Origin of the sequence: Pseudomonas syringae group sp. J248-6, assembly GCF_032586995.1 — a bacterium.
Lineage (GTDB): Bacteria > Pseudomonadota > Gammaproteobacteria > Pseudomonadales > Pseudomonadaceae > Aquipseudomonas > Aquipseudomonas amygdali.
Window position 1 is genome coordinate 1 of sequence record NZ_JAWHOP010000027.1, and the last position, 57,671, is coordinate 57,671.

Sequence of the window (57,671 nt, forward strand, 5' to 3'; positions counted from 1 at the left end):
GCGTCCAGAACGGCATGACGACGCGGAGCGTCGCACGATAGTCAGTTATCGTTGCGCACGCTCCAGCGTGGGAATGCGGGTCGCGACGCTCTGCGTCGCACGATAGTCAGTTGCGCAGCATCGCACGGTGGTCAAGGCTGTACCGGCCTCTTCGCGAGCAAGCTCGCTCCCACAGGACTTGTGTATAACACTCAATCAGGCCGTCTGCGCTTCCATTTTCTGGCGCAGGCTCAGGGGGCGCATGTCGGTCCAGACCTCTTCGATGTAGGCCAGGCACTCTTTCTTGAAGCCGCTTTTGCCAACGGTGCGCCAGCCGTTGGGGATGGCTTTGTAGTCGGGCCAGATCGAATACTGTTCTTCGTGGTTGACCACAACTTGAAAGACGATGTCTTCCCGATCGAATACTGAAGTCATTGCTGCTCTCCGTGTTGGTTCAGTGCTGCTGTGCCAATTCATAGCAGCTATAGGGATTGAACGTATCGCTACGTCGAAAAATTAAAGCTGTGCGACAGCGGCGTTGAGTGCGCGACCAAAGATTTCGGCCACTTCGTCGACCTGCTCGGCGGTGATCACCAGCGGTGGCAGGAAGCGCACCACGCTGCCGTGTCGACCACCCAGTTCCAGAATCAGCCCGCGCTTGAGGCATTCGCGCTGGACCAGCGGGGCCAGACGGGCAAATACCGGCGGATGACCCTGCGCATCGCGCACACCGGCCGGATCAACCAGCTCAACACCCAGCATCAGCCCGCGCCCGCGAATATCGCCCAGTTGCGGGAAGTCACGCTGCAAGGCACGCAAGTGCCCGGACAGACGCGCGCCCATCGCCGTCGCGTGCTCGCAAATGTTGTGTTCCTGAAGATAGCGCATTACCGCCGAACCGGTAGCCATGGCCATCTGGTTGCCACGGAAAGTTCCTGCGTGGGCGCCCGGCAGCCAGGTGTCGAGCCATGAACGGTAGACCACCACCGCCAGCGGCAGGCTGCCACCAATGGCTTTGGACATGACCACGACGTCCGGGATGATCCCGGCGTGTTCGAAGGCGAACATCTTGCCGGTGCGGGCAAAACCGCTCTGGATTTCATCGACAATCAGCGCCACACCAGCCTTTTCAGTAATACGCCGCACGCCGCGCAACCAGTCCAGGTCAGCAGGAATGACCCCGCCCTCGCCCTGCACCACTTCAAGAATGACCGCTGCGGGCAGTTGCACACCGGCTTCCGGGTCGTTGAGCAGGTTCTCCAGATAATGCAGGTTGGCGCGCACGCCCTGTTCGCCGCCGAGCCCGAACGGGCAGCGGTAATCATAGGGGTACGGCAGAAACTGCACGCCGGTGCCGAGCAACGCGCCGAGCGGCTTTTTCGGCCCCAGGCTGCCCATCAGGCTCAACGCGCCCTGGCTCATGCCGTGATAACCGCCCTGAAACGACAGCACCGTGCTGCGTCCAGTGGCAGTGCGTACCAGTTTCAGCGCGGCTTCCACCGCATCGGTGCCGGTCGGGCCACAGAACTGGATCTTCGCGTCATTGGCCAGCGCTGGGGGCAGCAGGCCGAACAGGTCCTGAACGAACTGGTCTTTGACCGGCGTGGTCAGGTCCAGGGTGTGCAGCGGCAACTCATCGCTGATCACCTGCTGAATCGCTTCGATGATCACCGGATGGTTATGCCCCAACGCCAGTGTGCCCGCACCTGCCAGGCAATCGATGAAGCGCCGCCCTTCGACGTCCTCGACGTGAATGCCCTTGGCCCGCTTGAGCACCAGCGGGATGCGCCGCGGGTAACTGCGCGCATTGGATTCCTGGCGATTTTGCCGGGCCAGCAATGGCGACTCTTCGAATTGGTAGAGCGTTTCAGCCGCTGCCGGGGCAACCCGTGTCAACTGATCATCGATAAGCCTGGTAGCGACTGACATCTGTGCAACCCTCAATACGCTGGTTGAATGACCTGATGCATGACGCTTGGCCATGCCGGTTCAGGCGTTTATTCCTTCCCTTGAAAACGCGCCAGCGAGCTGCGGATTTACACCCGGTAACGAGTTTTTTATCCGCAACGCCAGCGCGCCGACGAGAGGCCGATCAGAGCCCTTCCAGTTCCGCCATCAAGTCCGCCAGACGGTCGAATTTCTGCTCGTCAACCTGCGCTCCGCCAAGGCTTTGCAGATGCTCGGCCAATGCCTGAACGGTGTTGAATTCGAACATCGCCCGCAATGGCACGTTGCGCTGCAACAGCTTCTGCGCACGGGTGACGACCTGGGTAGCGAGCAGCGAGTGCCCTCCCAACTCGAAGAAGTTGTCGGTAATGCCCACCCGCTCGACCTTGAGCACATCGGCCCAGATGGTCGCCAGTTGCTGCTCCATCTCGGTCTGCGGCGCGAGGTATTCCTGCTGCGCCTGACTGACGTCCGGCGCAGGCAAGGCCTTGCGGTCAAGCTTGCCGTTCGGCGTCAGTGGCATGGCTTCCAGCAGCACCAGATGCGCAGGCACCATGTAGTCCGGCAGGCTGGCCTTGAGGTGGTTTTTCAGCTCGTCTCGCAGCGCATCGTGATCCGGCGTGGCAGCGCTTGGCACCAGATAGGCCGCCAGCACTTTGCCCAGCGGACCGTCGACGTCCAGCACCACCGTCTCGCGGATCGCCGAATGCTCCAGCAAGCGGGTTTCGATTTCGCCCAGCTCGATGCGATAACCACGAATCTTCACCTGCTGGTCGACCCGGCCGACGTACTCCAGCACGCCGTCCTTGCGCCGCCGCGCCAAGTCACCGGTGCGGTATAGACGCTCGCCCGGTGCACCGAACGGATGCGGTACGAATACCGTTACGCTGCGCGAAGGGTCAGCGACATAACCACGGCCGACTCCGGCCCCGGCCACGCACAGCTCACCCACTGCACCCAGCGGCACGAGGTCCAGCGCATCGTCGAGCAGGTACAGGCGGTTGTTGTCGGTCGGAGAACCGATCGGCAGATAAGCGCTGCATGTGGACGCTGCATCGATGCGGAAGAACGCCACGTCGTCGGAACACTCAGCCGGGCCGTAGGCATTCACAAGACCGATCTGCGGGTAGCGTTGCAGCCACTGGCTGGCCAGCTCGGGCGGCATGGCTTCGCCGGTCGGCAGCATCCAGCGCAGGCCGTCGAGCGCTGCCTGCGGTTCGGCGAGCAGGCCGGTTATCAGCGACGGCACGCTTTCCAGCACGCTGATGCGCTGCGCCTGCACATGCGCCAACAGGGCCTGCGGGTCGCGGGCGATGTCGTTCGGCACAATGTCCACCCGCGCGCCAAACAGCGGCGCGGCGAGGAACTGCCAGACCGAGATGTCGAAACTCTGCGAAGCGGTCTGGGCGATGACATCTCTTTCGCTCAGGCTCAGGTACGGCACCTTGCTCAACTGGTTGTTGAGCATGCCGCGCTGCTCGACCATCACGCCCTTCGGCAGCCCGGTGGAGCCGGAGGTGAAGATCACGTAAGCGAGGTTGTCCGGTGCGCTGTAGCGGCCGGGGTTGTGCTGCGCTGATTCGCGCTGCTGCACAGTTTCCCAGACCAGCAACTGCGGACGAGCGGACTCGGGCAGCGCTTCAAGTAGCGCCCTGCCCTGTTCCAGACATTGCGCGCTGCACACCAGCAGCGGCGTGCCGCTCTGGCCGATGATGCCGCTCAGTCGCGAATCGGGCAGCGCCGGGTCCAGCGGCAGGTAACCGCCACCGGCCTTGAAGCTGCCGATGATCATGCCCGGCAGTTCAACGCCACGCTCGGCGAGCAAGGCAACCGGCTGATCGAAACTGACACCGGCCTCGATCAGGGCATGGCCCAGACGGTTGCTGGCAATATTCAGCTCGGCATAACTGAGCTGGCGATCCAGGCAACTGACCGCAATGCGCTGCGGATGTGCTTCGACCTGCGCTTCGAACAGTTCGACGTAGCTTTTATCCAGCGGGTACGCGTGCTCGCTCTGGTTGCAGCCCTCGATCAGGAACGTGCGCTCCTGCTCGCTGACCAGTGCCAGTTCGCTCATGTCGCCGTGGAAGCCCTCGATCAGCGCCAGCAGCAGACGCTTGAACTCGCCGAGCATGTTCTGCACGGTGGACTCATCGAAATAACGCTGGTCGTAAGACAGATGCAGGCCCAGATCATCACCCGGATAGCAGACGGCCGTCAGCGGATAGTTGGTGTGGGTGCGACCGGAATCCGACGTGGCGTTGAGGCTTTGCGCACGGTCGAGCACCGAAACTTCCACCGGTGCGTTCTCGAACACGAACAAGCTGTCGAACAGCGGCTGGCCTTTGGGCAGTTCGCTGTTTTCCTGAATGGTCACCAGCGGCAGGTATTCGTACTCGCGCAGTTGCATGTTGCTGTCCAGCAACTGACTCAGCCACTGGCGCACGCTGCAACGCTGATCGTCGCCGGGCATGCCGACGCGCAGCGCGATGGTGTTGATGAACAGCCCAACGGTGCGCTGCATTTGCGGCAGTTCCACCGGACGACCGGCCACCGTGACGCCGAACACCACGTCGCGATCACCGCTCATGCGCCGTAGGGTCAAGGCCCATGCTGCCTGGGCAAAGGTGTTGACGGTCAGTTGATGCTGCTGCGCCAGCTCGCGCAGTCGTGCGCCGTCGCGTTCATCAAGGCGGGTATAGCAATCGCCCACGACCATGCCGCCGCTGTCGCCCGCATGTTCACGCAGGAACGGCCGGTCGCTGGGGATCGGCGTCGGCCGTTCGAAGCCGCGCAGGTTGTCTTGCCACCAGTCACGCGCCTGCGTCAGGCCACGGCGTTGCAGCCAGCCGATGTAGTCGCGATAACGCGGGGCAGGCGTCAGTTGTGCTTCACGACCTTCGCCCAGCGCAGTGTAGATATCGAAGAAGTCGTTCATCAGCAGCGAACGGCACCAGGCATCGATGAGGATGTGGTGGTTGCTCATCATGAACCAGTAGCGCGCTTCGTCGACGCGAATCAGGCGCAGGTGGAACGGCGGCTGATCGAGCAGGTTGAAACCGGCTTCGCGCTCGGACTTGAGCAATGCCTGCAAACGCGGCTCCTGCTGGTCCTGCGGCACATCACACCAGTCCAGATAATCAATCGGCGTGCTACCCGGCTTGTGGATGACCTGCAGCATGGTTTCGCCGATGTCCCAGCAGAACGACGCACGCAGCGCTTCATGACGGGCGATCACCGCCTGCCAGGCCTGGGCGAAACGCTCCGGGTCGAGCGCGCTGTTGATGCGATAGCGGTCCTGCATGTAATACAGGCCGGTGCCCGGTTCCAGCAGGGTGTGCAGCAGCATGCCCTCCTGCATTGGTGTCAGCGGGTAGACGTCCTCGATGTGCGTCGCAGCGACCGGCAGTGCGTCGAGTTGCGCCTGATCCAGATCGGCCAGCGGGAAGTCCGAAGGCGTCAGGCCACCGCTGCCATCGCTCAGGCAATGTGCAATCAGCGCCTGCAACCGGGCCAAGTAATCCTGCGCCAGCGCTTCGATGGCGGCGGGTTGATAACGCTCGGCACTGAAAGTCCAGCGCAGCAGCAGTTCGCCGCCATACACCTGGCTGTCGATGCTCAGCTCGTTGGGCAGCGGCGCATGCGGATCGTGTGCCGCGCCCGCTGACTCTTCCAGCGGACGGAACAACGCATCGCTGGCGAAGCTCTGGTCGAACTGACCGAGGTAGTTGAAGGTGATCGGTGCCACCGGCAGCGCCTGCATGGCGGCTTTGCTGGCACTGTCGGCCAGATAGCGCAGCACGCCATAGCCCAGGCCTTTGTGCGGCACCTGACGCAGCTGCTCCTTGATCGCCTTGATCGACTCCCCCGGCGCTGCATCGCCAGCCACTGCTGGGGTGAGGCGCAGCGGATAAGCGCTGGTGAACCAGCCGACCGTGCGGGTCAGGTCGATGTCGTCAAACAGGGTTTCGCGGCCGTGCCCTTCCAGCTGGACCAGCGTCGATGGTTGCCCGCTCCAGCGGCAGACCACTTGCGCCAACGCCGTCAGCAGCAGGTCGTTGACCTGAGTGCGGTATGCGCTGGGTGCCTGTTGCAGCAGTTGTCGGGTACGTTCGGCATCCAGTCGCACGCTGACGGTTTGCGCCTGACGATTCTGCTGGCCGCCCTGCGGGTTGTGGCACGGCAACTGCGCCGCTGGACCGCCAAGTTGACGCTGCCACACGTGCAGCTCTTCACGTAACGATTCGTTACCCGCGTAGGCCTGCAGGCGTGCGGCCCAGTCACGGAACGCACTGGTCTTGGCGGCAAAGCGCACTGGCGTTGCTTCGCTCAACTGTCGATAGGCCGTTTGCAAATCGTCGAGCAGCACCCGCCACGAAACGCCATCGACCACCAGATGGTGAATGACCAGCAGCAGACGTTGCTGACCCTGCGGACCATCGACCAGCAAGGCGCGCAACAGCGGGCCGTTTTGCAGATCGAGACTGCGCTGGGTGTCGGCGTACAGCGCCGCACACTCGGCCATGTCCGCAACCCGTGCCTGAATCAGCAAGGTTTCTGCCGTCACTGCACGGTGTTCAGCCTGCCATTTGCCGTTTTGCCCGGTGAAGCTCAGGCGCAATGCGTCATGCTGTTCGAGCAGTGCACGCAACGCCTGCTCCAGCAGACGCGGGTCGAGTGCATTGAGCGGCTCCAGCACCAGCGACTGGTTCCAGTGCTGACGCTCGGGGATCGGCGTGTCGAAGAACCAGTGCTGAATCGGCGTCAGGGCCGACGCGCCTTGCAGCAGGCCCTGTTCAGCCTGAATCAGTTCGCTGGCGGTCGCCACGGCAGCCAAGGTCTGCACGGTCTGGTGCTGGAACAGATCACGCGGGCTGAAATGAATACCCACCTGACGCGCCCGGCTGACCACCTGAATCGACAGGATCGAATCGCCGCCCAGTTCGAAGAAGTTGTCGTTGAGGCCGACTTTCTCCACATTCAGCACCGCACACCAGATCGCCGCCAGCTGTTGCTCCAGTTCACTGGCCGGGGCTACGTAGTGCTGACGATTGAGTTCCGGGTCCGGTGCAGGCAATGCCCGTCGATCAAGTTTGCCGTTGGCGGTCAGCGGCATGCTGTCGAGCAGAATCAGGTGGGTTGGCACCATGTAATCCGGCAATTGCGCCTTGAGGTGCGACTTGAGCGATTCACGCAATTGCGCCTGCTGCTCGTCGCCCTGCCCGGCCACATCAGTGACCAGATAAGCCGCCAGTTGCTTGCCCGACGGCGTGTCCAGCGCCAGCACTACGGCTTCGCGGATGGCCTCGTGTTCCAGCAAACGGGTTTCGATTTCCCCCAGTTCGATACGGAAGCCGCGGATCTTCACCTGATGGTCGATACGCCCCACGTACTCCACCAGCCCGTCGGCGCGCTGGCGCACCAGGTCACCGGTGCGATACAGACGCCCGCCGTTGCTGGCAAACGGGTCGGCCACGAAGCGCTCGGCGCTCATGCCGGGGCGCTGATGGTAGCCCTGCGCCAGACCGGCACCGCCGATGTAAAGTTCGCCGCTCGCGCCCTGCGGCACCAGGGCCAGATCGGCGTCGAGAATATAGGCAACCCGCGCGCCGACCACACGACCGATCGGTACGCTGGCTTCGCCCTCTTCCAGTTGCTGCGGGGCCAGGCTGGCCAACGGCATGACCACGGTTTCGGTCGGGCCATAGGCGTTGAACAACAGTTCCGGCTGGAACACTGCGCGAATGCGCTGCAAGTGTTCACCGGTCAGCGCTTCACCGCCAGTGATGCACATACGCACCGGCAAGGTCTGGCCTTGAGTGGCCAGCCACTGCGCCAACTGGCTGCCATAGCTGGGGGTGAAGCCGAGAATATTGACCTGCTGCTGGCGAATCAGCGTGCAGATTTCTTCGGCGTCCCACTGACCTTGAGCGCGCAATACCACGCGCGCGCCGCTGAGCAACGGCACCAACAGACGCTCGGTGGCGGCATCGAAGTTGATCGAATAGAAATGCAGTTCGCAGTCATCGGGCTGCATGTCGAAGCGACGAATCACCGCCTGACAATGCATGGCGATTTCACCGTGGGACACCACCACACCCTTGGGCTTGCCGGTCGAGCCGGAGGTGTAAATCAGGTACGCCTGATGCTGCGGCAGGCTGATAAACGGCAGTTCATCGGACGAAAAAGACTCCAGCAGCAGCTGATCGTCTTCCAGGCACCAGCGGGCAACACCGGCAGGCAACTCGCCCAGCGCGGCAAGCAATGCACGGTCGCTCAACAGCAGGCCGACGCCGCTGTCTTCGATCATGTAGTGCAGGCGTTCCAACGGATATTCCGGGTCCAGTGGCACATACGCACCACCGGCCTTGAGGATCGCCAGCAGGCCGATGACCATGTCCAGTGAGCGTGGCAGCGCCAGGCCGACGCGAACCTGCGGGCCGACGCCGCGCTCGCGCAGCATCCACGCCAGTTGGTTGGCGCGGGCGTCCAGCTCGGCGTAGCTCAGGGTTTCACCGGCAAAGGTCAGTGCCGGCGCCTCTGCGCGCAGCAGCGCCTGTTCGGCGAACAGGCTGTGAATGCACTGATCAAGCCGTTGTTCGCCGGCTTCGACGCCGAGGCTGTCGAGCAGTTGCTGACGCTCGGCGTCCTGCAACAGCGGCAGTTCACTCAGGCGCTGTTGCGGGTCGGCGAGCAGTGCTTGCAGCAGGTTCAGCCAGTGCTCGGCCATCTGCGCGATGCGCGGCTCGTCGAACAGATCGGTGCTGTAGGTCAGGCAACAACCCAGGCGGTGATCCAGCTCGGTGACCTCCAGGTTGAGGTCGAATTTGGTGGCACGCGCATCGTTGACCAGATAGTCGACGGTCATGCCCGCCAGCTCGCGACTTTGCTGGAATTCCCAGCGCTGCACGTTGCACATCACCTGGAACAGCGGGTTGTAGGCCGCGCTGCGTGGCGGTTGCAGGGCTTCGACCAGATGATCGAACGGCAGGTCCTGATGCGACTGGCCTTCAATAACAGTGTGACGAACCTGTTCGAACAACTGCGCAACGCTCATTTGCCCGTCAAGCTGCACGCGCAGCACCTGGGTGTTGAGGAACGCGCCGATCAGCCCTTCGCTTTCCGGACGGATGCGGTTGGCCACCGGCGCACCGATGCGCAGGTCATTCTGACCGCTGTAACGGTAGAGCAGCACCGCCAGTGTGGCGGTCATGGTCATGAACAGGGTCAAGCCATTGCGCGCGTTGAACGCGCGGACTTTGGCGGCCAGTTCGGGATTCAGGTCGAAACGGTACAGTTCGCCCTGATGACTTTGTACCGCTGGGCGTGGCCGGTCAGCGGGCAGTTCCAGCAGCGGATGCTCGTTACCCAACTGCGCGGTCCAGTAATCCAGCTGGCGCTGGCGCTCACCCGCCTCCATCCACTGACGCTGCCAGACACTGTAATCAAGGTATTGAACCGCCAGCGGCTCCAGCGGCGACGGCTTGCCGTCAAGAAACGCCTCGTAGAGCAGGCCCAGTTCACGGGCGAAAATGTCCATCGCCCAGCCTTCGGTGACGATGTGGTGCAGGGTCAGAACGAAGTAATGCTCAAGATCAGCCGCCTTGACCAGACAGGCACGCAGCAGCGGACCGGTCTCCAGATCAAAAGGCTGATGCGCCTCGCTGTCGGCCAGTGCCTGAAGGCGCTGCTGACGAAGCTCGGCAGGCAGCGCCGAGTAATCCTGCCACTGCACGCGCAGGCCGGTCTGTTCGCTGACCTTCTGGCAGGCTACGCCGTTGACGCTCGGGAAGGTGGTGCGCAGGGTTTCGTGGCGCAGGATCAAGGCTTGCAGCGCGGCTTCGAAACGTTCGATATCGAGCACGCCGTTCAGTCGAGCCATGCCGCCGACGTTGTACGCCGGGCTGTCCGGTTCCATCTGCCAGAGGAACCACATGCGCTGTTGCGAATAGGACAGCGGCACCGCTTGACTGCGGTCAACGCGGGCAATCGGCTGCAGGCTGCTGCGTTCGCCGGACAGCTGAATGGTTTGAACCTGTTCGACAAACGCGCCCAGCTCGCTGGCTTCGAACAGCGCACGCAACGGCAAATCGATATCGCAGGCCTGACGCACGCGGGAAATAATCTGCGTGGCCAGCAACGAGTGCCCGCCCAGCTCGAAAAAGTCGTCGCGCAGGCCGACGCGCGGCACGCCCAGCACCTGGCGCCAGACGGCGGCGATCTGCTTTTGCAGGTCGGTTTGCGGCTCGACGTGCTCGCGAGTCTGCCATTGCGGCTCGGGCAAGGCGCGTCGGTCCAGCTTGCCACTCGGGCTCAGCGGCATACTGTCGAGGCGCACCAGTTGCGCCGGGACCATGTAATCCGGCAGTTCCAGCGCCAGCGCCGACTTGATGCGCTCGGCCTGAACGTCCTGCCCGATTTCGGCCGTGTAATAACCGATCAGTTGCGGGCCAGCGGCGGTTTCGCGCACCAGCACGGCAGCATGACCGACGCCCGGCTGGGCCAGCAGCCGGGCTTCGATCTCCTGCGGTTCGACGCGGAAGCCACGCAGTTTGACCTGCTGATCCAGACGCCCAAGGTATTCCAGCGCACCGTCAGCGGCCCAGCGCACCAGGTCGCCGGTGCGGTACAAGCGCTCACCTGGCTGGCCCAGTGGATCGGCGATAAAGCGTTCGGCGGTGAGCCCTGGACGGTTCAGATAACCGCGTGCCAGGCCGATGCCGCCAATGCACAGTTCCCCGGCAACCCCGCGCGGCAGCGGGTTGAGCTCGCTGTCCAGCACCCGGCACAGCACGTTACCCAGCGGACGGCCAATCGGCGAACGCAAGCCGTCGCTAACCTGGCATTGCCAATGGGTGACGTTGATCGCGGTTTCGGTCGGGCCATAACGGTTGTGCAGTTGTACGCCCGGCAGTTGCTCCAGCACCCGGTTGCGCAGTTCGCTCGGCAACGCTTCGCCGCCAGAGAACAGGCGACGCAGGCTGGTGCATTGCTGCGCCAGCGGCTCGTCGACAAACAGCTGCAACAGGGGCGGCACAAAGTGCAGCGTGGTCACACCGTGCTCGTTGACCAGTTGCGCGATGCGGTGCGGGTCGCGGTGTTCGCCGGGGCCTGCCAGCAGCAGGTGGCAACCGGTAATCAGCGGCCAGAAACATTCCCAGACCGACACGTCAAAGCTGATCGGCGCCTTCTGCATCAGCACATCGCTTTCATCCAGCACGTAGGTGTCCTGCATCCATTGCAGGCGCTCGGCCAGTGCGGCGTGGGTGTTGCCGACGCCTTTGGGCTGACCGGTGGAGCCGGAGGTGTAAATCACGTACGCGAGATTGTCGCCGCTCAAATGCAGGCCCGGCGCGCTGACCGGCCAGCTGTCCAGGTGCAGCATGTCCATCGCAACCGTGCAGACCCCGTCTGCGCCCGGCAGGTCGCCGAGCAGATGGCTCTGGGTCAACAGCAGCTCGACGCCGCTGTCTTGCAGCATGTAGGCCAGTCGTTCAATCGGGTAATCCGGGTCCAGCGGCACATAGGCACCCCCGGCCTTGAGGATTGCCAGCAGACCGATCAACAGTTGCGGCGAACGCTCGGCGGCAATTGCCACTTTGATGTCCGGGCCGACGCCCTTGTCGCGCAGGTAATGCGCCAGACGGTTGGCCTGGGCATGCAGGCTGGCGAAATCGAGGCTGCCGCCCTCCCAGACCAGCGCAATACGCTCGGGAGTTTGTAGTGCCTGACGCTCCAGCAGTTCCGGCAGCCAGACGTGTGCAGGCGTGCGTGCGGCAGCGCTCCACTGCGTCTGCTCGGCCAGTTCGTCAGCGCCGAGCAATTGCACGTCGCCCAACGCAACCTGCGCCTGCTGGCTGACCTGGGTCAGCAACTCAACGTAGTGCCGCGCCAGACGCACAATGGTGTCGCGCTCGAACAGCTCGTCGGCGTAATCGAAGGACAGGTTGAGACGACCGTTACGGTCTTCCTCGCTGTGCAATTGCAGGTCGAACTTGGCCTCGCGGCTGTGCCACGGCAGTTCTTCGGCGAGCAACCCCGGCAGGCGACGCAATGCGCCGAGGTCACGTTGCTGGTGGTTGAACATGACTTGAAACAGCCCGTGTTCGCGGGCCTGCGGAAACGCTTCGACCAGTTGTTCGAACGGCACGTCCTGATGCGCCTGAGCTTCCAGCGCGGCCTGGCGGGTCTGTTCCAGCAGTGTGGAAAACGGCAGGCGCGGGTCAAGTTGCGCACGCAGCACCAGGGTGTTGATGAAGAAGCCGATCAGGCCCTGGGTTTCATGACGAGGACGGTTGGCACCGGGCACACCGATGCGAATGTCGGTCTGCCCGCTGTAGCGATGCAACAAGGCCTGGAAGCCCGCCAGCAAGAGCATGAACGACGTTGATTGCCAGACTTGCGCGGTGTTGCGTACGGCGGCGCTCAGCTCGGCACTCAGGCGCAGGCTATAACGCGAAGCGCTGTGCTGCTGACGTGCCGAGCGTGGACGATCAGTGCTCAATTCCAGGGTTGGCTGCTCATCGCCCAGTTGCTGCTTCCAGTAGTCGAGCTGGCGCTCGGCCTCGCCGTTTGCCAGCCATTCGCGCTGCCATTGGCCATAGTCGGCGTAACGCAGTGGCAGAGGTGCCAGTTCCAGTGGCTGCCCCTGAACAGCCGACGCATAGAGGCGCGAGAATTCGTCGATCAGCACATTCAGCGACCAGCCATCGGCAATGATGTGGTGCAGCGTGACCAGCAACTGATGCTCTTCCTCGTCCAGTTGCAGCAGCGTAACGCGCAGCAACGGGCCGTTTTGCAGATCGAATGGCAGACGCGCCTGCTCTTCACGGATCGCCAGCGCACGCGTCTGGCGTTCGTCGCTCGGCAGATCGCTGATATCCACGGTATCGAAATGGAATTCACCGGGGGCGTCGATGCGCTGCAGGGCGATACCGTCATGCTCGTAGAAGCGTGTACGCAGCGATTCATGACGCTCGATCAGGCGCTGGAAGCTGGTACGCAACGCCGTAGTGTCCAGTTCGCCACGCAGGTACAGGCCACCGGGAATGTTGTAGGCGCTGCTTTGCGGGTCGAGTTGCCAGAGGAACCACAGGCGATTCTGTGCCAGCGATTGCGGCAGCTGTTCGTTGCCGGGCAGCCGGGCGATAGCGTTCTGCGTCTGGCTGTCGCCTTGCGATGCGGCGATTTGAAGCGCTTCGATCTGCGCCGCAAAGGCGGCCAGCGTCGGCGCTTCGAACAGCAGGCGCAGGTTCAGGTCAATGCCCAGTGTTTCACGTAACCGGGCCACTACCTGGGTGGCGACGATGGAGTTGCCGCCCAGCAGGAAGAAATGATCGTCGGCGCTGACCTGCTCACACTGCAAATGCTCGCACCAGACACTGGCGATCTGCGCTTGCAGGTCCGATCCTGTGCTCAGGGTCCGGTTTTGATGCGTTGCATCGTTCGCGGGAAACACCGCGTAGCTGTCAAGGCTGCCGTCGGCCAGACGCGTGCGGCAGGCCGAACGTTGCAACTTGCCGCTGGAAGTTTTGGGCAGAGCACCCGGATTGAGCAGCACCACAACGCTCGGCGCTTCTTGAAACGCCTCGGCAACGGCCTGGCGAATGATCTTGATCAGCGCCTCGGCGGGCAGCATTTTCTGCACGCTGCGGCTCACTTCGGCAGCGATCCCAATGCCTTCGCTACCGTCCTGATTGACCGCAAATGCCGCAATACGGCCTTTGCGCACCACGTCGACCTCGCGCTCGACGACTTTCTCGATGTCCTGCGGGTAAAGGTTGTGGCCACGGACGATCAGCATGTCTTTCAAACGGCCGGTAATGTACAACTCGCCGTGCCGCTGAAAGCCCAGATCGCCGGTGCGCAGCCAGGTCTGGCCGTCATGCTGGACGAACGCCTTGGCGGTGGCTTCAGGGTTGCGCCAGTAACCGTGGGCGATGCTCGGCCCGCTGGCCCACACTTCGCCGATACGGTTTTCGTCCAGCACTTGCAGGGTGGCGGGGTCGGCGATCAATACTCCATGTCCCGGCTGGCCGGTGCCGCAGCTCATGACTGGCTGACCGTCGCCCAACTCTGCCAGATTGCGCGCCAGCGCCTGCGCATTCAAACGCAGTGAAGGAATGCCTTTGCCGCGCTTGCCACCCGCCACATACAGCGTAGCCTCGGCCAGCCCATACGACGCCATGAAGCTGTCCGGCGTGAAGCCGCAACTGGCGAACTTCTCGGCAAACGCATTCAGGCTGTCTTCGCGGATAGGCTCGGAGCCGGAATACGCCACGCGCCAGCGACTCAGGTCGAGCCGCTCCAGCGCCGAATCACTGACGCGCGCGCTGCACAGCTGGTAGGCAAAGTCGGGCCCGCCGCTGATGGTGCCGCCGTATTCGCTGATAGCTTCCAGCCAGCGCAATGGCCGCGTGAGGAAGTAGGCCGGGGCCATCAGGATGCACGGAACGCCACTGAAAATCGGCTGCAACAAGCCGCCGATCAGGCCCATGTCATGGTACAGCGGCAGCCAGCTGACGATCACGTCGTCCGGATTGACGTCGATGCCGAAGCCATGACGAATCAACAGCTCGTTGGCAACCAGGTTGCCATGACTGACCTGCACGCCCTTGGGCAAGGCGGTCGAGCCCGAGGTGTATTGCAGGAACGCGATGTCGTCGGCCTGCAATTGTGGCCCCTGCCAATTGTCGGCAGACGCACTGTCCAGCGTATCGACGCAGAGCAGTTGTGGGGCATCGGCAGCAGCCAGCTCATCCATCTGCAGCAAGGCGGGCTGCAGGTCGGAACCGGTCAGTACCAGCCGTGGCTCGGCATCGGCGATGATCGACAGCAGCCGCTCCTGATGATGACGACGGTTGGATTCCGGCGGGTAAGCCGGGACCGCAATGACCCCGGCGTACAGGCAGCCGAAAAACGCAGCGACATAGTCCGGCCCACTGTGAAACAGCAGAATCGCCCGATCCCCCGGCACGGCCTGACGTTGCAGCGCAGCGGCGATGGTCCGCGCGCGCAGGTCCAGGTCACGGTAGGTCAACACCAGTCCCTGGTCTTTCTCGTCGGTGAGGAACCGCAGCGCCAGCCGATCCGGCGTGTGCAAGGCGCGACGCTGAAGAGCCTGGGCCAGAGTGTCGGGGAGTTCAAACGCATCCATGATGGAGTTCCTGCTAGATTCGGCGTGCCAGATAAGATCTGAATTTCAAAAAGGCGCGCGCCCTGAGGTGGGCCGCGCGTGAGACAAAAAAGCCAAAAGAGGCAAAAGCGGTCAGCCGGCTGCCCGGTTCAATTGCCGTGACGCACTGTTGCGCCAACGCGCCAGATGCAGTTCGCAATAGCGCCGCAGGTGCCGGAGCAGTTGCACTTGCTCATCGACCAGATAGAAGTGATGCCCCTCGAACATGTCCAGCGAGAAACCGGTACAGGTCTCCTCCTGCCAGTCGAGCAGCTGCTCGACGCTGACACTGTCCTGCTTGCCGCCAAAAACATGGATCGGCAGGTTCAGCGGCTCGCGCTTGCCATACACGAAACTGCCGCAGAGCAGAAAATCGGCGCGCAGGATCGGCAGCATCAATTGCATCAGCTCGTCATTGGCGATGACGTTTTCGCTGGTGCCCTTGAGCGTGCGCAGTCGGTCGATCAGTTGCTCATCGGTCTTGGCCAGAGCGTATTCGCTGACATCGCGACGCACCGGACCGGCGGTAGCCGATGCAAAAAGCGCCAGCGGCTCAGGCAGACCCCGTTCACGCAACGCATGCGCCAGTTCGAAGGCCAGCAGACCACCAAGGCTGTGGCCGAACAGCGCATAGGGCGTATTCAGGTCAGCACTGATTTCGTCGGCCAGACGGTTGGCCAACTGCACGATATCGGTCTGCAACGCCTCATCCATGCGCATGCCGCGACCGGGAAGCTCCAAAGGCCGTACGTTCAGCCACTCCGGCAATTTGCGCCGCCAGGGGCTGTAGAACATCGCGCTGGCACCGGAAAAAGGCAGGCAGAACAGCGTCAGGCTCACGGGCGTGCTCATATCTGAACCGTCCCTCTGTTGGCGCGGATGTAAAAGCGGCGTTGCGCGTGATCGAAGCGCATGGGGTTCTCCTGAGGTATTCCCTGGCCGCAACCGTGGTCGGGCCTGTCACCAATGAGAACGGATGGCGTCTGCAAATAATTAGTGGAGATGCGCGTCGCGAGAGCGCGCCTGACAAGGCCGCACTTTTAAAGTGCGCTGATTGGCTTTCGCATTTGACAATAATTATCATTAAGGCTAATTTATCGCCCCATGTGACGGCGCCGCTCCTCCTGTGGCCCTCCCCCTCCATTGTTCAGGCAGCAAGGTGAATTCCATGACGGAACACGTAATCACAAGTAAGTGCGACTCACCATTACTCCAGGCATTCGTCGACAACTACTTGCTGCTGGTCAAAATCGCGGCGCGCATCGTGGGTTGCCGGTCCCGGGCCGAGGACGTAGTGCAGGACGCCTTCTTCAGACTGCGCTCGGCACCTCAAGCCACGCTGACTTTCAAGGCCCAGCTCAGTTACCTGTTTCAGATCGTGCGCAATCTGGCCATCGATCATTACCGCAAACAGGCGCTGGAACAGAAATACACCGGCCCCGAGGCCGAGGGGCTGAATGTGGTCATTCAGGGGGCATCGCCGGAAACCTCGCACATCAACTTCTCCAGCCTGGAGAAAATTGCCGACGCCCTGACCGAGCTGCCACCCCGCACCCGCTACGCGTTCGAGATGTATCGTCTGCACGGCGTGCCACAAAAGGACATCGCCAAGGAACTGGGCGTATCACCGACGCTGGTCAACTTCATGATCCGCGATGCGCTTGTTCATTGCCGTAAGGTCAACGGTGCCAACGCTGAAGCGTGACAATTCAGAAAGACAAAAAAATCCGGAGCACTGGCTCCGGATTTTTTGTTTCAGCCTTGAGTAGACGGTCGATCAGCGGCTGACCTGGTACTCAGGCTGTACTTCCGGCATGGCCGAAGAGTGGTGGTTGAGAATCTTCCACTCGTTGCCGATGCGGTGGTAAAGGAACGAATAACGCGCCTGTACCTTGGTTTTCTTGCCGTCTGCAGCCGTCAGAGTGAAGGTGTAGACGCCGTTGTCCGCAGCGGCATCAGGCCCCAGACGACGAATCTCACGGTAGTTGATCTCGCCAACCGGCTTAAGCGCCAGGAAGTGATCGAAGTAGTCTGTGATCTCTGCCGGAGTAGCACGTACCTTGTTGGAGACCGTAGGCTGCAAGACTGCGTCCGGCGCATACAACGAGGCGACTGTCTTCGAGTTACCGGTCTGCAGGGCCTTGTTCCAGCGGTCAAACAGACCGGCGATTTCCTTGTCATTCACATTGCTTGGCGTCTCGGCCACCATGCGGTAAGTGTAGCCGGACGGCTCGGCAGCAGCCTGAACCATCGGTGCACTCACAGCCAGCAACAGGGCCAGGGCGGTCAATTTAGTTTTCATCGCTACTCTCCTACGGGGGATCTGTTCAGGGATTCAGTGAGTGCCACTTTGCCCTCCCCGCCACTGCGCGCCATCGGCCAACCGGGGTTAACTGTGTATGCCAATCGGCAGATAGGCTTTACCTCCTGATAAAGTTCTAATAGCGTCACTTTCGTTATGCCCGCGCGGGCATCCACCCTCGCTGGAGCTCCCCATGCAAAGCCCCCCCCATGACCCGGCAAGCGCGCTGGCCATCCGCAACCAGTATCGCCAGTCGCAAAGCCGCGCAGCTCGCCTGCGCCTGTTAGTGGATACCGGTCAGGAGCTGACCCAATTACCTCCCGAGGCCATGCGCCAGCGAGTGCTGCAGCGCGCCTGCGCATTCGTCGCCATGGACCATGGCCTGCTGCTGGAATGGGGCACCGACAACAACGTGCACACCACCGCCAGTCATGGCAATGCCGACCGCCTGAGTACCCTTGAAACAGTCGCCGACCCGCTGGCCATCGGCCCGCAATGGCTGGAGCGCAGCGGTCCCGACTTGCCTTGTGTGCTGTTATTGCCGTTGCGTGGTGCCGACGAAGGCTGTTTCGGTACCTTGCTGCTGGCCAACAGCGTGGGCATCAATGCCCCGGACAATGAGGACATCGAGTCCCTGCAACTGCTGGCAACGTTGCTGGCCGCACATCTGGAAAACAATCGGCTGCTTGAAGCACTGGTCGTCAGAGAACGCACCATGTCCGAACTGGTCCGCCAGTTGTTCACCGCTCAGGAAGACGAACGCAAACGCATGGCCTACGACCTGCACGACGGGCTGGCCCAGACACTCGCCGGTCTGCACCAGCGGCTGCAGGGTTTTGCCGGTCGCTGTCCGCAACTGCCTGAACCGCTGGACGCCGACCTGCAAGCCATTCTCAAGCTGGCGCAGCACTGCGTCGGTGAAGGACGACAGTTGATCAGCGGTCTGCGACCCAGCGTGCTGGATGATTTCGGGCTGTTGCAGGCAGTCGACAAGGAAGCCGACCGCCTGCGTGAAGCGGGCATCGCCGTGCAGTGGACGTCGCGTTCCCAGGCACGCTTGCCCAGCCACCTGGAAATTGCGTTATTCCGCATCGCTCAGGAAGGCATCAACAATGTCTTCAAACACGCAGGTGCCAGCCGCGTAGAATTGGCGCTGGAACTGAGTAACGACAATGTTTCACTAAGCCTGGAAGACAACGGCCGTGGTTTCATCACCGAAAAGCCGCGTAACGGCAGTAGCGTTCAGAAACTGGGCCTGGTGGCCATGCAGGAACGCGCCAGCCTTCTGGGCGGCCGCCTGACCTGCGTCAGCCGCCTTGAGCGCGGCACCCGGCTGCGCGCCATCGTCCCTTTTACCGCATACAAGGCAATAACATGACTGACACTGTGCGACTGGTTTTGGCGGACGATCATGAAGTGACCCGCACCGGGTTCGTCTCGCTGCTGGCGGGACATCCGGAATTCGAAGTGGTCGGCCAGGCCGCAGACGGCCAGCAAGCCATCGACCTGTGCCAGGAACTGCAGCCAGACATCGCGATTCTCGACATTCGCATGCCAGTGCTCAATGGGCTGGGCGCTGCGCGAATTCTCCAGCAGCGCATGCCGGACCTTAAAGTGGTGATTTTCACCATGGACGACAGCACTGATCATCTGGAAGCCGCGATCAGCGCGGGGGCGGTGGGCTACCTGCTCAAGGACGCCAGCCGCGACGAAGTAATAGCCGGCCTGCAACGTGTGGCCCGTGGCGAAGAAGCCTTGAACAGCGCCGTCAGTGCGCGCCTGCTACGGCGCATGACCGAGCGCAACACCAGTGGCGCAGCCCTGCCGGAATCCCTCACACCTCGCGAACGTCAGGTACTGGGACTGGTGGCGGGCGGCTTCAGCAACCGGGAAATCGGCGAAAAACTCGGTATTACTACCGGCACCGCCAAGGCACACGTGGAAAAGGTCATCGGCAAACTGGGTGCCTCGGACCGTACTCAGGCCGCCGTGCGTGGCGTGGCGCTGGGCCTGGTGAGCCAGTCGACGAGCGAGTGGCGATGACGACACCCGGAAGCAGTCGCTGGGAAGACCTTCCGTTACGCGGCAAGGCGCTGGTGGCCATTTCTTTGCCGCTGGCGATTCTCATGTTCTCGCTGGTGCTCATCTATATCGCTGAACGCCAGACCGCTCAGGCAGAGGAAGATGTACGTCGGGTGCTGCTGGTGCAAGGCGACATCCAGACACTGCATACCCAGATCGCAGAAGGTGCGGCCAGTGTGCGTGGCTACCTGCTGACTCATCAGGAAGACTTCCTGCCCGGCTACATCAATGCACAGCCGCTGATCGGGGCGGCGTTGGCGCGACTCAACGACAATGTGCGCGATGGGCAGATGCGCGAACACCTCAAAGCCATTGAGCCGCTGATCAACACCAAGGTCGACGGCCTGGAAAAGCTGCGCTCGATGAGCATGGAAGATCAACAAACCGTTGCCCGCATTCTGGTCGAAAACAAATACGTGCTCGACCAGTTGCGCGAGCGGATCGGCATCATGCGCGAGCGCGAAGACGCCTTGCTCGCCGAACGTACCGAAGCGGCGGCCGCTACCCGCGAACGCCTGCTGCTCTCGACCCTGCTGGCAGCCGCCTGCGGAATATTCGGAGCCATTCTTGCCGTGCTGATGCTGTCCAAAGGCATCGTGGCCAGGGTGCATCAGGTGCAACGCAATGCTCAGCGGCTGGCGCTCGGGCACCCGTTGCTGCCCCAACCCCCGGAAAAGGACGAAATCGGCCAGCTCGGCACCCGACTGGTCGAAGCCGGTCAATTGCTGGCTGAACGCGAACGCGCGCTGCGCGACAATGAAGAACGTTTGCGGCTGATCATCGAAGGCGTGAAGGACTACGGCATCTTTGCGCTGGACCGCAACGGCTATGTCACCACCTGGAACGCAGGTGCCGAGCGCATCAAGGGCTACACAGAACAAGAGATCATCGGTAAGCACTTCTCTGTTTTTTACCTGCCGGAGGAGTGTCCGCAACACCCTGATATGGCCCTGCGTGAAGCCACGGTCAACGGCCGCTATACCGAAGAAAGCTGGCGCAGACGCAAGGACGGCAGCCGTTTCTGGGCCAGCGTGGTGATTACCGCCCAATACGATGGCAATGACGAACTGCGTGGCTTTTCCAAGATCACCCGTGACATCAGTGATCGTCGTGTCGCCGAAATTGCCTTGGGCACTGCCCGCGAGGAAGCCGAGCGGGCCAGCCGGGCGAAAAGTGAGTTTCTCTCACGCATGAGCCACGAGTTGCGCACGCCCCTGAACTCGATTCTGGGCTTTGCCCAGTTGCTGGACATGGACTCGCCTGCAAGCCAGCGACCGCAAATCGGCCATATTCTGCGAGCCGGTCAGCACCTGCTGAAACTGATCAATGAAGTGCTCGACATCGCCAGAATCGAAGCCGGGCATGTGTCCCTGAGCCTGGAACCGGTATCACTGTCGAGCGTGCTTGAAGAAGCGCTGGTGCTGGTCTCGCCGATGGCGGCTGACGCCAACATCGAATTGAAGGCGTTGCCGCAATTGTCTGACAAGCTGGGCGTGGTCGCGGACCGCCAGCGCTTGATTCAGGTGTTGCTCAACCTGCTGTCCAACGCCATCAAATACAACCGTCCCGAAGGTCAGGTGCGGATTGAAGTCGAGCAGTCGGACGAGCGCGTTACCGTGAGCGTAATCGATACCGGCTACGGAATTGCGCCAGAGCGTATCGGGCAGTTGTTCAAACCGTTCGAACGACTGGATGCCAACCCGAGCGTCGAGGGCACCGGGCTGGGGCTGGCGCTGAGCAAAAGCATGCTGGAAATGATGCACGGTACCCTGTCAGTGCAGAACACACCGGCTGAAGGCTGCCGCTTCATACTGGAGCTGCCACTTGTTCTGGTGCACGCCCCCACAGCTCCCCTGCCACAGACTGGCATGCCTGCTGACGCCGCCCCTGTCGCCCGCCTGCCTGCTCGCCCGGCTTATCACGGCAAGCTGCTGTGCATCGAAGACAACCTGTCGAGCATGGCCTTGATCGAGACGCTGATGCAGCGCAGGCCCGGTATCCAGCTGCTGTCGAGCATGCAGGGTCAGCTGGGGCTGGATCTGGCCCGCCAGCATGCGCCGCAGCTGATTCTGCTGGACCTGAACCTGCCGGACATCAAAGGCCTTGAGGTGCTGCATCGTCTGCGGCGCATGCCGGCTACGGCCAATACCCCCGTCCTGATGATTACAGCCGACACCAGTGATAAAGCCAGTTGCGAACTGAAACAGGCCGGTGCAACGGCCATTCTGACCAAACCTATTCAGGTGCCGGTGTTTCTCGCCCTCCTGGACCAGTATTTACCGGAGCCAACATGACCGGAGATTTCCGCATTCTGATCATTGACGACCAGCGGCCCAACCTTGATCTGATGGAGCAACTGCTTGCCCGCGAGGGCCTGACCAATGTGCTGAGCAGCACTGAGCCGCTGCGCACGCTGGACCTGTTCAACAGCTTTGAGCCGGACCTGGTGGTGCTTGATCTGCACATGCCCGAATTCGATGGTTTTGCGGTTCTGGAACAGCTCAACCGGCGCATCCCGGCCAATGACTATCTACCAATCATGGTCCTGACCGCCGACGCGACACGCGATACCCGCCTGCGCGCTCTGGCGCTGGGCGCACGGGATTTCATCAGCAAACCGCTGGATGCGCTGGAGACCATGCTGCGTATCTGGAACCTGCTGGAAACTCGCGCCCTGTATAAATCGCTGCGCAAGCTGGTGCCGCCGGAAAACATCGAGCTGTTGCGCCAGCCACGGACACTGGCGCAGCAGTGAGGCGTCTTTATTTGATGAGCGTCACCGGCACCGACACTTCATGGATCACCCGCGTGGCTACCGAGCCCAGCAGCAGGCCGCCAAAGTTGCCAAGCCCGCGGGTGCCCATGACCACAGCATCACAACCCAATCGCTGAACCTCGGCTTCTACCTGTTCGGCGACGTTGCCCAGCTCGACATGGGCCTGGAACGGCACGCCCGCGGCGGTCAGCAGTGCAATCGCGTCATCAAGCACGCGCTTGCCTTCATTGGTCAGCCCGGCCTTTACGCCCTCAATCATGTCGGGGGCCAGATAAAGGCTGTAATCAATGGGGCTGGCCTGCACATTGAGGATATGCACCTCAAGCGATTTGGTGAGGTCGCCAGACAATTCGATGACATAGCCCAAGGCACGCATGGCGTGCTCGGAGCCGTCGAAGGGAACCAAAACTTTGTGCATGTGCGCTTTCCTTGAGGGGGTATGCGATCAATATAATCCGTTGGCTGGTGGGCAACCACTGCTGAACGGCAGCTTGTTGATTCAGGACAATGTGTGCTGGCCTACACCTCTGCGACCGCAACACACGATGGGCTGGAAGATGATTTGATTTGACGAAGGCATTTATTCTTCTAGAGTGAGTGCAGTAGTGCCAGCAACGACCGGCAGTGGCGGTATCGGTCTCATGGAACGATCAGTCAATGACTGCCCATTGGAAAAAACGCCTCTCGAAACAGGCCACGCTGCTATTCATCCTGGCTGCCAACGTTTTCTATATTCTGCCGTTACTGCTCGCCAATGCGCCCTCTGCCGAAGATGACCGGATCTCAAGCAATGCTCAGGGGCAATGGGCAGAGCAAGGATATCCACTTGCCACCCTCGCCTATCGCGCGCTGACCTTTACAACCGGCGCACCCGAACTCTTCCCACTGCCACTGTTAATCGCTACAGCGCTGATTTCGTGGGCCATGTTCAAGTGGGTGCGTGACTGCTTTGCGACGCCCACAGTGATTGACTGTCTGGTGGTACTGCCGCTTTGGTACAACCCGTTCCTCCTGCAGAGCCTTTCTAGCCACTACGATGGCCCGATCATTGCGCTGGGCATCGCTTTGATCGTTTTCGCAATTGTTTATGACTCCCCCGCAATGATCAGAAAACTGGCCATTCCAGGCCTGATGATCGCCTGCGCACTGGCGTCCAGTACAACAAGCCTCAATGTTTTCCTCGGCCTCTGTTGCGTTGAATGCATGAGAGCGCTGATACAGCAGCGCATTCCGGGTTTCATTGGCAGGCTGCTGATGATCAGGCTGACGCAGTTGTTGTGCGGATTGTGCCTTTACGTGACGGTCGGCGCATACGACTTGCTGACAATGGACAGTCACTGGCTTGCGGAAATAATCAGGCGGCTGGCCCTGCTCCACCAGAACGTGGGATTTTTGTTCAACACAGGCACCACCTGGCTGGCTATCGCGCTTTTACTGGTTGCGCTACCTGGTTACGTCAGCCAAGTACTCAGCGCATTCAGGCGACCGAACGGCGTTGCCCGCAAGGCAGTCGCTGTCCTCTTTTACCTGAGCCTGCCTGTTGCACTCTTGCTGCTGATTCCCGGAACAGCCTTGTTAGCGAATGATTTCGCCGGCCGGGCCGGAACATTGACGGGATTCTCGACACTGCTGATCGCGCTTTTTTTCCTGATCAACACGCATGCCTGGAAACAGCATGATGCAGTGCGTCTGGTGCTGATCCTGCCGGTCGTTTGCATGCTGTCCTTTTCCTATGCCTACGCCAGAGTGCTGATCCTGCAGAAAGAGCTCGGCACTTATGTACTTTTCAGCCTTGCCTACGACATCGACACCCTGCCTGATCTGCAAAATATAGACACTTTTCACTTCGACAGTCAGCCACTTCAAAACTGGCTGCCAGCGGCCAGCGGAACCTTCGAAAAACTTCCTGCGATCAAATACATCATGAATGTCGACGAGCGCGCGACACCTGCAAGACTGCAACGCGTTGGTATCACTCGCGGTGAATGGCTGACATCGCCATGCACTGCGCAGGACCTGACGTCCAGTGCACCGATAGTTGATCGCACGTTCTACAGCATTAAGGTTCATCAGCAGACCGGCTGCATCGTCATGAAAAAAATTACAACCCCCGATACTTATATCTGGGAACCGTAACCCACTTTCCGCAGCGACACTTCCAATGCCCCCTATCAGATGGCTGAGTCAAGCACTTTCCTGGCAACACTCATATTGGCTACTGCTCGGGGCAAGCCTGCTGTACATAGTTCCGTTTCTCATGGCCGACCAGACTTACGCCGATGACTACTGGAGGTCGCAACTTGCACAGGGTCGCTGGACAGAACAAGGCCGCCCCGGCGTAGACCTACTTTATATGGTGCTCGGTTTTTCGTCAGGCGCGATCAATCTGTTCCCGCTGCCGTTATTGCTGACCACTGGCCTGCTGGCGGTATCCCTGACCCGCTTGGCGCATCATTACTTTAGCCGCCCTACCGCGCTGAACTGCCTGATTGTGTTGCCTGTTCTGTACAACCCCTTCTTCCTGCAGAACCTGTCTTACCAATACGACGGTCCAGGGATGGTACTGAGCCTGTGCCTGGCGGTGGAGGCACTGCTGCATTCGACCTGCAAGCCGTTGAAAAGCAGCTGGAAAGCGGCCTTATGGATGGCTGCAGCGCTTGCACTCTATCAGCCGGCACTCAATGTTTTAGTGGGCCTGTACTGTATTGAGTTTATTCGCAGCGTCGAGGCGAGAAAGACGTTCAACGCCTTGTTCTCTTCACTACTGAGCCAACTGATCATCCTGGCAATGGGGCTTCTGATTTATGCGTGCCTGGCGATACCGTTCATCAAAGGCAGCCGCACGCATCTGCTGAATATAAATCAGGGCGCGTTACAGGAGCTAGATGACCGTATACAGTTTCTGGCTCAGCAAATAGCACTGCTCGTGCACGGTGAGTTACTTGAAATGACCGCCACGATTATCACCCTTGTTGCCACTGTGAAACTCATTTCCATCGCGACAGCCCTGCTGCAATATGCCGAGCCCCTCTGGCGCAGAGTGGGCGTGTTTTTCATATTTCTGGTCACCGCCCCACTGCTGATATTTCTTGTATCGGGTACAACCCTGATGCTCAAAGACTTCATCCCGGAGGCCCGAACCCTGACCGGTTTTTCGATACTGATTGTCGCAGCGCTCTATCTTTACGAACGTTCCTGCCCGCCTGAAACGCTGTTACCCAGACTGTTTATCGTCCTGCCACTGGCGGGCATGCTCTCGCTTTCGTTTGTCTACGGGAATGTTCTGAGCGCGCAAAAAGAGCTGGGCCAGCATGTTGCACGAAGCATTGCCTACGACATCGACGCGCTATCACAGTCGAGAACGCTGGAGCGTATACATTTGCGAGGGTTCTATTTGCAAAACTGGTTGCCCGCGGCGCAGTCGGCCTCAAACGTCTTACCGGTACTGGGTTACCTACTGAATACTCATTACCTGACGCTGCCGGAAGCACTGCCGAGAACCGGCATCATCAATGTCCATAAATATACCGAACCGCCAGTCGGTGAACATCTTCAGCCCCCGGTGCTGATCAGGCCGCTTTATCGCGTTCACCTGTCTGAAAATACGGGTTATCTGGTGCTCAAAAAAATCACCGAGCCGCAGGACTATCATCCAGAGCACTGACCGCATCGGGCCTCATCCGTCAGAATGGATGGTATTGGTACAGCCAGCTCTCGGTTAACGTCAGCTCACCCAGTCGCAGATACAGACGCATGTCTACCGGTTCTGCACCTTCTACCGTCAGGTCGAATTGCGCCCGCCAATGCCCCGCCAGACCGTCAGGCACTGCCTCGGTGAAAATATTGGAGAAAGTCCCTCTGGAGCTGGACAATACCGCTTCCGGAAACGTATTGAACGGCACTTTTTCCAGAGTGCGGCCCTGAAATTCGACGACAAATTTTCGCACGCCTTGCGGCCGCGTCTGTCCTGGCCGGCCACCATTACCGAAACGAGTCGCTACGCAATGAGCCAACTCACCGGGGTATGGCTCGTCCGCCAGCCAGTGCAGACGATAACGCAGCCGGTAATCTGTTCCAGGGCCTGCCGGTTTTTCAGGTACCCACATGGCGACGATATTGTCGTGGATCTCATCGTCTGTAGGAATTTCAACCAACTGTACGGCGCCTTTCCCCCAATCGCCCAAGGGCTCGACCCACAGGCTCGGCCGCCGTTCATAATGCACGCCATCCAGGTAATGGCTGAATTCGCGATCCCGCTGCAGCAGACCGAAACCTCGCGGGTTATTGTCGCTGAAGGCAGATGCCATGGTTCTCGGCGGGTTGTTCAACGGTCGCCATATTCGCTCGCCTGCACCGGTCCAGATCGCCAGTCCGTCGGAGTCATGCACCTCGGGCCGCCAGTCAGCAGCTGTTTTCTTGGCCTTTTCGCTGAACCAGTACATCGAACTGATCGGCGCGATGCCGAACCTTTGCACTTCGCCGCGCATGAACAGTGCGGCCTCGACCTCCATGACCACCCCTTTGCCCCGCTGTATGGCAAAGCGATACGCCCCACAGATGCTCGGCCCGTAAAGCAGTGCATAGACAACGACCGAGTCGGATGTATTGCTGTCCGGCGATTCAAACCAAAAGTGAGTGAAGTCGGGAAATTCTTCCGCACGCTCGGGCTGGGCGACATCCAGCGCGATACCCCGTGCGGAAAGTCCATATTGATACAGCTCGCCAATGGCACGAAAGTACGCAGCGCCGAGAAAAGCCGTCCAATCGTTATTACGCCAATCCAGTTTTTTCTGATCGCCTGTTCGACTTTCCTGAAAGCGAAACCCGGCAAAGCCAACACCCTGAGTCAACTGACGCGCAGGGCTGTCTTCGGGCATGTCGAAATACGCCTGATCGTAGAGAATTTCCCTGGCAGCACCCTTATCGACGACATAGAGCCGCACCGGCTTGGGGAAAAACTTCCCCGGATGGAAAAAAGTGATAGGAAACTGGCCCGGTCCCTCCGCGAACAATGCGTACTCCGGCTTGAAGCGAATCTTGCCGTGAGCGTCGTAGTCCAGTTTCGCCAGTACCTCCGCCGAAAGAGTTGACGGCACAATGTACGGCTGTGAGGCGGCCTCTTTTGCGCGCTGCACTAAAAGATCAAACGAAAAGGGCTCGCTATCGCCCATTTTCAGCGGCTCGTCAGCCTGTGAGGAAGAAGGGATACCTGATACGAACAACAGAGCAGATATCGAAGAAAACTCGAGAAAGTTTCGTCGATTCAACATGGTGGGAAGTGACCTGGTGGGGGTAGATCTGGTGGGCGGTAGACCTGAGCATAGATCAGTCCGCCAAATCCACCCGTTCAGCTCGTCCGATTAACTCAATGCCCCTCAAGGAACGCTGCTGCCTGATCCAGCAACAGCATGGGATTTTCGGCCTTGTGTATATCAACCGACAGCAACTGACGGAAACGCCGTGCGCCGGGGAAACCCAAACCAAGCCCGAGCATGTGCCGAGTGACATGGTGCATGTTGCCACCGCTGGCAATATGCGCCGCAATGTACGGCCGCATCGACTCCAACGCATCGTAACGACTGATAACCGGCGCAGTGCTGTCGAACAACTGCTGATCAACATGCGCCAACAGATACGGGTTGTGATAAGCCTCACGGCCCAGCATGACGCCGTCGAAGGTCTGCAAATGTTCGCTGCACTGCTCCAGCGTCTTGATGCCGCCGTTGAGTACAATTTCCAGATCGGGGAAATCAGACTTCAACTGCGCGACCACGTCATAACGCAGCGGCGGAATATCGCGGTTTTCCTTGGGAGACAGTCCTTCGAGAATCGCGATACGCGCGTGAACCGTAAAACTCCCGCAACCCGCCTCCTGAACCTTGCCAACGAAATCACACAGCTCGGCGTAGCTGTCGCGGCCATTGATACCGATCCGGTGCTTGACCGTAACTGGAATACCAACCGCATCGCGCATCGCCTTCACGCAATCCGCCACCAACTCAGGGTGCGCCATCAGGCACGCGCCGATCATGTTGTTCTGCACCCGATCGCTCGGGCAACCGACGTTCAGATTAACCTCGTCGTAGCCCGCCTCTTCAGCCAGCCGGGAACAGGCAGCCAGATCCGCCGCCGTGCTACCGCCCAGCTGCAACGCCAGCGGATGCTCGGTCTCGTCGTGACGCAAGAACCGCTCGCGGTCGCCGTGCAGCAAGGCACCGGTGGTGACCATTTCGGTGTACAGCAAGGCATGCTTTGAGAGCTTGCGCATGAAGTATCGGCAATGGTGGTCGGTCCAGTCCATCATCGGCGCAACGGAGAAGCGGCGGGACAGCGTTGTGGCTGATTGGCCAATGGTTTCAGGGGCTTCGTGGTTTTCAGTTGTCATGTGAATTGATCTTTTATGCAGCCGCTCCTACCCGGGTTGCTACATTTTCAGCAAGCGGTTGCCACAATGTAGCAACCGACGCTGGAAATGTAGCAATGTGAGATGGGTACGATCACAGCACGTAAACGCAACGGTAAAACCACTGGTCTCACGGCGCAGATACGGATTGTCAGGAATGCGCGGCAGTTTAACAGGAAGGCAGGCTGTGGAGTGCAGTAGGTGGCTAAGGTCAAGGGCCAGTGGGGATAGAAGTCAAATTCTGCTCGATATCTCAAATGGTAACCGCTGGCCTTCGTGCTGATGCAGATCGGCGACCGGGCTACATTTTGACAGGCCGACACGCGCTACAGGTGTAGCCTATGACAGCTGTAAGCCTATCGGTAGTTCAAATGGTGCCGCGTCAGATCAGTGGCAGGAAATGCACGAAACCAACGTATTGACCTGATTGGATCTGACGCCGGAGGTGTATGAGCGGCGTTACGTATTTTTTAGCCAAAGGGCCAAAGCAAGCCCTCACAGGATACGAACGAGGCGCTGAGCTCCACTTAGAGCACAGAGCAGAGGCGATGGTTGGACTTGCAAGAGTAAGCTGAGAGGACAGTGGATTGGTCAAACGCTGCGGCAGCCGTCTCAGCACCTCTTCAGCCATTACAAACATTTGAGGCTGACAAGCCCATTCAGGAGAGTCATGAGAAAAAAAACCAACAATTTAAAAACCGAAAGTATTGCCTACGCAAAAAAGCTCCCAACAGAGCTCATCGTGGGTTTTCTGCTTGGAACCATTCCCTTTCTGGAGTATTCAAGCACGGAAAAAGAAATTGAAGATGCCTTCTCTATGCTCTTGGCGCCCGAAGTATTGATAAAGCATTATTTCATACTTTTAATCCCCTACTTTTTGGTGTGCGCTTTAAAATTCGTGCTGCGTTTTAGGTCAGACGCCGCGGTGGAAAGATTCCGATTCATCTACAAGGTTTTTGCAGAGGTTGGCGCAAGCTTTTTGACAATGCTAAGGACAGGACTGGGCGCACTCATGGGCTTTTACGCAGTCGTTTTGTTTAAAAACACCGTTCAACTTTTGCCTAACCAGCACGTCGAGGTTATTGGTTATATCATCATGACGTTAATGTTTAGCGGTGCGCTTTCCATAGTTCATGATTTTTTGGCAGCTGCGGGAAAAAATATCGACAATAAAAACCCGATCACATTGGGCAGTCGTTTGAAATACTGAGTCATGCTTGCCACGAAAGCTTCAGTGGCGAGACGAATAGGCATCTGAAAGACGCTCATTGAAAGACGACGAATAAAAAATGGCGCGTTTGCATCGCCGTAGCGTGGGTCCATACGAGGGCCTTCACGCACAGACGCGCCGCTGGAGTAGTAAGCACTTGGAAGGCAGCTACCATTAAGGCAGTGGCACAGGAAGCAAAAAAAAGTCGGCAGAAATCATTCTTCTCATCAGCCGACGCACGTACGACAAAGTGAATAAAAGCATTTCATATGCGCTACCTTTTGCCTGCTCAACCTTTGTAATTCCCTTAAACTTTTTAATCCTGCCCATTGTGAAATGGTACTCACATTGCGCTCTCAGGGAGTCGCCATGAACACTACTCAAGCATTCAGAAAACCACATGAACGCGATGAGTTATTCGTCATGCCCAATGCGTGGCGTGAGGGAAGCGTGCTGCCAGTTAGGCAGTCCATGCGCCTAATGCCTATTTTATCGTCACAGCCAGGACAGACTATCTGCTTGGAGCGCATGAGTATTCGTTGAGTGAGGTTGTTACACTTATTTGGCTTGGAGAACACTTGGATTGGCAAAACTGCACAGTTGGTAACTAACACGGTAAGCGCACTCCATCTATCGGGGGCTCACTCCGCATGCAACGGAATAAACACCGCAAACGTAGTCCCCAGGTCCGCTTTTGACGTCACTTCAATACGCCCGCCATGGGCATCGACGATCTTGGCGACGATGAACAAGCCAAGCCCAAGGCTTGAGTAAGGACCGTTGTCAGTCATTTTCTCGGGCGAGTAGCGATCCATCGGGTTGAAGATAAAAGGAAGCACGTCTTCGGGAATTGGACTGCCTGTGTTGTGCACGGTGAACTGAAGTGTGCCGTCAGAAGCTGCCAGCGTTACCTCGACAGGGTCGCGGCTGTTGCCGTGCTGTATCGCATTGCCAATGAGGTTCGAGAAGACCTGTTCCAGGCGATCACCATCAAAATTGCCAATGACCGGATCGTTGGAAGTCAGGTGAATATCCGCCTCTGGATTGACCGTACGCGATTCGTCAACGATGCGAGCACAGATGGGCTGGATGTCTGTCTGGGTCTTTTTCAACGGAATGCCGGGACCGATCTGTGACCGTGTGAAGTCGAGCAGATCGCCAACGATCTGATTGGCTCGCTTCACACTTGAGTAGATCCTTGATGCCACCTTGGTTGGCCGCGCGCCCAGGTCATTGGTGCGCAACAGCACGTCTGCGCCCAGCAATATGGCACTTAACGGTGTGCGCAAGTCGTGCCCGAGGATGCCCAGAAAGATATTGCGCGAGGCTTGAACCGCACCGGTATAGCTGGAGATGGATTCCGCGAGAGCCTGATCTATTGCTTCGTTGAAGCGGATCATGTCATCCATCTGCTGCTGGGTGTCCGAGGTCGGGCGCATCATCCACTGTTTTATCACGCTAGCGCGTAACGCTCGAAACTCCGAGACCACCTGATCGATGGTGAAGCCTGACATCAAACGAGTGATCGCATGGCTTTTCGCAGCGGTGTCTTCTTGCGATACGACCTGACCCTGAGATTTTTCGACCTGTTGCTGCGACGACTGATCCGTCCTCAGATCAGTGGCAATGGCTCGAAGCATCTGCTCGGCGTGATCCCTGAGCTCCTTGGTATCCAGAGGCTCACCGAGCGTGGAAATGGTACGCGCAAAGTCGGTCCAGTCCCGCACAATAGGCTCGATGTTCTCAAGGATGAAGCCCGATAACCGCATAGCAATAAAAACCTGAAAGTGAACCCCGCGAATTGCAGATTCGTGGGGCGAGTTAAACACCAATCCCGATCAAAGAGACGGATACATTTGTTAAATGAATTTCACGCAGGCCGCGAAAATATCGAGGCCCGGATCTAATCGGAAAGCGCTTGTAGACGAGCCTGAACAGCGTCGTCAAAAATGATGTAAAGCGCCTCGGCATCGGCGGGACGCAGCTTTCTGCTTGTCTCAAGACCGTGAACGTATTCGATCTGCAACGCCCCTTCGGCCTCCACGTCAGCGCGGGTGCTGGTTGCCTCGAGCGCTCTCACCAGATCACTGATAGCCCCCTGGACAGCCTTGGGGAGCCGTAACTGGTCAAGTTGTTCCTGCATTCGCTCAATTTCCGGGTTAAAACCATAGGGTCGGCAGCAGATCACGGTGAAGCGTGCAATGCAAGGCCATGAACCCGATCATCGATGAGCTGAAGAGGCGGTGCGCCCTTCAAGAAGGTTTTTCAGGCTGTAGGTCACCACACCCAGAATGATCAGGTCGTCGTGGTCAGTGACGTGCAGCGGTGGATAATCCGGGTTTTCGGATTTGAGGATCACGACATCGCCACGCATGTGCAAACGCCGACACATCTGCCTTGCGTTGAGTGAGGCGACGACGATGTCACCATGCTCGGCGTACTGACTGCGGTCGACAACCAGCATGTCACCGGTGCGCATGCCGCCTCCCTGCATGCCTTCATCCTCGACCCTGGCCAGATAAACGTGCGGCTCACGGACCTCACAAAGCTCTGCGATAGAGACATGCTTCTCGACCACTGGCGACCTGGGGCCGACGGATGACAAGGATAGCAAAGGTAGCTTGATGCCCCCTGCCGACAAGGGGCCAAGGAATGTGACACTCATGGGACGAGCCTTTTATGATTAACTGTATACATATACAGTTAATCGTTTATCAGGCGTCAGGTCAATCTCCACTAGCTGACCCATCGACAAATGGCGTGGCCTCAACCCGACGCGAGGTTAACGTTCACGGACTGTCAGGGCGCCTCACCTTGCGACAAACGGGTAATCAGCGCCACCGTCAGGTAAAGCCTGGGCGCGATGCTCGACAGTTCGATGTACTCATCGTCCGCATGCAAGCCGGCCCCGACAACGCCCATGGTTTCCAGCACGGCAGGCTTTGCGCTACCCGGTACGTAGGCGTAGCCCGCATCGGTACCGAAGCGCATGGCGATCGGCTCGACACTGCGACCGATTTTTTCATAGAGCGTCTGCGCGGTTTTCGCCAGTTGCTCGGAACCCGGATTCCTGGCCAGTGGCGGACGGCCTTTTTCCATGCGCAAGGTCACTTCGGTGCCATCAACGAGGGTTTTCTTCACAATCCGCTGACCGTCAGCGAGCACCCTGTCGCTCTCGCTTGGATCGGAGTAGCGCATGTCCGCCTCGGCCGAAGCGCTGGACGGGATGATGTTGCGCTTCTCACCGCCTTTGACAAGCGTCCAGTTGACGGTCGTACCCTTGCCAGGATCGCCAAGGTCCTTGAGTTGCAGCAGTTGGTGCGCCAACTCGATCGCCGCATTGCGCCCGGCTTCAGGGGCCGAACCTGCGTGTGACGACTTGCCTTTGACGTCGAGGAGCAAGCCATTGATGCCATTGGTAGCGACAGTCACGGCGTCTTTGTCAGGCGGCTCATACGAAAACACGTAGTCATGCTGGCGAGCGAGTTCGGCTATGACTTTCTTCGACCCGCTGGAGCCGGTTTCCTCGTCCGGATTGAAGAGCACGGTGAGCGTGCCGAAATCCTTGAAATTCTGGTCCTGCAGCAGTTGCAGCGAATGCAGAATCATCGCCACGCCGCCCTTCGCATCTGCCACACCGGGGCCATAGGCGCGTTCGCCGTCGAGCCTGAACGGGCGTTTGGCGGCAGTGCCCGGCCCGAAGACCGTGTCGTAATGAACCATTAGCAGAAAGGACCGGGTGCCATTGCCTTTGAACCTGCCAACGATGTTGTCACCCGCAGAAGGGTCTGCCGGCGTGGTGGAAACTTCGGCACCCAATGCCTTGAGACGCTTCACCAGCATCGCGCTGACGGTTTTCAGTCCGGTTGCCTGGCCGGTACCCGTATCGATATCCACGAGTTGCCGGACGGTTTCGAGGTAGGAGTGTTGTTCAGCCTGAGCTTTTTTCAGTAACAGATCAGATGGCAGCTCAGCGGCGATGACGCCCATGGAAAACAATGAAAAGCCGATTGCGGCCGTGATGGGGAAACTTCGTGAATGCATGCTGGTTCCTTCAGATCATCGCGAGTTGAACAGCATCTTTACCCCAATGCACTGCTCGACGCCACAAGCGAGTCTCATCAGACAAATATGTATGAGAATGTAACTGATAGTGATTAGCATTTAATAAGATGTGAAAAATTTGTTAGTCTCGCCCTCCGCTGCCGCCTGTCACGACCTGCCAGCCAGCACGCCATCACCCAGGTTTCCCGCCACGTCCCAGTCCCTGCAGGAATTACCCCAATGCTTCGTCCGTTTCTACCGTCGTTGGCCAGCCTTGTGGCTCTAGGTCTGTCGGCCGCCGCTGTGGCCAGCCCCGTTCAACTCGATCTGCCTGCACAGGCGCTTTCCAGGTCGCTCGCACAACTGAGTCAGGCGAGCGGTATGCAGATATCGGTGGATGACCAATTGCTTGCAAGCAAGCAGGCTCCAGCTATCACAGGCAGCCTGGAACCGGCTCAGGCATTGAATCAGCTACTGCTGGGCAGCGGCCTTGATGCGCAGGTGCAGGGCAATGCTGCGAGGGTATTCCAGCCATCGAGCGGTGGCTCGATGATGCTGGGCAACGTGGACATCAGCGCTCAGGCGGGCATTGCAGGAATGGCCACCACAGAAGGCAGCGGTTCTTACACCACGGGCTCGATGAGCAGCGCGACCGGGCTGCCCCTTTCGATTCGCGAGACACCGCAGTCGGTAAGCGTGATCACCCGCCAGCGAATTGAAGATAAGGGCATGAACGACCTCAATGATGTCGTCAAATATGCACCCGGCGTGACGCTGCGCAAATTCGGCTCGGACCGTCAGCAGTTTCTGGCGCGCGGCTTTACCATTGATAACCTGATGTATGACGGTCTGCCGACTATCGTCAGCACCTTTACACTGGACACCATCTCCGGCGCTGACCTGGCCTTGTACGACCGCGTTGAAGTGGTACGCGGCGCTACTGGGCTGATGACCGGTGCAGGCAGTCCGTCGGCGACACTGAATCTGATCCGCAAGCGCCCTACTGCTAACCCGCAAGTCAGCGTGACCACCAGCGCCGGGAGCTGGGACCGCTACCGTACCGAGGTGGACGCGTCGAACAGGCTCAACGATTCCGGTACGTTACGTGGCCGGGTGGTAGCAGCCTATGAAACGGGCAACAGTTTTGTCGATGAACGCGACAAAGAGCGCCAGACGTTCTATGGCGTTCTGGAAGCCGACCTCAACGAATCGACCACCTGGACCATCGGAGCCTCGAAACAGCGCGATGACGCAACCTCGGACTGGGGCAGCCTGCCATCAGGCCCTAATGGTGAAAACCTTCACCTGCCGCGCTCTACCTTCCTCAGTAACGACTGGGCGTATTGGGACAGGGCGAACGTCAGCGTTTTCACTGACCTGACTCATCGCTTCGACAACGGCTGGAGCAGCAAACTGGCGGCGACCAGAATCTGGGCCGAATCCGACATGTACTCCAACTACCTGACCGCCAGTGGCACGGGTTACGGCCAGGCGGCCGGCGAATACGACACCACAGACGTGCAGACCAGTCTGGATGGTTCGCTGTCCGGGCCATTCCAGCTGTTTGGCCGACAGCACGAGCTGATGCTCGGCGTCAGTCGACGCGAAGAAAAGTTTGACCAGAAAGGCGGCTTTTACGGCTCAACACCGATCGATATCTACACCTTCAACCCTAATCTCATTGCAAAACCGGACCCTGCCACGCGTACCGCCTATGTCAATCAGAACACCGCTACCGAGGAAGGCGTCTACGCAGCCGCGCGTTTCAACCCGATTGATCCGTTGCACGTTATCGTCGGCAGCCGGGTGAGCTGGTACGACTATCAGAATCGGTCGGCCAGCAATGGTGACTACAAAGTCATCCGAGAGGTCACGCCTTATGCCGGCATCGTCTATGACCTGAACGATACCTACTCGGCCTACGCAAGCTATACCGAGATCTTCAAGCCGCAGAACCAGCTGGACGTGGGCGGCGGCGTGCTGGACCCGATGACAGGCGAAAGCTACGAAATCGGCCTGAAAGGCGAATACTTCGACGGTGGTCTGAACGCATCGCTGGCAGTCTTCGACATGACCCAGGAAAACCGCGCGTACGCCATCGTCAATCCGCCAGTCACTTGCCAGCAGCAGAATCGCGTCTGCTACGAAGCAGCCGGTGAAGTGCGCAGCCGAGGGATCGACGCAGAAATCAGCGGCCAGCTGACACCTGACTGGCAAGCCTCCGCGTCCTACACACTGGTGCTGAGCCAGTACGTCAAAGACAGGAGCAATGACAAGGGCGACCTGTTTGCGCCCAATCAGCCGAAGCACCTGTTCAAGGCAGCAACGTCCTATCACCTGCCCGGCAACCTGAACAAATGGCGCGTGGGTGCCGACGTTCTGGCGCAAAGCGAGACGTACAACCGGGTCGGCACCGGTCACTCCGAGCAGGAGGCCTATGCGGTTGTTGGACTGATGGCAGGCTACCGCTTCGACGAGCATTGGGACGCGCGGGTCAACCTCAACAACGTATTCGACGAAAAATACTGGCAGGGCATTCCCCTGGCGACCGGCAGCGGCGTTTACGGTGACCCGCGCAACCTGATGGTCTCGTTGAAATGGTCGCTTTGAATTTCTCAGACTGCTGGCTGCTTGATAGCCGTTAAATTCACATCAAGGGAACAAGCAGTGCGTGCGAGGCTCAAAAACAGTCTCGACAAAGGTATTCACGACAATGCCGTCCCTCAGGGCCTATCATCGGCAGCAGGAAACGCTGCGGCCTTGAGTGGTCGGCAGCGCTCGGGTAATGTTATCCAACCGCACAGGACAGAGCACGCTCATGACTTCCAAGCTGGATCAACTCAAGAAATTCACTACCGTTGTTGCTGACACCGGCGACTTCGGCGCAATCAAAAGCCTCGAACCAGAGGACGCCACCACCAACCCTTCGCTGTTGCTCAAGGCCGCATCCGACGTCAACAACGCTCAGATGCTCGCCGACGCATTCAGCGGTGCCAAGGGTGACATCGGCCTGGCCTGCGACCGCTTTGCAGTCGCCATCGGTCAGGAAATTCTCAAGGTGGTTCCGGGCCGCGTATCCACTGAAGTGGACGCACGCCTCTCGTTCGATACCAATGCCCTGATCGAGCGCAGCGAGCGCTTGATCGGCCTTTACGATGCCGCCGGCATCAAACGTGATCGGGTGCTGATCAAGCTGGCAGCCACGTGGGAAGGTATCCGTGCCGCTGAGAAGCTAGAGAAGGACGGTATTCAGACCAACCTGACGTTGCTGTTCTCCTTCGCCCAGGCAATCGCCTGTGCCGAGGCAGGCGTGTTCCTGATTTCGCCGTTCGTGGGCCGTATCTACGACTGGTACAAGAAATCTTCAGGCACCGACTATGTAGGCGCAGAGGATCCGGGTGTGCAGTCCGTGACGCGAATCTACAACTACTACAAGGCCAACGACTTCAAAACCGTGGTCATGGGGGCAAGCTTCCGCAATCTGAACCAGATCGAACAGCTGGCTGGCTGTGATCGCCTGACCATCAGCACCGACCTGCTCAAGAAACTGGCTGAAGATACCGGTACGCTGGAACGCAAGCTTGCACCGGGCAATGCCGGTGAGGCTCGCCAGAGCCTGACCGAGAGCCAGTTCCGCTGGGCCTCCAATGAAGATGCCATGGCCACTGAAAAACTGGCTGAAGGCATTCGTCAGTTCGCTCGCGATCAGGAAAAGCTGGAAGCGCTGCTCTCCGCAAAAGCCTGATAACAAAAAAGGGCGACACCTTAACGGGTGTCGCCCTTTTTGCTGCCTGTCGTTCAGTGATCAGAAGGACAGACGCCAATGGTGCCTAGCGCTGACCTTCCAGTGCATTGACCAGATCGTGGAAGGCTTCACGATTCGAGTCGTTAAGGCCCATGAGGATCTTGTGCGCCTCAAGTACCTTGGCCTTGACCACTTCCTCACACTGATCCTGCGACGGCAGGTCAGTCAGGCACTCAGGCCGCGGCAGAGGCCGGTCAACAATGTTGAACACCTGATCGAAGCCCATCGACTGCAACAGCCGCGTGATGTCCTCGTGAGTGGTCACGAGAGTCGGCAACAGCCCGACCTTCTGACGCGACAGGATCGAAAGTTTGGCCAGCAAGCCAAGCGTGGTGCTGTCAATGCTGCGCGTCTCGGTAAGGTCGATGACCACCGCCGAAAAATTCAACGCAGTGAAGATACGCTCGATAGTCGCATCCAGGGCCGAACACAGCGTCAACCGCACTTCACCCACGAACTTGAGAACGAAGGTGCCTTCCTGCTCGGCGAACTGGATTCTACCGGTACTCATTCAAGATTCCTGCTTAACACTAACAAGGCGATATCATCCGGCATCTCCCCTAGCGTTGCCAATTCAAAAACCCGCTGCAAGCCATCCAGGCTGCCGCCCGCCGTCTTGACCAACTCGGGAAGGACGGCTTCTTTCTCTTTGAGTGTATCACCGGGCAACAGATCCAGTATGCCATCAGACAGCATGGTCAGACTGAAGGATGCTGGCAGGTCGATTTCGTGATCCTGATAGGTCGCTTCGTTGAACAAACCGACCGGAAGCCCACGGCCTTCCAGATAACGCGCCTGCCCTTCGGAATACAACACCGGCAGCGGCAGATGACCACCCACGGCGTATGTCAGTTTACCTGACTCTTCATCAATGACACCGCCGACCATCGTAACGTGCTTGCCCAGTTTGCAACTGATAAGCCCGCGGTTGATATGCCCCAGCACATCCGACGGTTTGAATTCCGGCAGCGTTCCGCCGCGCCTGGACTCAAACAGCAGCCGCGTGGTCATGAACTTCAGCAGCACCGTGATGAATGCCGATGAAGCACCGTGACCTGAAACATCTGCCAGATAGAAGGCAACACGCCGTTCGTCGACCCTGAAGTAATCGACAAAATCGCCGGACAGATACAACGACGGAATGATCTGGTGCGCAAACTTGAACTCGTCAATCGACCACGGGGTGATCGGCAACATGTTCATCTGCACTTGCCGGCCGGCATCCTGGTCTTCCTGCAACAGGTGAAGACTGGCTTCGAGTTCGCGATTGGCCTTTTCCAGCTTTTCGCGGTAGACCTGGTTTTCAGTGAGCAGACGAGCCCTGTCCAGCGCCCGACGCACTGAATGCTCCAGCACGGCAAGATCTTCAAGGGGCTTGATCAGATAATCGGCAGCGCCGAGGCGCAAGGCCTCTACCGCATCGCTCATCACGCCCGCACCGGATACAACGATGACAGGCGTCTGCGGAGCAATGGCGGTGACCTGACGGATCAGCTCAAGCCCGCCCATCTGAGGCATGCGCAGATCGCAGACCACCAGATCGGGGTTCTCTTGCTCGAACATCTGAATTCCCTGCAAGCCATTACTCGCTTGCAGAACGCTGAAGCCACTGTCTTCAAGGTAGGCGGCAAGGCTCGCGCGCACTACGTCGTCGTCATCGATAATCAGCAGCTTGGCACTGGTTTTTGGCATGGGGGCAAACGGCGCCAGATCAGGTTGGCGTAGGCGGCCCGGTGTTTCCGGAACCAGCTTACTGGATTCGCTTCTAGCCTCTCCGTAATAACACGCGACAACTGGATGTGCGTGGCGTGTCTCAGAGGTGCCCTTCAAGGCGCAGACGGTACTCCCATCCGACGGGTGTTTCAAGCATGCTCCTATCCTCACTTTGCGCTCTTTACATCGCAAATCACCCGGAGTTATAAGAACTCACAAATCAGCAACTAAAACGAAGGACTGTACATGAGTGGAAATGATCGCAACTACGAGGAAAAGCGGGATTACATCCGCATGCGCGTCGAAGCAGACGTCAACCTGATCCACGCGGGCCAGGTGATTCCCGCCGTATGCATTGACCTTTCCAGCTCAGGCATGCAGGTCCAGGCACCACGCTCATTCCAGGTCGGGGACAAGCTTAGCGTGAGCATCGACTCTGATCATCCTGCGCTCAAGGGACTTGAGGCCGAAACCGAGGTGGTGTGGGTCAATGACGAAGAAGGCGGCGGACAGAAACTGGGGCTTTCCATCGTCTCGATGCGCTGACTGCAGGCGGAATTACTTCACACTTTCAAAAAATAATAAAGGCGACCCAGGGTCGCCTTTATTGATTCATGCAGATGCAAAGTGTCGATTAAAAATCGTCTTCGACCTTTCCGTCCTTGACCTTGAACTCGCGGTTCTGCAGGTATGCGTTACGGATGAAGGTGTAACGATCACCGCTGACCATACGCTCGGCAGACAGCAGGCTGGCACGTGTATCGATCAGATTCACGCCCAGCGCCGTGTTACGGGTCGGCACATGATCGATGTAGCGGTATGGAGACGTGTAGGTGTCCGGGTATTTGGCGAAGGCATCACGCACGGTGCTTGGACCCAGCAGCGGAATCACCACGAACGGGCCGCTCGGCACACCCCAGTAGCCCAGTGTCTGGCCAAAATCTTCATCGTTGCGTTGCAGGCCCATGCGGGTACCCACGTCGATGAAGCCCAGCAGCCCGAACGTGGTGTTGACGATCAGACGCGCAGTGTCGACACCGGCCGCTTCAGGCTTGGCTTGCAGCACGTTGTTCGCCAGGTTGCCGACATCGCCGATGTTGTTGAAGAAGTTATGGATACCGTCTTCGACAAATTGCGGCGCGATGTACTGATAACCCTTCGCCAGCGGCTTGAGCGTGTAAGCGTCGAGGGTATCGTTGAAGCTGAAAATGGAGCGGTTGATGCCTTCCCATGGGTCATCTTCGGCGGCCTGAACAGCTACCGGAACCAGCGCAATGCCGGCACAGAGGGACAATTGCAGCAAACGCTTGATAAAGCCTGCACCGGTCACGGGCATAGCTGACACTCCTGATCGAGATATCGAAATAATGACGCGGGTGCTACGCCCCACACGCTAGGACAGGGAGTATAAAGCCTTCTGTCATGAATAAGGCAGGTCTGTCAGCAAAGGGTTCCGGATAAACCCCGTCATCGCACATTCATTGAAGTGTCACAAAATACCGGTAGCGTTTCTGGATATTTCAGAGAGTTCCTCATGCTCGCGCCGGTCCTCACGCCCCTGCCAACCTTTCCCGCCCTGCTGTTCGGCCTTAGTGGCTGTCTGGTGGACTTCGGTGCACAGGCCGCGACCTTGCTTGCACCAGGCCATGAGCACACGCAGCTCACACCTGGCGCAAAGGATATTCTGCGGACTCTGCGTGATCAGGGAATGCCTTGCGCCTGGCTTGACGAGCTGCCTGAAACCGTCAGCGCTACGCTGGCTGAGCCAGTAAGTGACTGGATGATTCCCGCCCCTCGCCCAACCGCCAAATGGCCCGCCCCGGATGCTTGCTGGATGGCGCTGATGGCCCTGAAGGTCAGCCAGCTGGATGGCTGCGTGCTGATCAGCGGCGACCCACGCCTGTTGCAGTCCGGGCTGAATGCCGGGCTGTGGACCATTGGCCTGGCGTCTTGCGGGCCACTGTGCGGACTTTCGCCTTCGCAATGGCAGGCACTGAGTGACGCCGAACGCGAGCAGCGACGCGCGCAGGCCACGCTCAAACTCTATTCGATGGGTGTGCACTCGGTCATTGATCACCTTGGCGATCTGGAGTCCTGCCTGGCCGATATCGCATTACGCCGCAGCAAAGGTGAAAAACCCTGATACACGTGCAGCCAGGCACTGACTGGATTAGTCTTGAGTGATCATGGACCTTTAGCTCTTCGGCGAAGTCCATGAGACAGACTTATCAATCAAGGAGCACGTCATGCCCGCCCGCGAACTGCAAGAACAACTCAACACCCTGCGCGAGCAACTGGAGCATAACCCGCCGCTTTCAGAGTCTGAGCGGGAAAACCTGCACGAACTCATGCAACAAATCGAAACTAAAATTCAGCTGGAACACGCCACTCATGAACAGGACAGCAGTCTGGCTGACGGCGTGAACCTGGCCGTCGAGCGTTTCGAGCTGGAGCATCCGACCATCGCTGGCACCTTGCGCAACATCGTGCAGACGCTGGGCAATATCGGAGTCTGATTAGGGAATGCCGCTCTGCTGGCTCTGCGTCCGGCCGCTGATGCATGGTGAGGCGTAGAGTTGTGACGCAGAGCGTCACCCAATGCATGCCGACGCGGGGCGTCGGCACGATAATCCTGAACCTGGAAATATCAGTCAGTGGGTAACGACGCGCTGCATCGGCACTGATGGACACAGACAACTATCGTTCCACACGCTCCGCGTGGGAATGCCGTTCCGGACGCTCTGCGTCCACGCCCTTGGCGGCAGACGCTGCTACTGCCGCGCCAGCCTGCGATTATTCACGTCCAGCGTTTCTGTGCTGCGATACGGGTTGATATCCAGACCACCGCGGCGCACGTAGCGTGCATAAACCGTCAGTTTTTCCGGTTTGAGCAAACGCTGCAGGTCGAGGAAGATTCTTTCCACACACTGCTCGTGAAAGTCCGAATGCTGGCGGAAGCTGACGATATACGCCAACAGGCTGCTGTGATCCAGCGCCGCACCGCGATACTCGACCACTACACTGCCCCAGTCGGGCTGACTGGTGACCGGGCAGTTGGATTTGAGCAAATGACTGTGCACGCTCTCTTCGATAATTCGCGACTCATCGCAGCGCAGCAGCTCAGGCTGAGGGCGATCGTAGCTACTGACCGTGATATCCAGATCGTCGATGCAGACGCCCGGCAAAGTCGCCACACCCTCCCCCTCAATGTCGCTCAGGCTGCGAATGCGCACGCCAACCGGCTTGCCGGCCGCAGCTGACAGATCCTGCTCAAGGGTTGCCTGCACCTGCTCAACGGCAGCGAAGGCGGTCTGATTCAACGAGTTGAGGTACAGCTTGAAGGACTTCGATTCGATGATGTTCGGCGAATCGGCCGGAATGCTGAACTCGGCAATGGCCACCACTGGTTTGCCGGACGGCAGCAGCCAGGACAACTCGTAACAATTCCAGAAATCGACACCCTGATAAGGCAGCGTCTGAGCCGTCAGCCCAAGCTCCGCCCACTTTGCAGCACGGGGGATCGGGAACAGCAAAGATGGCGTATAGGTGGCGATGTACTCACTGGACTTGCCCAGCGGCGAGTGTTCGGCTGCGGGATGCATGGCGATACCTGGATCATGAATTAACGCGGCGAGTTTATAGCGTTTGCGCAGGGCTTTCAGCGAAAATCCGCTTCAGCCCGCAGCCGTCGCGGGCCGCAATGCAGCCTCGACGAGGGCGACCCGGTTCTGATCACTCATAACGCAATGCATGCGCAGGCTGGATCTGCGCGGCGCGCCAGGCTGGATAGATCGTGGCCAGAAAGCTCAGGATAAAACCGGCACTGCAGATCAGCAGCACATCGCCGCCCTGCAATTGGGAAGGCAGGTTGCTGATGAAGTACACGTCGGAACTGAAGATGTGCTGACCACTGACCCGCTCGACCCAACCGACCAGACTGCTGACGTTCAGCGCGGCAATAATGCCCAGCACGCCGCCGATCAGGGTGCCTACAATACCGATCACCGTGCCCTGGACCATGAAGATCGCCATGATTTGCCGGGGCGTGGCGCCGATGGTACGCAGAATGGCGATGTCCGCGCCCTTGTCATTGACCACCATGATCAGCGTGGCAATGATGTTGAACGCCGCAACCGCAACGATCATCAACAGCAAAAGGCCGATCATGGTCTTTTCCATTTTCATGGCGCTGAACAGGCTGCCCTGAGTGTGGGTCCAGTCATCGGCGTGATACCCGGCACCCAGACCGACAGCAATGGCTGTGGACACCTGAGGCGCCTTGTAAAGGTCCTTGAGCGCCAGTCGCACGCCTTGAACCTGATTGGGTTGCCAGCGTTGCATCTGCGCGGCGTCGGCAATGTTGATCAAGCCCATCGAGCCGTCCAGCTCGGCACCGACCTTGAAAATACCCACGACGGTCAGACGTTGCAGGCGCGGCGTGATGCCGCCCGGCGCACTGCTGACTTCCGGTACGATCAGGGTCAGTTTGTCGCCGATGCTCAGGCGAAAGCGGCGCGCGGTTATATCGCCAAGTACCACACCAAATTCGCCCGGCTTCAGGTCTTCAAGACTTCCACGCGTAATGTGTTGAGTGACGATCGACACCTCATGCTCCAGCGCCGGGTCAACGCCGCTGATCTGGATCGGCTGCATCGAGCCCTTGTAGGACAGCATGCCTTCCATGTCGGTAAACGGTACAGCAGCGGTGACTTCAGAATTTTTCAACGCAGCGTCGGCCAGCGGTTTCCAGTCATCCACCGGTGTGGCACCGGCGATAACCGCATGCGGCACCATGCCCAGGATTCGCGAACTCATTTCCCGCTGGAAACCGTTCATGACCGACAGCACCACGATCATTGCCAGCACACCGAGTGCCAGCCCGATCATCGAGGTCATCGAAATGAACGAGATGAAGCTTTTGCGGCGTTTGGCGCGGGTATAGCGCATGCCGATGAAGATGGGTAACGGTCTGAACATTCGCGAAGCACCGTGGGAAAAAACACCGTATAAAAACGTAGAGCCCGACGCGATGAATTGCGCCGGGCCGGGTCAATCAGGCCTCGACGAGGCGGCCGTCTTCCAGACGCAGGACGCGGTCCATTTGTCTGGCAAGGCTCATGTCGTGGGTCACGATCAGAAACGCCGTGCGCGATGACGTGCTCAACTCACGCATCAGGTCCTGAATGCCCTGCGCGGTGTGGTGATCGAGGTTGCCGGTCGGCTCGTCAAGCATCACCAGACCTGGCTGATTGATCAAGGCACGAGCAATGGCCACACGCTGCCGCTCGCCACCGGAAAGCTCCGAAGGCTTGTGCGCCAGACGATGGCCGAGGCCGACACGTTCGAGCAACGCGGTGGAGCGTTTACGGGCCTCGGGTATCGCCGTACGGCCGATCAGCAAGGGCATGCAGACGTTTTCCAGCGCTGTGAATTCGGGCAGCAAATGGTGGAACTGGTAGACAAAACCCAACGCGCGGTTACGCAGCAGGCCACGCGCCTTTTCGCCCAGCGCCGACAATTCTTCGCCCGCCAGCCAGACACTGCCTTCGGAAGGTGTGTCCAGACCGCCCAGAAGATTGAGCAAAGTACTTTTGCCCGACCCCGAACTGCCGACAATCGCGACCCGCTCACCGGGATGCAGCTCCAGTTGCAGACCGGACAACACCACGACCGACTCCGGGCCTTCCTCGTAGGATTTACCCAGGTTGCGGCAACTCAATACTGCTTTATCAGACATGCCCGACTCACTCATAACGTAACGCCTCCGCCGGCTGGGTGCGCGCAGCACGCCAGGCGGGATACAGGGTGGCGAGGAAACTCAGGACCAACGCCGCACCGCAGACCTGGAACACGTCCTGGGCCATCAGTTGCGAAGGCAGGTAATCAATGAAATAGACGTCGGCGTTGAGAAACTTGTGGCCAATCAGCCCTTCCAGCGCAGCGATGGCAGCACTGACGTTAAGCGCTGCAAGGATGCCCAGCGCCGCGCCGATCAGCGTGCCGACCACCCCGATCACCGTGCCCTGCACCATGAAGATCGCCATGATCTGCCGTGGTGTCGCGCCCAGTGTGCGCAAAATGGCGATATCGCCCTTCTTGTCATTGACCACCATCACCAGCGTGGAAATGATGTTGAATGCCGCAACGGCCACAATCAGCAGCAGCAACAGGCCAATCATGGCTTTTTCCATGCGGATGGCCTGATAGAGGTTGCCGTGGGTGCGTGTCCAGTCACGGGAATAGAAATTGTTTTCGCCCAGCTTCTGGGCGATTTCCCACGAGGTACGCGGCGCTGCAAACAGATCGTCGAACTTGAGTCGCAAGCCCTGCACCTGATTGGGCTTCCAGCGGTGCAGACGAGCCAGGTCATCGAGGTTGGTCAACCCCAGAAAGCCGTCGATTTCGCCAGCGCCGACATGAAAGATACCGGTCACTTCGAAACGCTTCATGCGTGGGAACATGCCGGCAGGCGTGACAGTTACCTCAGGCGCGACAAAGGTCAGCTTGTCGCCGACCACGACGCCCAGTTTGGCAGCCGCCTTGTCGCCGATCATGATGCCGAAACTGCCGGGAGACAGACTGTCGAGCTGGCCCTGCCTGATGAAGTGGTCAATGATCGAGACCTTGCGCTCCTCGGCCGGGTCGATGCCATTGAGCAGCACCTTCTGAACCTTGCCGTCGTGGGTCAGCAAACCCTGCATCTGAGTGAATGGCGCAACGGCCAGCACCTGCGGGTTTTCCTGAACCTTCGCGGCCAGGCCACGCCAGTCGGTGATCGGGTCAGCCGATTCGATGGTCGCGTGTGGCACCATGCCGAGCACGCGGGTACGCATTTCGTGATCGAAGCCATTCATCACCGATAACACGACTATCATCACTACCACGCCGAGGGCGAGGCCGATCATGGACGTCAGGGAGATGAACGAAACAAAATGGTTGTGTCGCTTGGCACGTGTGTAGCGCGTGCCGATAAATACAAAAAGAGGTCTGAACATGTAGGAATTTGTTCGCAGGAATGAGGACGTCCATGTGGCGGGCCTTGACGTGCAGCTTTACACTCGAAACTCTCAGACCACCGCCGCTAGCTTGGGTTCGCCATGTCGACATTAGATGAAGCAGGACGCCGCGAATACTACCGTATCGACGACAGCGTCGCACTGGAAATTAACCCCCTGTCCGGTGCCGACCAGGCAAGTCAGGACGCCATGCAGGACACCTCGACACTGTTCGACCTGCTCAGCGAGCTGCACGTCAGCGAGTTCGAATCGCAGCATTTGATGCGCCAACTCGACGAGCGCGACCGGGTGCTGAACAGTTTTCTCAAGTCGCTGAGCAAGCGCATCGACCTGCTGAGCGAAGTGGTTGCACATACGGCGCTGGGCAAACTGGGCGCTCCGCAGCCGGTAAAACTGTCCGAAGGCGGCATTCAATTCAATTCGCAACAAGGTTTTGCCGTGGGCGAACAGCTGTCGCTCAAGATGGTGCTGATGCCTCAGGCAGCAGGGCTGATGCTGCGCGCAAGGGTCAGCCAGTGCGATGCACGGCCAGATGGCGGTTTTGACATCAGCACCGACTTCGTCAACCTGCCGGACGCTCAACGCCAATTGCTCGCACGTCACGTGCTGCAGCGTCAGGCTCAGCATCGACGTCAGGCCCTTGAACAGGGTCAGCCATCCGGCAATTGAGTTTCCGGGATGCTTGGTTTCACCTCATCATTTCATATCAGCAGTGGGTGCCTTAACGGCCAGGAGTAAACGTGACCCTTATCTACGGCCACCGCGGCGCCAAGGGCGAAGCACCGGAAAACACCCTGGTCAGCTTCCAGGAATGCATCAAGCACGGCGTGCGCCGCTGTGAACTGGACCTGCATCTGTCACTGGACGGAGAGTTGATGGTCATTCACGACCCTACCCTCAAGCGCACCACCGACCGACGCGGCAAGGTCAATGAGCATCTGGCCGCCGACCTGGTGACCTATGACGCGCGCAAAGGTGGCCCCGGCTGGGTCTCGCCCTGCCCGATTCCGCGCCTTGAAGAGTTGTTCGAGCAATGCGATTTCGAGCACTGGCAACTGGAAGTCAAAAGCGCTTCGCGCACCCGCGCCGCCAACACCGTGCTGGCCATTCGTGAAATGGCTCAGCGTCATGGCTTGCTCGACAAGGTCACCATCACCTCCAGCTCTCGTGAAGTGCTGCGCGCCGCCCTCGACCTGACGCCGGACATCTCGCGCGGGCTGGTGGCCGAGTACGCCTGGCTCGACCCGTTGAAAGTCGCGCAAAGCTACGGCTGTGAAATTCTGGCATTGAACTGGACACTGTGTACCCCGGAGCGCCTGCAGAAAGCACAGCGTCAGGGCCTGCATGTGTCTGTGTGGACAGTCAACGAGCCTGCACTGATGCGCAGGCTCGCTGATTTCGGCGTCGACAGCCTGATTACAGACTTTCCCGGTTTGGCCACCGCCACGCTCGGGAGTCGCTGAAATCGGTCTCCCCGGCCGGCTCAGGCCACCGGCCGGAGTCGCTTAAAAAAGCCGGTTGAGACCGTCGTATGCCGCTACCCGATAGGCTTCGGCCATGGTCGGGTAGTTGAACGTGGTGTTGACGAAGTACTTCATGGTGTTCGCTTCGCCCGGCTGGCTCATGATCGCCTGACCGATGTGCACGATCTCGGACGCCTGGTCACCGAAGCAATGCACGCCCAGCACTTCCAGCGTTTCGCGGTGGAACAGGATCTTCAGCATCCCGACCCGCTCACCGGAAATCTGCGCACGGGCCATACCCTTGAAGAACGCCTTGCCCACTTCGTACGGCACCTTGGCCTGGGTCAGCTCGTGCTCGTTCTTGCCGATCGAACTGATCTCCGGAATGGTATAGATCCCGGTCGGTACGTCGTTGACATAGCGCCAGCTGCCGTTGTCGACCATGCTGCCAGCCGCCGAGCGGCCCTGATCGTAGGCAGCGCTCGCCAGACTTGGCCAGCCGATAACGTCGCCTGCGCCATAGACATTGGAAACGCTGGTGCGATAGTTCTCGTCCACCTCGATCTGGCCACGACCATTGGCCTTGAGACCAATGTTTTCCAGCCCCAGCTTGTCGGTGTTGCCGGTACGGCCATTGCACCACAGCAAGGCATCTGCCTTGATTTTCTTGCCGGACTTAAGGTGCAGGACAACGCCGTTATCCAGACCTTCGACCTTCTCGTATTCTTCGTTATGGCGAACCATCACGTTGTTGTTGCTGAAGTGATAACTCAATGCCTGAGAGATTTCCGAATCCAGGAAGCTCAGCAACTGGTCACGGTTATCCACCAGCTCGACCAGAACACCCAGACCGCTGAAGATCGAGGCGTATTCACAGCCGATCACGCCCGCGCCATAAATGATCAGCTTACGCGGGGTGTGCCCCAGGCTGAGGATGGTGTCGCTGTCGTAGATGCGCTTGTGACTGAAATCGATGTCGGCCGGACGATAGGGGCGCGAACCGGTGGCGATGATGATCTGGTTGGCCACCAGCTTTTCCACCACACCGTTGGTGCAGACCACGTTGATGCTGGTCTCGTCGGCAAAACTGCCGGTGCCGAAGAACACATCGACACGGTTGCGGGCGTAGTAACTGGTGCGCGAGGCCACCTGCTTGGAAATGACCATTTCGGCGTTTTTCAACACATCCGGAAACGAAAACCAGCGCGGCTCGCCAATGGCCCGGAACATCGGATTGGTGTTGAACTGGATGATCTGCTTGACCGAGTGACGCAGAGCCTTGGACGGAATGGTGCCCAAATGGGTGCAGTTACCGCCCACTTGCCGACGGCTGTCGACCATGGCGACCTTGCGCCCCGCCTTGGCGGCGTTCATTGCCGCGCCTTCTCCGGCAGGGCCGGAACCCAGTACCACTACGTCGTAGTTGTAGACAGCCATGCGTACTCCTTTAAACAGACCGAGGCGCCACTCTGGCATCTCTGGCTAAATCACGCGGCGCAGTCTAGCGCTGCACCGAGGCGGCGAACATTAACCCTTGGTCGCGTCGAAGGCCAATTTTTGTCTGTGCAGAGTGGCAATTGACCGGAAGTTCCGGCCTCTTGACTTACCGCGGCTGCTCCACCGCCAGACGATCAAACGACGCGTTGCTGCGGATGATAAAGCGCTTATCGGCACGAATCACAAAAAAAGCAGGGATTTTATGTTCTTGCGCATAATTCCAGCCGCGCCGCGGGCCGAGAATCAACAGCAGTGAGGAGAGGCCGTCAGCCATCAGCGCCGAGGGATGAATGACCGTCACCGACGCCAGGCTGTGGCTGATCGGCTTACCGGTCAAGGCATCGAGCGTATCGGAAATGCGCCACCCGTCATGGTCGGCGTAACGACGATAGTCGCCCGACGTAGATACGGCGTAGCCCTTCAGCGGAAATACTTTTTGCGTGACATTGCCATCGTCGAGCGGCGCGTCCAGCGTTACTCGCCAGGGCGAACCGTCGGGCTTGAGCCCGCTGACTTTCAGTTCACCCGTGGCTTGCACCAGATAATCGTGCAACCCCAGCTTTTCCATGCGCTCACTGATGCGATCTACCGCATAACCGGCGGCAATACTGTTGAGGTCCACTTGCACAGCGTCGCTTTTGCACAACTGCTGCCCGACGACACGCAGACCGCGATAGCCCACCGTCGCCCGAGTGCGGGCCAACTGGCGCACCAGCGGCATTTGCTCAAACAGTGCATGAGCGCCCAGCCCCCACAGGTCCATCAGCGGCTTCACCGTCAGGTCGAACGCACCATCACTGTCCCGTGACAGCTGCTCGCCAACACCGATCAGTTTCAAAACCGGTTCGGGCATGGTCTGGCAGCTATTGGCAGGCAATGCATTGAAAAGCTCGATATCCGAGTCACTGCGCCAAAGCGACATCTGTTGATCGACTTCGGCCAGAATTGATTCGATCTGCGGGCGCACGACCTCAGGTTCAGGCTGCCCGGAGGCGCGCACGTATACCACTGAATAGTGACTGCCCATGGCCGGCCCGCCAAAGCTCTCCAGCTTGCGTTCCTGGCCGCAACCAGCACACGCCAGCAGCACCAGGCACCCTGCAACCCTGCAAAACCCACGCAAACTCATGCCCCGCACTAAAAAAACCATTCAGAGTGACTTGCCTTCATTGGCAAACAAGACAGAAAACCGTCCATAGCGGCCCACTCGGACCAGGACAGGGCTTCACTCATACGAGGTCGACCAAAATATTGAGTGGTCAGTGTCGGGCTTATGGTTCCCATACAGCATGTCTGTTCATCCGGTTTCATCTAGTTGGTACGCCGTGCACGCATCGACCGGTCATACCTGTCAAGCGTCTGTTAAGTGATAGCAAATCGCCGAAACGGTTGTTTTTGAGCCCTGTTACACATACTGTTACAAATGTGCATCGCCAGTCGCACACACGTAATGGCGATGTAAACGGGATAACAACGACAACGGACTCCAAGCCGACGAGCCTGAGCGAGTAACTAAATGGCCTCCACAACAAGTAAGGGCAAAGCGATCTTTCGCGTTGTCAGCGGTAACTTCCTCGAGATGTTCGATTTCATGGTCTACGGCTTTTACGCCACGGCCATTGCCAAGACATTTTTCCCCTCCGACAGCGCATTCGCTTCGTTGATGCTGTCGCTGGCGACCTTCGGCGCAGGCTTCCTGATGCGCCCCTTGGGCGCGATCTTTCTCGGTGCCTATATCGACCGTCACGGACGTCGCAAGGGCCTGATTATCACCCTCGCGATGATGGCAATGGGCACTTTGCTGATTGCCTGTGTGCCGGGCTACGCCACTCTGGGTGTTGTTGCACCGCTGCTGGTGCTGCTCGGTCGCCTGCTGCAAGGCTTCTCGGCTGGCGTCGAGCTGGGTGGTGTTTCGGTGTACCTCGCTGAAATCTCGACACCGGGTCGCAAAGGTTTCTTCGTCAGCTGGCAGTCCGCCAGTCAACAGGCTGCCGTGGTATTCGCCGGTTTGCTGGGCGTGGGTCTGAACCACTGGCTGAGCCCCGAGCAAATGGGCGAATGGGGCTGGCGCGTGCCGTTCCTGATCGGCTGCCTGATTGTGCCGGCGATCTTCATCATCCGCCGTTCGCTGGAAGAGTCACCGGAGTTCGAAGCCCGCACGCACCGCCCGACACTGCGTGAAGTGGTGCGCTCCATCAGCCAGAACTTTGGCCTGGTGCTGGGCGGCATGGCGCTGGTAGTGATGACCACGGTGTCGTTCTACCTGATTACCGCCTATACCCCGACCTTCGGCAAGAACGAACTGAACCTGACCGACCTGGAAAGCTTGCTGGTGACCGTCTGCGTCGGCGTGTCCAACTTCATCTGGCTGCCGATCATGGGTTCTTTCTCGGATCGCATCGGCCGCAAGCCGCTGTTGATTGCAGCGACCGTGCTGGCCATCGCCACCGCCTACCCTGCCCTGTCGTGGCTGGTCGCACACCCAAGCTTCGGCAATCTGCTGATGGTCGAGTTGTGGTTCTCGTTCCTGTACGGCTCCTACAACGGCGCGATGGTCGTTGCGCTGACCGAGATCATGCCGGTCGAAGTCCGCACCACGGGTTTCTCGCTGGCCTACAGCCTGGCGACCGCGACCTTCGGCGGCTTCACCCCGGCGGCCTGTACTTACCTGATTCACGAATTGGGCAACAAGGCAGCGCCAGGCATCTGGCTGACCGGCGCAGCAGTGCTGGGCTTGATAGCCACGCTGGTGCTGTTCCGCAAAGGCGGACAGAAGCTTGAAGCGCCTGGAGCACCTGCAACCGCTTGATTCATCGCTTGATCAATCAGATGGCTGTAACGGCTAAAAGCAAAACCCCGGTACGAGTTGATCTCGGCCGGGGTTTTGCTTTTTCAGACAGCGCGCCTCCAGGGCCGAAAGCCGAGCCAGAGCAGCACCCCAGGCAATTGCAACGCAATCATTAAACCCAGCGACCACTGATAGGCCTCAAGCGGATGACCGGCACCCTGCACAACCGGCCAAAAGTTGAGCACCACACCCATCAGCCACTGGAGGAAAAACGCGAGCACAAACACCACCAGATTGAAGGAAGAGCTGACCCTGCCCGCCAGCTCCGGTGCAACCGATTGCGCCACAATGGCGTAATTCATGGTGGTCGACGTGCCGAAGAAGCTGAAGCCCATCGCAACAATATAAGGTGACACCGGTAGACCACTGGCCATCAGCATCTGGAAGCCGATGAAGATCACCATGCCAGCGCCACAGACCATGATCGGCTGTACGCCGAACCTGCGTAGATAATCGGTGATCGCGCCGAACGTCAGGGACCCTGCCACCATCGCGATTGCGCCGAACAACAGTACATTGGCCATGCCTGAATCGCTCAGCCCGGCCATGTCACGCAACCACGGCCCCATCCATAGCGACAGTACCGACATATAGATGGCGTGCGCGAACACCGAGTACAACGCCAGACGCCAGAACGTCCACGACGAGTACAGCTTGCCGACCGCAGCGAACATATCGGCGTAGCGAGTATTTTTGCTCTCGTAGGCTTTGGGAACGCTGAGGTGTATGACCACGGCCACACAAAAGGTCAGCAGCGCCAGCGCCAGAAACGCTTCTCGCCAGGTCAGCCAGCTCAGCAACGCATGCAAAGGCGTGGTCGACGCCATCGCGCCCAGCCCGCCAATTGACAGCAGGCAGGCGGTACTCAGCGGCAAACGCTCGATTGGCAACCAGATGGCACACGCCTTGATGGCACTCATCAGCGAACCCGCTACCCCCAGGCCAATCAGACCTCGCCCGATCAACAACCCTGTTTCGCTGCTGGAAATACTGAAGATGACCGAACCGGCGACCGCAAACAACAGCATCGGCGCCTGCACGCTGCGCGGGCCGTAACGATCTAGCATGACGCCGAGGGGAATCTGCGCGGCAGCGAAGGTCAGAAAATACACTCCGGTCAACAACCCCAGGCTGCTCGCGGGCAAACTCAGGTCGGCCTGCAGATCGACATAGATCACCGCATTGACGGTACGAAACAGGTAGGAAACGAAATGCCCAAGACCAAAGGGGACGAAAATCGTCAGAAACAGAAAAAAGAAGCTGCTTTTGAGGTGTTGCTGCGATCCGTCCATGGCCGAACTGCCCATCCTTGACTACTCCGTCATCCAGTAAGGCTGTGCCTGACAGGTTCTCATGACACGCAACAAAACAAAACGGGCCGAAGCCTGCATGCGCAGGGTTCGGCCCGTTTATTTGCTGCCCGGTCAGACCGGGCAGTTCAAGCGTTCAACATTTACTGCGGGAAAGCTGGCGGATTGACGTCTGCCATGTCTTCCATCACGCGAACAACCTGATGGCTGTAGCCGAATTCGTTGTCGTACCAGACGTACAGCACAACGCGGTTATCGTTGACGATGGTGGCTTCGGCATCCACGACACCAGCGTGACGCGAGCCGACGAAGTCGGTGGACACCACTTCCTGCGAGTTCACAAAGTCGATCTGCTTGTGCAGGTCCGAGTGCAGCGCCATGTAGCGCAGGTACTCGTTCATTTCTTCGCGGGTGGTCGGCTTCTCGAGGTTGAGGTTGAGAATGGCCATGGACACGTTCGGCGTTGGAACGCGGATCGCGTTACCGGTCAGTTTTCCGGCCAGCTCAGGCAGCGCCTTCGCCGCAGCGGTGGCTGCTCCGGTTTCGGTGATGACCATGTTCAACGCGGCGCTGCGGCCACGGCGATCGCCCTTGTGGAAGTTGTCGATCAGGTTCTGGTCGTTGGTGTACGAGTGAACGGTTTCAACGTGACCATTGGTGATGCCGAACTTGTCGTTGACAGCCTTGAGCACCGGCACGATGGCGTTGGTGGTGCAGGATGCCGCCGAGACGATTTTGTCATCCGCGGTGATTTCACCGTGGTTGATACCGTGCACGATGTTCTTCAGCTTGCCTTTGCCCGGCGCGGTCAATACCACGCGGTCGATGCCAGGGCAGGCCAGGTGCTGACCCAGACCGTCGGCATCACGCCATACACCGGTGTTGTCCACCAGCAGAGCGTCCTTGATACCGTATTGGGTGTAATCCACCTCGGACGGGTTCTTGGCGTAGATCACCTGAATCAGGTTGCCGTTGGCGGTGATGGTGCTGTTGGCTTCATCAATGGTGATGGTGCCATCGAACGGACCATGTACCGAGTCACGACGCAGCAGGCTGGCACGCTTGACCAGATCGTTTTCCGCGCCTTTGCGGACCACGATGGCACGCAGACGCAGACCGTCGCCACCACCGGTCTTCTCGATCAGGATCCGCGCCAGCAGACGACCGATACGACCGAAACCGTAAAGCACGACATCAGTGCCCTTGCGCGGGCTGGTGCCCTGCTGACCCACTACACCGGCCAGTTCTTCACGTACGAACTGCTCGGGCGTGCGGCCGTTGCCTTCAGTCTTGAACTTCACGGCCAGCTTGCCCAGGTCCACCGAAGCGGCACCCAGTTTGAGCTCGCTCATCGCTTTTACAAGCGGGAACGTCTCGTGTACGGACAACTCAACCGCATCGGACTGACGATGACGCGCAAAGCGGTGAGCTTTGAGAATCGCGATGACTGAACGGTTGATCAGGCTGCGGCCATAGATCGAACTCACCACATTATTATTGCGGTAGAGCTGACCGATGAGCGGGATCATCGCTTCGGCGAGAGCTTCACGATCGATCCATTCACCAAGACACTGGTCGGGCTTCTGAGTCACGGGAACCTTCCACATGTAGGGGCTGAAAAAAGGGGCTACATTATGACCGCGCCTTTGTTTATGAGCAATGCGCGACTGTCATATCAGTGGGCACTACATAATTTTTGCCCGTAAATACGCGGTAACACTCCGGAAAACTGACAGCCACCACCTTCCCCCGTTACAATCGCCGCCCCTGTTGCAACGCCTGGAGCCCGACCTTCCCGTGCCAGTTCTGCGTCTACCGCATCTTTCTGCCGCTGCAGGCAAACAACACTGGGGCAATCTTCCCGGTGCCGCACTGAGCCTGGCCATTGCCGAGGCCGCCAGCGCAGCCAAGCGCTTTACCCTGCTACTGACCGCCGACAGCCAGAGCGCCGAGCGGCTGGAGCAAGAGCTGAAGTTTTTCGCGCCCACGCTGCCGGTTCTGCACTTCCCGGACTGGGAAACCCTGCCCTACGACCTGTTTTCGCCGCACCAGGACATCATTTCCCAGCGCATCGCCAGCCTTTATCGCCTGCCGGAGCTGGAGCATGGCGTTTTGGTAGTACCGATCACGACCGCCCTACACAGACTCGCGCCGACCAAATTCCTGCTCGGCAGCAGCCTGGTGCTGGATGTCGGCCAGAAGCTTGATGTGGAAGCCATGCGCACGCGCCTGGAAGCCAGCGGCTATCGCTACGTGGACACGGTTTACGAGCACGGCGAGTTCACCGTGCGCGGCGCACTGATCGACCTGTTCCCGATGGGCAGCAAGCTGCCGTTCCGTATCGACCTGTTCGACGATGAAATCGAAACCCTGCGCACCTTCGATCCGGACACGCAACGCTCCATCGACAAGGTCGAGTCGGTGCGCTTGTTGCCTGCCCGCGAATTCCCGCTACAGAAAGAAGAAGTCACGCGCTTCAAGGCGCGTTTTCGCGAGCGCTTCGACGTGGACTTCCGGCGCAGCCCGATTTTCCAGGACTTGAGCAGCGGCATCACGCCCGCCGGTATCGAGTACTACATTCCATTGTTCTTCGAGGAAACCTCGACGCTGTTCGATTATCTGCCGCAGGACACTCAGGTGTTTTCCCTGCCGGGTATCGAGCAGGCCGCAGAGAATTTCTGGAACGACGTGCGCAACCGCTATGAAGAACGTCGCGTCGACCCTGCACGACCACTGCTGCCACCGGCCGAGCTGTTCCTGCCGGTGGAAGATTGCTTTGCACGCTTGAAAAACTGGCCGCGCGTGGTGGCCAGCCAGCAGGATGTCGATGCCGGAGCCGGGCGCGAACGCTTCCCGGCCCAGACCCTGCCGGACCTGTCCATTGAAGCCAAGGCCAGCCAGCCATTGGCGGCATTGTCGACATTTCTTGATGACTTCCCCGGTCGCGTGCTGTTTACCGCCGAGTCCGCCGGTCGCCGTGAAGTACTGCTGGAACTGCTTGAACGCCTGAAGCTGCGGCCGAAAACGGTCGACAGCTGGCAGGACTTCGTCGATGGCAAGGACAGGCTGGCAATCACCATCGCCCCGCTGGACGACGGCCTGCTGCTGGAGCAACCGGCACTGGCGCTGGTCGCTGAAAGCCCGCTGTTCGGCCAACGGGTCATGCAGCGCCGCCGCCGCGAAAAGCGCGCCGATGGCGGCAATAACGACGCCGTCATCAAGAACCTGACCGAACTGCGCGAAGGCGCGCCGGTGGTGCACATCGACCATGGCGTTGGCCGCTATCTGGGGCTGGCGACGCTGGAAGTCGAAAACCAGGTCGCCGAATTCCTGATGCTGGCCTACGCCGAGGACGCCAAGCTGTACGTCCCGGTCGCCAACCTGCACCTGATTGCCCGCTACACCGGCAGCGACGACGAAAGCGCGCCGCTGCACCGCCTGGGCTCGGAAACCTGGCAGAAAGCCAAGCGCAAGGCGGCCGAGCAGGTTCGCGACGTGGCTGCCGAGCTGCTGGATATCTACGCACGCCGGGCTGCTCGCGAGGGTTATGCCTTCGCCGACCCGAAAGCCGACTACGCCACCTTCAGCGCGGGCTTCCCGTTCGAAGAAACGCCGGATCAGCAGACCACTATCGAGGCCGTGCGCGCCGACATGCTGGCGCCCAAACCGATGGATCGCCTGGTGTGTGGCGACGTGGGCTTCGGCAAGACCGAAGTGGCCATGCGCGCCGCCTTCATTGCCGTGCACGGCGGGCGTCAGGTGGCCATTCTGGTGCCGACCACCCTGCTCGCCCAGCAGCACTACAACAGCTTTCGCGACCGTTTCGCAGACTGGCCGGTGACGGTCGAAGTGATGAGCCGCTTCAAGTCGGCCAAGGAAGTCAGCGCCGCCGTTGCCGATCTGGCCGAGGGCAAGATCGACATCGTCATCGGTACGCACAAGCTGTTGCAGGATGACGTCAAGATCAAGAATCTCGGTCTGGTGATCATCGACGAAGAACACCGCTTCGGTGTCCGCCAGAAAGAACAGCTCAAGGCACTGCGCAGCGAGGTCGACATTCTGACCCTCACCGCAACGCCGATTCCGCGAACCCTGAACATGG

At 59.2% G+C, this 57,671-nt stretch carries 40 protein-coding genes (1 of these 40 running past the window's edge); 17 read left to right on the plus strand and 23 right to left on the minus strand.

Annotation, left to right across the window (positions count from 1 at the left end; all coding sequences use genetic code 11):
* Positions 1 to 195: 195 nt before the first annotated feature.
* The 4 genes from RYC17_RS23800 to RYC17_RS23815 form a co-directional block, all read right to left on the minus strand.
* Positions 196 to 414, minus strand: a complete 219-nt coding sequence (locus RYC17_RS23800; protein ID WP_003304661.1) for an MbtH family protein — start codon at positions 412 to 414, stop codon at positions 196 to 198.
* 81 nt (positions 415 to 495) lie between these two features.
* On the minus strand, positions 496 to 1,908 hold the full coding sequence (locus RYC17_RS23805) for an aspartate aminotransferase family protein (protein ID WP_316904579.1): 1,413 nt from the start codon (positions 1,906 to 1,908) through the stop codon (positions 496 to 498).
* A gap of 163 nt (positions 1,909 to 2,071) precedes the next feature.
* The gene (locus RYC17_RS23810) at positions 2,072 to 15,082 is read right to left on the minus strand and encodes a non-ribosomal peptide synthetase (RefSeq protein ID WP_316904580.1); all 13,011 of its coding nucleotides are present in this window, start codon (positions 15,080 to 15,082) and stop codon (positions 2,072 to 2,074) included.
* 111 nt (positions 15,083 to 15,193) lie between these two features.
* Positions 15,194 to 15,952, minus strand: coding sequence for a thioesterase II family protein (locus tag RYC17_RS23815; RefSeq protein WP_058409700.1), 759 nt, complete (start codon positions 15,950 to 15,952; stop codon positions 15,194 to 15,196).
* A gap of 316 nt (positions 15,953 to 16,268) precedes the next feature.
* On the opposite strand from RYC17_RS23815, the gene RYC17_RS23820 reads away from it, so the two are divergent.
* Complete coding sequence (locus tag RYC17_RS23820; RefSeq protein ID WP_002552913.1) at positions 16,269 to 16,805, plus strand: RNA polymerase factor sigma-70; 537 nt, start codon at positions 16,269 to 16,271, stop codon at positions 16,803 to 16,805.
* A 72-nt stretch (positions 16,806 to 16,877) separates the two neighbouring features.
* On the opposite strand, the gene RYC17_RS23825 is transcribed toward RYC17_RS23820, so the two are convergent.
* Entirely contained in the window at positions 16,878 to 17,402 is a 525-nt protein-coding gene (locus tag RYC17_RS23825; RefSeq protein ID WP_058402047.1) for an SgcJ/EcaC family oxidoreductase, read from the minus strand.
* Between the two features lie 193 nt (positions 17,403 to 17,595).
* On the opposite strand from RYC17_RS23825, the gene RYC17_RS23830 reads away from it, so the two are divergent.
* From RYC17_RS23830 to RYC17_RS23845, 4 genes are read left to right on the plus strand one after another with little or no spacing between them, the layout of a single operon-like run.
* The gene (locus RYC17_RS23830; RefSeq protein ID WP_316904581.1) at positions 17,596 to 18,780 is read left to right on the plus strand and encodes a sensor histidine kinase; all 1,185 of its coding nucleotides are present in this window, start codon (positions 17,596 to 17,598) and stop codon (positions 18,778 to 18,780) included.
* Positions 18,777 to 19,445, plus strand: coding sequence for a response regulator (locus RYC17_RS23835; protein WP_244395543.1), 669 nt, complete (start codon positions 18,777 to 18,779; stop codon positions 19,443 to 19,445). The genes RYC17_RS23830 and RYC17_RS23835 overlap by 4 nt, the downstream gene beginning before the upstream one ends.
* Entirely contained in the window at positions 19,442 to 21,778 is a 2,337-nt protein-coding gene (locus RYC17_RS23840) for an ATP-binding protein (protein WP_316904582.1), read from the plus strand. The genes RYC17_RS23835 and RYC17_RS23840 overlap by 4 nt, the downstream gene beginning before the upstream one ends.
* Entirely contained in the window at positions 21,775 to 22,239 is a 465-nt protein-coding gene (locus RYC17_RS23845; RefSeq protein ID WP_002552910.1) for a response regulator, read from the plus strand. Before RYC17_RS23840 ends, RYC17_RS23845 begins: the two co-directional genes overlap by 4 nt.
* Before the next feature lie 7 nt (positions 22,240 to 22,246).
* On the opposite strand, the gene RYC17_RS23850 is transcribed toward RYC17_RS23845, so the two are convergent.
* Complete coding sequence (locus RYC17_RS23850) at positions 22,247 to 22,678, minus strand: universal stress protein (protein ID WP_005782898.1); 432 nt, start codon at positions 22,676 to 22,678, stop codon at positions 22,247 to 22,249.
* 239 nt (positions 22,679 to 22,917) lie between these two features.
* Here RYC17_RS23850 and RYC17_RS23855 point away from each other — a divergent pair, with 239 nt between their 5' ends.
* Positions 22,918 to 24,396 carry a hypothetical protein gene (locus RYC17_RS23855; RefSeq protein WP_316904583.1) on the plus strand — a complete coding sequence of 493 codons (1,479 nt, stop codon included), beginning with the start codon at positions 22,918 to 22,920 and terminating at the stop codon, positions 24,394 to 24,396.
* 121 nt (positions 24,397 to 24,517) lie between these two features.
* A complete protein-coding gene (locus RYC17_RS23860) occupies positions 24,518 to 25,924 on the plus strand; it encodes a glucosyltransferase domain-containing protein (protein WP_122280297.1) in 1,407 nt (468 codons plus the stop codon).
* A gap of 19 nt (positions 25,925 to 25,943) precedes the next feature.
* Here the strand turns inward: RYC17_RS23860 and RYC17_RS23865 are convergent, their stop codons facing one another.
* Positions 25,944 to 27,431 (minus strand): glucan biosynthesis protein, encoded by a 1,488-nt coding sequence (locus RYC17_RS23865; RefSeq protein ID WP_227447883.1) that lies wholly within the window; start codon positions 27,429 to 27,431, stop codon positions 25,944 to 25,946.
* A gap of 194 nt (positions 27,432 to 27,625) precedes the next feature.
* Complete coding sequence (dusA, locus tag RYC17_RS23870; RefSeq protein WP_316904584.1) at positions 27,626 to 28,645, minus strand: tRNA dihydrouridine(20/20a) synthase DusA; 1,020 nt, start codon at positions 28,643 to 28,645, stop codon at positions 27,626 to 27,628.
* A 688-nt stretch (positions 28,646 to 29,333) separates the two neighbouring features.
* Here dusA and RYC17_RS23875 point away from each other — a divergent pair.
* Entirely contained in the window at positions 29,334 to 29,873 is a 540-nt protein-coding gene (locus RYC17_RS23875) for a hypothetical protein (RefSeq protein WP_057401593.1), read from the plus strand.
* Positions 29,874 to 30,514: 641 nt separating this feature from the next.
* Here RYC17_RS23875 and RYC17_RS23880 read toward each other — a convergent pair.
* The 4 genes from RYC17_RS23880 to RYC17_RS23895 all read right to left on the minus strand — a co-directional run bounded on the left by RYC17_RS23880 (position 30,515) and on the right by RYC17_RS23895 (position 33,917).
* On the minus strand, positions 30,515 to 31,642 hold the full coding sequence (locus tag RYC17_RS23880) for a sensor histidine kinase (protein ID WP_316904585.1): 1,128 nt from the start codon (positions 31,640 to 31,642) through the stop codon (positions 30,515 to 30,517).
* A gap of 134 nt (positions 31,643 to 31,776) precedes the next feature.
* Positions 31,777 to 32,016, minus strand: a complete 240-nt coding sequence (locus RYC17_RS23885; RefSeq protein WP_316904586.1) for a hypothetical protein — start codon at positions 32,014 to 32,016, stop codon at positions 31,777 to 31,779.
* A 78-nt stretch (positions 32,017 to 32,094) separates the two neighbouring features.
* Complete coding sequence (locus RYC17_RS23890) at positions 32,095 to 32,538, minus strand: S24 family peptidase (protein ID WP_316904587.1); 444 nt, start codon at positions 32,536 to 32,538, stop codon at positions 32,095 to 32,097.
* Between the two features lie 134 nt (positions 32,539 to 32,672).
* A complete protein-coding gene (locus RYC17_RS23895) occupies positions 32,673 to 33,917 on the minus strand; it encodes a M20/M25/M40 family metallo-hydrolase (RefSeq protein WP_316904588.1) in 1,245 nt (414 codons plus the stop codon).
* Between the two features lie 240 nt (positions 33,918 to 34,157).
* On the opposite strand from RYC17_RS23895, the gene RYC17_RS23900 reads away from it, so the two are divergent.
* Entirely contained in the window at positions 34,158 to 36,527 is a 2,370-nt protein-coding gene (locus RYC17_RS23900; RefSeq protein ID WP_316904589.1) for a TonB-dependent siderophore receptor, read from the plus strand.
* A gap of 208 nt (positions 36,528 to 36,735) precedes the next feature.
* Positions 36,736 to 37,662, plus strand: a complete 927-nt coding sequence (gene tal / locus RYC17_RS23905; protein WP_004659848.1) for a transaldolase — start codon at positions 36,736 to 36,738, stop codon at positions 37,660 to 37,662.
* An 85-nt stretch (positions 37,663 to 37,747) separates the two neighbouring features.
* Here the strand turns inward: tal and rssC are convergent, their stop codons facing one another.
* Positions 37,748 to 38,233, minus strand: coding sequence for an anti-sigma factor antagonist RssC (rssC, locus tag RYC17_RS23910; RefSeq protein ID WP_003315067.1), 486 nt, complete (start codon positions 38,231 to 38,233; stop codon positions 37,748 to 37,750).
* A complete protein-coding gene (gene rssB / locus RYC17_RS23915; protein WP_002552897.1) occupies positions 38,230 to 39,414 on the minus strand; it encodes a two-component system response regulator RssB in 1,185 nt (394 codons plus the stop codon). The genes rssC and rssB overlap by 4 nt, the downstream gene beginning before the upstream one ends.
* A 267-nt stretch (positions 39,415 to 39,681) precedes the next feature.
* Between rssB and RYC17_RS23920 the strand changes: the two genes are divergently transcribed.
* Positions 39,682 to 39,981 carry a PilZ domain-containing protein gene (locus tag RYC17_RS23920; protein WP_002552896.1) on the plus strand — a complete coding sequence of 100 codons (300 nt, stop codon included), beginning with the start codon at positions 39,682 to 39,684 and terminating at the stop codon, positions 39,979 to 39,981.
* A gap of 88 nt (positions 39,982 to 40,069) precedes the next feature.
* On the opposite strand, the gene RYC17_RS23925 is transcribed toward RYC17_RS23920, so the two are convergent.
* Positions 40,070 to 40,771, minus strand: a complete 702-nt coding sequence (locus RYC17_RS23925) for a VacJ family lipoprotein (RefSeq protein WP_004659844.1) — start codon at positions 40,769 to 40,771, stop codon at positions 40,070 to 40,072.
* Between the two features lie 198 nt (positions 40,772 to 40,969).
* Here RYC17_RS23925 and RYC17_RS23930 point away from each other — a divergent pair, with 198 nt between their 5' ends.
* A complete protein-coding gene (locus RYC17_RS23930) occupies positions 40,970 to 41,578 on the plus strand; it encodes an HAD family phosphatase (protein ID WP_316904590.1) in 609 nt (202 codons plus the stop codon).
* Between the two features lie 103 nt (positions 41,579 to 41,681).
* Positions 41,682 to 41,951: a DUF4404 family protein gene (locus RYC17_RS23935; protein WP_005744385.1), complete on the plus strand. Its 270-nt coding sequence runs from the start codon at positions 41,682 to 41,684 to the stop codon at positions 41,949 to 41,951.
* Positions 41,952 to 42,206: 255 nt separating this feature from the next.
* Here RYC17_RS23935 and queF read toward each other — a convergent pair whose 3' ends face one another.
* The 4 genes from queF to RYC17_RS23955 form a co-directional block, all read right to left on the minus strand.
* Positions 42,207 to 43,037: an NADPH-dependent 7-cyano-7-deazaguanine reductase QueF gene (gene queF / locus RYC17_RS23940; RefSeq protein WP_057401587.1), complete on the minus strand. Its 831-nt coding sequence runs from the start codon at positions 43,035 to 43,037 to the stop codon at positions 42,207 to 42,209.
* Between the two features lie 130 nt (positions 43,038 to 43,167).
* Complete coding sequence (locus tag RYC17_RS23945; protein WP_058409713.1) at positions 43,168 to 44,412, minus strand: lipoprotein-releasing ABC transporter permease subunit; 1,245 nt, start codon at positions 44,410 to 44,412, stop codon at positions 43,168 to 43,170.
* A 76-nt stretch (positions 44,413 to 44,488) separates the two neighbouring features.
* Positions 44,489 to 45,172 (minus strand): lipoprotein-releasing ABC transporter ATP-binding protein LolD, encoded by a 684-nt coding sequence (gene lolD, locus RYC17_RS23950; RefSeq protein WP_011168252.1) that lies wholly within the window; start codon positions 45,170 to 45,172, stop codon positions 44,489 to 44,491.
* 7 nt (positions 45,173 to 45,179) lie between these two features.
* Positions 45,180 to 46,430, minus strand: a complete 1,251-nt coding sequence (locus RYC17_RS23955; protein ID WP_316904591.1) for a lipoprotein-releasing ABC transporter permease subunit — start codon at positions 46,428 to 46,430, stop codon at positions 45,180 to 45,182.
* Between the two features lie 102 nt (positions 46,431 to 46,532).
* Here RYC17_RS23955 and RYC17_RS23960 point away from each other — a divergent pair, with 102 nt between their 5' ends.
* Both RYC17_RS23960 and RYC17_RS23965 read left to right on the plus strand, forming a co-directional pair.
* Positions 46,533 to 47,120, plus strand: a complete 588-nt coding sequence (locus tag RYC17_RS23960) for a PilZ domain-containing protein (RefSeq protein WP_316904592.1) — start codon at positions 46,533 to 46,535, stop codon at positions 47,118 to 47,120.
* A 71-nt stretch (positions 47,121 to 47,191) separates the two neighbouring features.
* Positions 47,192 to 47,914: a glycerophosphodiester phosphodiesterase gene (locus RYC17_RS23965; RefSeq protein ID WP_010203821.1), complete on the plus strand. Its 723-nt coding sequence runs from the start codon at positions 47,192 to 47,194 to the stop codon at positions 47,912 to 47,914.
* 42 nt (positions 47,915 to 47,956) lie between these two features.
* On the opposite strand, the gene sthA is transcribed toward RYC17_RS23965, so the two are convergent.
* Both sthA and RYC17_RS23975 read right to left on the minus strand, forming a co-directional pair.
* Positions 47,957 to 49,351: a Si-specific NAD(P)(+) transhydrogenase gene (gene sthA, locus RYC17_RS23970; RefSeq protein WP_002552886.1), complete on the minus strand. Its 1,395-nt coding sequence runs from the start codon at positions 49,349 to 49,351 to the stop codon at positions 47,957 to 47,959.
* 166 nt (positions 49,352 to 49,517) lie between these two features.
* Complete coding sequence (locus RYC17_RS23975) at positions 49,518 to 50,540, minus strand: FAD:protein FMN transferase (RefSeq protein WP_316904593.1); 1,023 nt, start codon at positions 50,538 to 50,540, stop codon at positions 49,518 to 49,520.
* Between the two features lie 387 nt (positions 50,541 to 50,927).
* Between RYC17_RS23975 and RYC17_RS23980 the strand changes: the two genes are divergently transcribed.
* Positions 50,928 to 52,220, plus strand: coding sequence for an MFS transporter (locus RYC17_RS23980; protein WP_230018134.1), 1,293 nt, complete (start codon positions 50,928 to 50,930; stop codon positions 52,218 to 52,220).
* An 83-nt stretch (positions 52,221 to 52,303) separates the two neighbouring features.
* Here RYC17_RS23980 and RYC17_RS23985 read toward each other — a convergent pair whose 3' ends face one another.
* Positions 52,304 to 53,566, minus strand: coding sequence for an MFS transporter (locus RYC17_RS23985; protein ID WP_316904594.1), 1,263 nt, complete (start codon positions 53,564 to 53,566; stop codon positions 52,304 to 52,306).
* 146 nt (positions 53,567 to 53,712) lie between these two features.
* A complete protein-coding gene (locus RYC17_RS23990) occupies positions 53,713 to 55,176 on the minus strand; it encodes a glyceraldehyde-3-phosphate dehydrogenase (RefSeq protein WP_219171208.1) in 1,464 nt (487 codons plus the stop codon).
* A 190-nt stretch (positions 55,177 to 55,366) separates the two neighbouring features.
* Between RYC17_RS23990 and mfd the strand changes: the two genes are divergently transcribed.
* On the plus strand, positions 55,367 to 57,671 hold the 5' portion of the coding sequence (gene mfd, locus RYC17_RS23995) for a transcription-repair coupling factor (RefSeq protein WP_058409718.1). Its footprint extends 1,148 nt past the window's final position; only the first 2,305 of its 3,453 coding nucleotides appear in the window; the start codon lies at positions 55,367 to 55,369; its stop codon lies beyond the right edge, outside the window.

Coding starts and splice junctions, on each gene's coding strand:
- RYC17_RS23800 (WP_003304661.1), bottom strand. CDS start 414: ATGACTTCAGTATTCGATCGGGAAGACATCGTCTTTCAAGTTGTGGTC.
- RYC17_RS23805 (WP_316904579.1), bottom strand. CDS start 1,908: ATGTCAGTCGCTACCAGGCTTATCGATGATCAGTTGACACGGGTTGCC.
- RYC17_RS23810 (WP_316904580.1), bottom strand. CDS start 15,082: ATGGATGCGTTTGAACTCCCCGACACTCTGGCCCAGGCTCTTCAGCGT.
- RYC17_RS23815 (WP_058409700.1), bottom strand. CDS start 15,952: ATGAGCACGCCCGTGAGCCTGACGCTGTTCTGCCTGCCTTTTTCCGGT.
- RYC17_RS23820 (WP_002552913.1), top strand. CDS start 16,269: ATGACGGAACACGTAATCACAAGTAAGTGCGACTCACCATTACTCCAG.
- RYC17_RS23825 (WP_058402047.1), bottom strand. CDS start 17,402: ATGAAAACTAAATTGACCGCCCTGGCCCTGTTGCTGGCTGTGAGTGCA.
- RYC17_RS23830 (WP_316904581.1), top strand. CDS start 17,596: ATGCAAAGCCCCCCCCATGACCCGGCAAGCGCGCTGGCCATCCGCAAC.
- RYC17_RS23835 (WP_244395543.1), top strand. CDS start 18,777: ATGACTGACACTGTGCGACTGGTTTTGGCGGACGATCATGAAGTGACC.
- RYC17_RS23840 (WP_316904582.1), top strand. CDS start 19,442: ATGACGACACCCGGAAGCAGTCGCTGGGAAGACCTTCCGTTACGCGGC.
- RYC17_RS23845 (WP_002552910.1), top strand. CDS start 21,775: ATGACCGGAGATTTCCGCATTCTGATCATTGACGACCAGCGGCCCAAC.
- RYC17_RS23850 (WP_005782898.1), bottom strand. CDS start 22,678: ATGCACAAAGTTTTGGTTCCCTTCGACGGCTCCGAGCACGCCATGCGT.
- RYC17_RS23855 (WP_316904583.1), top strand. CDS start 22,918: ATGACTGCCCATTGGAAAAAACGCCTCTCGAAACAGGCCACGCTGCTA.
- RYC17_RS23860 (WP_122280297.1), top strand. CDS start 24,518: ATGGCCGACCAGACTTACGCCGATGACTACTGGAGGTCGCAACTTGCA.
- RYC17_RS23865 (WP_227447883.1), bottom strand. CDS start 27,431: ATGGGCGATAGCGAGCCCTTTTCGTTTGATCTTTTAGTGCAGCGCGCA.
- dusA (WP_316904584.1), bottom strand. CDS start 28,645: ATGACAACTGAAAACCACGAAGCCCCTGAAACCATTGGCCAATCAGCC.
- RYC17_RS23875 (WP_057401593.1), top strand. CDS start 29,334: ATGAGAAAAAAAACCAACAATTTAAAAACCGAAAGTATTGCCTACGCA.
- RYC17_RS23880 (WP_316904585.1), bottom strand. CDS start 31,642: ATGCGGTTATCGGGCTTCATCCTTGAGAACATCGAGCCTATTGTGCGG.
- RYC17_RS23885 (WP_316904586.1), bottom strand. CDS start 32,016: ATGCAGGAACAACTTGACCAGTTACGGCTCCCCAAGGCTGTCCAGGGG.
- RYC17_RS23890 (WP_316904587.1), bottom strand. CDS start 32,538: ATGAGTGTCACATTCCTTGGCCCCTTGTCGGCAGGGGGCATCAAGCTA.
- RYC17_RS23895 (WP_316904588.1), bottom strand. CDS start 33,917: ATGCATTCACGAAGTTTCCCCATCACGGCCGCAATCGGCTTTTCATTG.
- RYC17_RS23900 (WP_316904589.1), top strand. CDS start 34,158: ATGCTTCGTCCGTTTCTACCGTCGTTGGCCAGCCTTGTGGCTCTAGGT.
- tal (WP_004659848.1), top strand. CDS start 36,736: ATGACTTCCAAGCTGGATCAACTCAAGAAATTCACTACCGTTGTTGCT.
- rssC (WP_003315067.1), bottom strand. CDS start 38,233: ATGAGTACCGGTAGAATCCAGTTCGCCGAGCAGGAAGGCACCTTCGTT.
- rssB (WP_002552897.1), bottom strand. CDS start 39,414: ATGCCAAAAACCAGTGCCAAGCTGCTGATTATCGATGACGACGACGTA.
- RYC17_RS23920 (WP_002552896.1), top strand. CDS start 39,682: ATGAGTGGAAATGATCGCAACTACGAGGAAAAGCGGGATTACATCCGC.
- RYC17_RS23925 (WP_004659844.1), bottom strand. CDS start 40,771: ATGCCCGTGACCGGTGCAGGCTTTATCAAGCGTTTGCTGCAATTGTCC.
- RYC17_RS23930 (WP_316904590.1), top strand. CDS start 40,970: ATGCTCGCGCCGGTCCTCACGCCCCTGCCAACCTTTCCCGCCCTGCTG.
- RYC17_RS23935 (WP_005744385.1), top strand. CDS start 41,682: ATGCCCGCCCGCGAACTGCAAGAACAACTCAACACCCTGCGCGAGCAA.
- queF (WP_057401587.1), bottom strand. CDS start 43,037: ATGCATCCCGCAGCCGAACACTCGCCGCTGGGCAAGTCCAGTGAGTAC.
- RYC17_RS23945 (WP_058409713.1), bottom strand. CDS start 44,412: ATGTTCAGACCGTTACCCATCTTCATCGGCATGCGCTATACCCGCGCC.
- lolD (WP_011168252.1), bottom strand. CDS start 45,172: ATGTCTGATAAAGCAGTATTGAGTTGCCGCAACCTGGGTAAATCCTAC.
- RYC17_RS23955 (WP_316904591.1), bottom strand. CDS start 46,430: ATGTTCAGACCTCTTTTTGTATTTATCGGCACGCGCTACACACGTGCC.
- RYC17_RS23960 (WP_316904592.1), top strand. CDS start 46,533: ATGTCGACATTAGATGAAGCAGGACGCCGCGAATACTACCGTATCGAC.
- sthA (WP_002552886.1), bottom strand. CDS start 49,351: ATGGCTGTCTACAACTACGACGTAGTGGTACTGGGTTCCGGCCCTGCC.
- RYC17_RS23975 (WP_316904593.1), bottom strand. CDS start 50,540: ATGAGTTTGCGTGGGTTTTGCAGGGTTGCAGGGTGCCTGGTGCTGCTG.
- RYC17_RS23980 (WP_230018134.1), top strand. CDS start 50,928: ATGGCCTCCACAACAAGTAAGGGCAAAGCGATCTTTCGCGTTGTCAGC.
- RYC17_RS23985 (WP_316904594.1), bottom strand. CDS start 53,566: ATGGGCAGTTCGGCCATGGACGGATCGCAGCAACACCTCAAAAGCAGC.
- RYC17_RS23990 (WP_219171208.1), bottom strand. CDS start 55,176: ATGTGGAAGGTTCCCGTGACTCAGAAGCCCGACCAGTGTCTTGGTGAA.